The sequence below is a fragment of the Paraburkholderia sediminicola genome, from assembly GCF_046026855.1.
Classification (GTDB): domain Bacteria; phylum Pseudomonadota; class Gammaproteobacteria; order Burkholderiales; family Burkholderiaceae; genus Paraburkholderia; species Paraburkholderia sediminicola_A.
Genome location: NZ_JAQQET010000006.1, coordinates 230,687 through 287,365 on the forward strand (window position 1 = coordinate 230,687; position 56,679 = coordinate 287,365).

General features: G+C 60.2%; 56 protein-coding genes and 1 tRNA gene (2 of these 57 only partly in view). 28 read left to right on the forward strand and 29 right to left on the reverse strand.

Features of this window, described 5'->3' with window-relative positions:
• The 5 genes from PQR40_RS09180 to PQR40_RS09200 all read right to left on the reverse strand — a co-directional run.
• Window positions 1–409 carry the 5' portion of a UvrD-helicase domain-containing protein gene (locus tag PQR40_RS09180; RefSeq protein ID WP_408508816.1) on the reverse strand. 2,201 nt of this gene lie to the left of the window's left edge, so the window shows 409 of its 2,610 coding nt (coding positions 1–409); it begins with the start codon at window positions 407–409; its stop codon lies beyond the left edge, outside the window.
• Window positions 410–924: 515 nt separating this feature from the next.
• Window positions 925–1,887, reverse strand: coding sequence for a MazG C-terminal domain-containing protein (locus tag PQR40_RS09185; RefSeq protein WP_408508817.1), 963 nt, complete (start codon window positions 1,885–1,887; stop codon window positions 925–927).
• Window positions 1,888–2,040: 153 nt separating this feature from the next.
• The gene (locus tag PQR40_RS09190; protein ID WP_408508818.1) at window positions 2,041–2,670 is read right to left on the reverse strand and encodes an Nmad2 family putative nucleotide modification protein; all 630 of its coding nucleotides are present in this window, start codon (window positions 2,668–2,670) and stop codon (window positions 2,041–2,043) included.
• Window positions 2,621–3,073 carry a hypothetical protein gene (locus PQR40_RS09195; RefSeq protein WP_408508819.1) on the reverse strand — a complete coding sequence of 151 codons (453 nt, stop codon included), beginning with the start codon at window positions 3,071–3,073 and terminating at the stop codon, window positions 2,621–2,623. The genes PQR40_RS09190 and PQR40_RS09195 overlap by 50 nt, the downstream gene beginning before the upstream one ends.
• 495 nt (window positions 3,074–3,568) lie before the next feature.
• Window positions 3,569–3,724 (reverse strand): hypothetical protein, encoded by a 156-nt coding sequence (locus tag PQR40_RS09200; RefSeq protein ID WP_408508820.1) that lies wholly within the window; start codon window positions 3,722–3,724, stop codon window positions 3,569–3,571.
• A gap of 174 nt (window positions 3,725–3,898) precedes the next feature.
• Here PQR40_RS09200 and PQR40_RS09205 point away from each other — a divergent pair, with 174 nt between their 5' ends.
• The 6 genes from PQR40_RS09205 (at window position 3,899) to PQR40_RS09230 (ending at window position 8,558) form a co-directional block, all read left to right on the forward strand.
• Window positions 3,899–4,864 (forward strand): DUF932 domain-containing protein, encoded by a 966-nt coding sequence (locus PQR40_RS09205; RefSeq protein ID WP_408508821.1) that lies wholly within the window; start codon window positions 3,899–3,901, stop codon window positions 4,862–4,864.
• Window positions 4,865–4,936: 72 nt separating this feature from the next.
• Entirely contained in the window at window positions 4,937–5,932 is a 996-nt protein-coding gene (locus PQR40_RS09210) for a YqaJ viral recombinase family nuclease (protein WP_408508822.1), read from the forward strand.
• Between the two features lie 35 nt (window positions 5,933–5,967).
• Entirely contained in the window at window positions 5,968–6,885 is a 918-nt protein-coding gene (locus tag PQR40_RS09215; protein WP_408508823.1) for a recombination directionality factor, read from the forward strand.
• On the forward strand, window positions 6,882–7,790 hold the full coding sequence (locus PQR40_RS09220; protein WP_408508824.1) for a hypothetical protein: 909 nt from the start codon (window positions 6,882–6,884) through the stop codon (window positions 7,788–7,790). Before PQR40_RS09215 ends, PQR40_RS09220 begins: the two co-directional genes overlap by 4 nt.
• A 100-nt stretch (window positions 7,791–7,890) precedes the next feature.
• Window positions 7,891–8,274: a hypothetical protein gene (locus tag PQR40_RS09225; protein ID WP_408508825.1), complete on the forward strand. Its 384-nt coding sequence runs from the start codon at window positions 7,891–7,893 to the stop codon at window positions 8,272–8,274.
• The gene (locus PQR40_RS09230; protein WP_408508826.1) at window positions 8,271–8,558 is read left to right on the forward strand and encodes a hypothetical protein; all 288 of its coding nucleotides are present in this window, start codon (window positions 8,271–8,273) and stop codon (window positions 8,556–8,558) included. Before PQR40_RS09225 ends, PQR40_RS09230 begins: the two co-directional genes overlap by 4 nt.
• A gap of 9 nt (window positions 8,559–8,567) precedes the next feature.
• On the opposite strand, the gene relB is transcribed toward PQR40_RS09230, so the two are convergent.
• Window positions 8,568–8,825, reverse strand: a complete 258-nt coding sequence (gene relB / locus PQR40_RS09235; protein WP_408508827.1) for a type II toxin-antitoxin system RelB family anti-toxin — start codon at window positions 8,823–8,825, stop codon at window positions 8,568–8,570.
• Between the two features lie 65 nt (window positions 8,826–8,890).
• Between relB and PQR40_RS09240 the strand changes: the two genes are divergently transcribed.
• The 4 genes from PQR40_RS09240 (at window position 8,891) to PQR40_RS09255 (ending at window position 12,928) form a co-directional block, all read left to right on the forward strand.
• The gene (locus PQR40_RS09240; RefSeq protein WP_408508828.1) at window positions 8,891–9,244 is read left to right on the forward strand and encodes a hypothetical protein; all 354 of its coding nucleotides are present in this window, start codon (window positions 8,891–8,893) and stop codon (window positions 9,242–9,244) included.
• Window positions 9,241–10,668: a hypothetical protein gene (locus PQR40_RS09245; RefSeq protein WP_408508829.1), complete on the forward strand. Its 1,428-nt coding sequence runs from the start codon at window positions 9,241–9,243 to the stop codon at window positions 10,666–10,668. Before PQR40_RS09240 ends, PQR40_RS09245 begins: the two co-directional genes overlap by 4 nt.
• Before the next feature lie 179 nt (window positions 10,669–10,847).
• On the forward strand, window positions 10,848–11,207 hold the full coding sequence (locus tag PQR40_RS09250) for a hypothetical protein (RefSeq protein ID WP_408508830.1): 360 nt from the start codon (window positions 10,848–10,850) through the stop codon (window positions 11,205–11,207).
• A gap of 308 nt (window positions 11,208–11,515) precedes the next feature.
• Window positions 11,516–12,928, forward strand: a complete 1,413-nt coding sequence (locus tag PQR40_RS09255) for a DUF4238 domain-containing protein (RefSeq protein WP_408508831.1) — start codon at window positions 11,516–11,518, stop codon at window positions 12,926–12,928.
• Window positions 12,929–13,218: 290 nt separating this feature from the next.
• Here PQR40_RS09255 and PQR40_RS09260 read toward each other — a convergent pair whose 3' ends face one another.
• From PQR40_RS09260 to PQR40_RS09310, 11 genes are all read right to left on the reverse strand, one after another.
• Entirely contained in the window at window positions 13,219–14,778 is a 1,560-nt protein-coding gene (locus PQR40_RS09260) for a caspase family protein (protein WP_408508832.1), read from the reverse strand.
• Window positions 14,779–15,244: 466 nt separating this feature from the next.
• Entirely contained in the window at window positions 15,245–15,607 is a 363-nt protein-coding gene (locus PQR40_RS09265; protein WP_408508833.1) for a hypothetical protein, read from the reverse strand.
• A 197-nt stretch (window positions 15,608–15,804) separates the two neighbouring features.
• Window positions 15,805–17,055, reverse strand: coding sequence for a YagK/YfjJ domain-containing protein (locus PQR40_RS09270; protein WP_408508835.1), 1,251 nt, complete (start codon window positions 17,053–17,055; stop codon window positions 15,805–15,807).
• Window positions 17,056–17,247: 192 nt separating this feature from the next.
• The gene (locus PQR40_RS09275) at window positions 17,248–18,783 is read right to left on the reverse strand and encodes a DUF3987 domain-containing protein (RefSeq protein ID WP_408508836.1); all 1,536 of its coding nucleotides are present in this window, start codon (window positions 18,781–18,783) and stop codon (window positions 17,248–17,250) included.
• Window positions 18,740–18,997, reverse strand: a complete 258-nt coding sequence (locus PQR40_RS09280; RefSeq protein WP_250525209.1) for a hypothetical protein — start codon at window positions 18,995–18,997, stop codon at window positions 18,740–18,742. The genes PQR40_RS09275 and PQR40_RS09280 overlap by 44 nt, the downstream gene beginning before the upstream one ends.
• Window positions 18,998–19,151: 154 nt before the next feature.
• Window positions 19,152–19,994, reverse strand: coding sequence for a hypothetical protein (locus tag PQR40_RS09285; protein ID WP_408508837.1), 843 nt, complete (start codon window positions 19,992–19,994; stop codon window positions 19,152–19,154).
• 155 nt (window positions 19,995–20,149) lie between these two features.
• A tRNA-Ala gene (locus tag PQR40_RS09290) sits at window positions 20,150–20,225 on the reverse strand.
• A gap of 77 nt (window positions 20,226–20,302) precedes the next feature.
• On the reverse strand, window positions 20,303–20,653 hold the full coding sequence (locus PQR40_RS09295; protein ID WP_408388107.1) for a c-type cytochrome: 351 nt from the start codon (window positions 20,651–20,653) through the stop codon (window positions 20,303–20,305).
• Window positions 20,650–21,444 (reverse strand): BON domain-containing protein, encoded by a 795-nt coding sequence (locus PQR40_RS09300; RefSeq protein ID WP_408508838.1) that lies wholly within the window; start codon window positions 21,442–21,444, stop codon window positions 20,650–20,652. Before PQR40_RS09300 ends, PQR40_RS09295 begins: the two co-directional genes overlap by 4 nt.
• Window positions 21,445–21,470: 26 nt before the next feature.
• Window positions 21,471–22,058, reverse strand: a complete 588-nt coding sequence (locus tag PQR40_RS09305) for a phosphoheptose isomerase (protein ID WP_408220384.1) — start codon at window positions 22,056–22,058, stop codon at window positions 21,471–21,473.
• 231 nt (window positions 22,059–22,289) lie between these two features.
• Window positions 22,290–22,760 carry a YraN family protein gene (locus tag PQR40_RS09310; RefSeq protein WP_408388232.1) on the reverse strand — a complete coding sequence of 157 codons (471 nt, stop codon included), beginning with the start codon at window positions 22,758–22,760 and terminating at the stop codon, window positions 22,290–22,292.
• 37 nt (window positions 22,761–22,797) lie between these two features.
• Here PQR40_RS09310 and rsmI point away from each other — a divergent pair, with 37 nt between their 5' ends.
• Complete coding sequence (gene rsmI, locus PQR40_RS09315) at window positions 22,798–23,676, forward strand: 16S rRNA (cytidine(1402)-2'-O)-methyltransferase (protein ID WP_408240344.1); 879 nt, start codon at window positions 22,798–22,800, stop codon at window positions 23,674–23,676.
• Window positions 23,677–23,801: 125 nt separating this feature from the next.
• Here the strand turns inward: rsmI and PQR40_RS09320 are convergent, their stop codons facing one another.
• The gene (locus tag PQR40_RS09320) at window positions 23,802–24,413 is read right to left on the reverse strand and encodes a septal ring lytic transglycosylase RlpA family protein (protein ID WP_408508839.1); all 612 of its coding nucleotides are present in this window, start codon (window positions 24,411–24,413) and stop codon (window positions 23,802–23,804) included.
• A 638-nt stretch (window positions 24,414–25,051) separates the two neighbouring features.
• On the opposite strand from PQR40_RS09320, the gene PQR40_RS09325 reads away from it, so the two are divergent.
• From PQR40_RS09325 to PQR40_RS09335, 3 genes are all read left to right on the forward strand, one after another.
• Entirely contained in the window at window positions 25,052–25,696 is a 645-nt protein-coding gene (locus PQR40_RS09325) for an MBL fold metallo-hydrolase (RefSeq protein WP_408508840.1), read from the forward strand.
• Entirely contained in the window at window positions 25,693–26,322 is a 630-nt protein-coding gene (locus tag PQR40_RS09330; RefSeq protein WP_408240353.1) for a 3'-5' exonuclease family protein, read from the forward strand. Before PQR40_RS09325 ends, PQR40_RS09330 begins: the two co-directional genes overlap by 4 nt.
• 90 nt (window positions 26,323–26,412) lie before the next feature.
• A complete protein-coding gene (locus tag PQR40_RS09335; RefSeq protein ID WP_012431468.1) occupies window positions 26,413–26,871 on the forward strand; it encodes an Lrp/AsnC family transcriptional regulator in 459 nt (152 codons plus the stop codon).
• 56 nt (window positions 26,872–26,927) lie between these two features.
• Here PQR40_RS09335 and PQR40_RS09340 read toward each other — a convergent pair whose 3' ends face one another.
• The 3 genes from PQR40_RS09340 to PQR40_RS09350 form a co-directional block, all read right to left on the reverse strand.
• The gene (locus tag PQR40_RS09340) at window positions 26,928–28,172 is read right to left on the reverse strand and encodes a cation diffusion facilitator family transporter (RefSeq protein WP_408508841.1); all 1,245 of its coding nucleotides are present in this window, start codon (window positions 28,170–28,172) and stop codon (window positions 26,928–26,930) included.
• A gap of 254 nt (window positions 28,173–28,426) precedes the next feature.
• Window positions 28,427–28,729 carry an H-NS histone family protein gene (locus tag PQR40_RS09345; RefSeq protein ID WP_054037926.1) on the reverse strand — a complete coding sequence of 101 codons (303 nt, stop codon included), beginning with the start codon at window positions 28,727–28,729 and terminating at the stop codon, window positions 28,427–28,429.
• A gap of 397 nt (window positions 28,730–29,126) precedes the next feature.
• Window positions 29,127–29,789, reverse strand: coding sequence for a HugZ family pyridoxamine 5'-phosphate oxidase (locus PQR40_RS09350; RefSeq protein ID WP_408240359.1), 663 nt, complete (start codon window positions 29,787–29,789; stop codon window positions 29,127–29,129).
• 117 nt (window positions 29,790–29,906) lie between these two features.
• On the opposite strand from PQR40_RS09350, the gene PQR40_RS09355 reads away from it, so the two are divergent.
• On the forward strand, window positions 29,907–31,118 hold the full coding sequence (locus PQR40_RS09355; RefSeq protein ID WP_408508842.1) for an MFS transporter: 1,212 nt from the start codon (window positions 29,907–29,909) through the stop codon (window positions 31,116–31,118).
• Between the two features lie 257 nt (window positions 31,119–31,375).
• Entirely contained in the window at window positions 31,376–33,049 is a 1,674-nt protein-coding gene (locus PQR40_RS09360; RefSeq protein WP_408508843.1) for a collagen-like triple helix repeat-containing protein, read from the forward strand.
• Between the two features lie 215 nt (window positions 33,050–33,264).
• Here the strand turns inward: PQR40_RS09360 and PQR40_RS09365 are convergent, their stop codons facing one another.
• From PQR40_RS09365 to PQR40_RS09375, 3 genes are all read right to left on the reverse strand, one after another.
• Window positions 33,265–34,281, reverse strand: coding sequence for a cupin-like domain-containing protein (locus tag PQR40_RS09365; protein WP_408337373.1), 1,017 nt, complete (start codon window positions 34,279–34,281; stop codon window positions 33,265–33,267).
• Window positions 34,282–34,422: 141 nt separating this feature from the next.
• Window positions 34,423–35,568: a branched-chain amino acid ABC transporter substrate-binding protein gene (locus PQR40_RS09370; protein WP_408240370.1), complete on the reverse strand. Its 1,146-nt coding sequence runs from the start codon at window positions 35,566–35,568 to the stop codon at window positions 34,423–34,425.
• A 434-nt stretch (window positions 35,569–36,002) separates the two neighbouring features.
• Window positions 36,003–37,106, reverse strand: coding sequence for an NAD(P)H-dependent flavin oxidoreductase (locus PQR40_RS09375; protein WP_408337371.1), 1,104 nt, complete (start codon window positions 37,104–37,106; stop codon window positions 36,003–36,005).
• Window positions 37,107–37,380: 274 nt separating this feature from the next.
• Between PQR40_RS09375 and PQR40_RS09380 the strand changes: the two genes are divergently transcribed.
• Window positions 37,381–38,079 (forward strand): dienelactone hydrolase family protein, encoded by a 699-nt coding sequence (locus PQR40_RS09380; protein ID WP_408240376.1) that lies wholly within the window; start codon window positions 37,381–37,383, stop codon window positions 38,077–38,079.
• Window positions 38,080–38,362: 283 nt separating this feature from the next.
• The gene (locus PQR40_RS09385; RefSeq protein WP_408240379.1) at window positions 38,363–39,883 is read left to right on the forward strand and encodes an amidase; all 1,521 of its coding nucleotides are present in this window, start codon (window positions 38,363–38,365) and stop codon (window positions 39,881–39,883) included.
• Window positions 39,884–39,887: 4 nt separating this feature from the next.
• On the opposite strand, the gene PQR40_RS09390 is transcribed toward PQR40_RS09385, so the two are convergent.
• The 4 genes from PQR40_RS09390 to PQR40_RS09405 form a co-directional block, all read right to left on the reverse strand.
• Window positions 39,888–41,180: an MFS transporter gene (locus tag PQR40_RS09390; RefSeq protein WP_408508844.1), complete on the reverse strand. Its 1,293-nt coding sequence runs from the start codon at window positions 41,178–41,180 to the stop codon at window positions 39,888–39,890.
• 265 nt (window positions 41,181–41,445) lie between these two features.
• Entirely contained in the window at window positions 41,446–41,757 is a 312-nt protein-coding gene (locus PQR40_RS09395) for a high-potential iron-sulfur protein (RefSeq protein WP_408220412.1), read from the reverse strand.
• Window positions 41,758–41,958: 201 nt separating this feature from the next.
• Window positions 41,959–43,065 carry an NAD(P)/FAD-dependent oxidoreductase gene (locus PQR40_RS09400; RefSeq protein WP_408508845.1) on the reverse strand — a complete coding sequence of 369 codons (1,107 nt, stop codon included), beginning with the start codon at window positions 43,063–43,065 and terminating at the stop codon, window positions 41,959–41,961.
• Window positions 43,066–43,494: 429 nt separating this feature from the next.
• Window positions 43,495–44,472, reverse strand: coding sequence for an AAA family ATPase (locus PQR40_RS09405; RefSeq protein ID WP_408240388.1), 978 nt, complete (start codon window positions 44,470–44,472; stop codon window positions 43,495–43,497).
• 293 nt (window positions 44,473–44,765) lie between these two features.
• Here PQR40_RS09405 and PQR40_RS09410 point away from each other — a divergent pair, with 293 nt between their 5' ends.
• Together PQR40_RS09410 and PQR40_RS09415 are read left to right on the forward strand one after the other, a co-directional pair.
• Window positions 44,766–45,260 (forward strand): hypothetical protein, encoded by a 495-nt coding sequence (locus PQR40_RS09410; RefSeq protein WP_408337365.1) that lies wholly within the window; start codon window positions 44,766–44,768, stop codon window positions 45,258–45,260.
• 81 nt (window positions 45,261–45,341) lie between these two features.
• Window positions 45,342–46,139, forward strand: a complete 798-nt coding sequence (locus PQR40_RS09415) for an endonuclease/exonuclease/phosphatase family protein (RefSeq protein ID WP_408240393.1) — start codon at window positions 45,342–45,344, stop codon at window positions 46,137–46,139.
• 1 nt (window position 46,140) lies between these two features.
• Here PQR40_RS09415 and PQR40_RS09420 read toward each other — a convergent pair whose 3' ends face one another.
• Complete coding sequence (locus tag PQR40_RS09420) at window positions 46,141–47,121, reverse strand: aldose 1-epimerase (RefSeq protein WP_408508846.1); 981 nt, start codon at window positions 47,119–47,121, stop codon at window positions 46,141–46,143.
• A 338-nt stretch (window positions 47,122–47,459) separates the two neighbouring features.
• On the opposite strand from PQR40_RS09420, the gene PQR40_RS09425 reads away from it, so the two are divergent.
• The 8 genes from PQR40_RS09425 to rqpR form a co-directional block, all read left to right on the forward strand.
• Window positions 47,460–48,512 (forward strand): LacI family DNA-binding transcriptional regulator, encoded by a 1,053-nt coding sequence (locus tag PQR40_RS09425; protein ID WP_408394363.1) that lies wholly within the window; start codon window positions 47,460–47,462, stop codon window positions 48,510–48,512.
• 112 nt (window positions 48,513–48,624) lie between these two features.
• A complete protein-coding gene (locus PQR40_RS09430) occupies window positions 48,625–49,644 on the forward strand; it encodes an ABC transporter substrate-binding protein (protein WP_408508847.1) in 1,020 nt (339 codons plus the stop codon).
• Window positions 49,645–50,034: 390 nt separating this feature from the next.
• Complete coding sequence (locus PQR40_RS09435; RefSeq protein ID WP_408240420.1) at window positions 50,035–51,600, forward strand: sugar ABC transporter ATP-binding protein; 1,566 nt, start codon at window positions 50,035–50,037, stop codon at window positions 51,598–51,600.
• 40 nt (window positions 51,601–51,640) lie between these two features.
• On the forward strand, window positions 51,641–52,618 hold the full coding sequence (locus tag PQR40_RS09440) for an ABC transporter permease (protein WP_175052177.1): 978 nt from the start codon (window positions 51,641–51,643) through the stop codon (window positions 52,616–52,618).
• Between the two features lie 29 nt (window positions 52,619–52,647).
• Window positions 52,648–53,607: an ABC transporter permease gene (locus PQR40_RS09445; protein ID WP_408337358.1), complete on the forward strand. Its 960-nt coding sequence runs from the start codon at window positions 52,648–52,650 to the stop codon at window positions 53,605–53,607.
• A gap of 754 nt (window positions 53,608–54,361) precedes the next feature.
• Entirely contained in the window at window positions 54,362–55,132 is a 771-nt protein-coding gene (locus PQR40_RS09450; protein WP_408508848.1) for a ferredoxin--NADP reductase, read from the forward strand.
• A 431-nt stretch (window positions 55,133–55,563) separates the two neighbouring features.
• Entirely contained in the window at window positions 55,564–56,400 is an 837-nt protein-coding gene (locus PQR40_RS09455) for a sensor histidine kinase (RefSeq protein WP_408508849.1), read from the forward strand.
• 10 nt (window positions 56,401–56,410) lie between these two features.
• Window positions 56,411–56,679, forward strand: the start of a protein-coding gene (gene rqpR / locus PQR40_RS09460; protein WP_325044702.1) for a response regulator transcription factor RqpR. The gene runs 388 nt beyond the window's last position; the window shows 269 of its 657 coding nt (coding positions 1–269); the start codon lies at window positions 56,411–56,413; its stop codon lies off the right edge, out of view.

A 56,679-nucleotide genomic window follows, 5' to 3' on the forward strand; every position in this document is an offset into this window, starting at 1 on the left:
TTTGGCCGGTACAAACAACGACGTCGCGGCGTATCTCTTTTGCCATGCGCTCGTCGATACCGATTGGCTTGTCAGCAACGAGCCAGCGCGCACGTTCGGCAGCCTCTTGCTGCTTGCGGTGAGCCTCCGCCTGCTCGCGCCGTCGCGCGGCGTCTACCTGCTCTGCACGCTCCAGCAGCCGACCTTCCTGACGACCTTGCTCGAGGCCGCGGTCGAAACCCGCCCGATCTCCGCCATCTTTTCCCTTCGCGTAGCCGTCTTCTTCGGCGATGCGAGCTCTTTCTTTAGCTTCGATTGCGTAGCGTTCTGTAGTCGACCGGAGCAGTTGATCATGCCGAGCAACTCTCATCCACGACAGCTTATCCAGCCACCGGTCAATCCCGGTCAGCGGCTCCTCTTCCTCTCGCATTCACATCCTCGAATGTTCTTCACTGTTCCGAAACGCCGACGGCAATAAGCCACCGAATAGCAGACGATTTTACGTCGAGTGGCGCTGGGAATTGAAGGCGGCACTGAGGTAAAAGGCGACCGCAAAACTCGTAAGCGAGGGTACGCTCGTTCGCTGGCCGGACCACACCGTCCCCGACCGTCATGTCATGCAGAAGTGAATCGCCTTAACTGTAGCCGCGCTTCGATAATTAGTTGAGCGGGACTAGGAGGCGTCTCGCATGAGTGGCAACATTAACTTCATCGGTAAGTGCAAATCCCATTCGACGATCACATCTGCAGCCGAGATCCATGCCAATTTAGATCGAATCTGTCCGTCCCGCTGCAGCCCTTTTCACAAGCACCAGAAGAATACTTTTGCGCTGCGCAATCGCCCCGCCTCAACAAACTTTTCAGCATTGAGATGTGCAATATTAAATTCTTTGGAAAGCGATTTTATTTATAAAAAATCCTCAGCAAATCCAAAAACATTCATTATCAACCTCGTTCGTATTTGATAGTTCTTGATATTCGATCGCCAATGATGACACCAGTCTTATGTATCGCCAATTCTCGAAACACGCGATACCCATCCAGTATCGCCTTCTCCCAAAGCGACAGAGGACACCTCTCCACTTCATACCCCGAAATAAATTGCTGAACATCCTTTAGCAGATCAAATGGCAAACGATCGAGATCGGCAAAATAGTTCTGTTTTTTAGCGATTGAAAATATCCACGCAGAAAGCCCTTCTTCAATTACGATCGCTCGACCGCCATCTTGCTCTTCATCGTACTTCGGGTCGCTTTTTCTCTTATGGCGGATTAGTGATCGGAATGTGGGTGACCAATGAAGGATAGCGGCGTATGCCATGTGAAACACATCGTGAAAACGGTATCCATCTTCGCCCTCTATGTTATCAGTCAATGGATCACCAATGAAAACTCCATTCCATTTTATATATGTTTTCTTGTCTGCCCTTTCTATTACGGAAATAGCGAAGCTATCTGGCAGCCTCTCATCCAATCCAAATTTTTCATCAAAAACAGGAAGCGCGGAATAGTCTGGGACGTGGAATCTACCTTCAGTTTTTTCAAGATTTCGATTAAGGATAGAAACGAGACTTAGACCAGTCTCATTTACCATATCCAAATAGCAAGCAATAAAATTTTGCAACAATGCCTTATCATCATCTTTGCCACGGTCATGTTTCAATAGTTTGGCCGCCGCATCACCTAACGCTTGCACAACCACTTCAAAGCCCTTATCGGACAATCTAGGCGCACGAGAGACCGGGTTCGCTGAAATATCCGTTGCAACGTATGTAAATTCACGCTCAGGCTCAAATTGCGCACTCAATACATCGCCGACTGAAAATCCTAACCTGTCGACGAGCCGGAAGAAGTACCAAGCAGTGTCCCCAAGTTCCTCTATGATTGCACTTTCATAGTCGTAGGTCATGCCTTCCCTGCTCTTCTTTTTCGCAGTCGTCAGGACACTCCCCACCTCGCCAAATAGACCTAACCGGACAGCATGATCATTCTTCAACCGATCAAGTGGCCGTATCCTCTCCAAATATTCATCAAGAATCACTGTAACCCCCGCAGTATGAATTCACCAGCTTCCCGGGCGTCCAAGAAACCCATTTCCAGACGCGGATAGCCAACCGACTGCCTGTGCCTTGAATTCATCCGAGAAGCAAGCGCTTTTATGCCCTGGTCCGCGTTTTATCAAGCCGTACAGTTGTGGCGGAAGTGTAGGTCCTTCGCCTCCCCAATATGCAAATTGCCGCGAAAGCAGTACGTTCTCACAGCTTGTGTCTGTTGAGATATTCTCACTGCAACTTGATCCGTCTTCATTCGTATGATGAGAATCAAGTTGCAGCCAATTACCTACAGCGTCCGTGTGATATATGTTGTCCCCGAACGCCGCCTTTTTACTTCCAAACAAGTTTGGCTTTTTCCCTTGAAAGCGCGGATCGCTCCAGTAGGCGTTATATTTAAGAATTTCGTCCACCCGCATGTAGAAAACCAGCTTGTATTGGTTCGGGCTGGGAGCAGACCCTACGATGACATCGTCGATCTGGGCTTTGCAGCGAATCTTCGGTTTGCATGTTGCCAAGGTACAAACCTGGTTAAAAGGATTCGGCGCAAAACCAAAATCACGCGCCACGACATAAGAAAATAAATTCATTTCAACCGCACGTGTGCTTTTTAATCTTTCGCTTAGAAGGTTCACTTCCATCTGGAAGCAGCCACGGATTGTCGGCCCCAGAAAAAACGTCGGTCAGCGTGTCGAAATACGGTGTTATCGCATCACTAAAATTATCGATTGGTGTGGGAACTGAAGTCACTGTCACGTCATCGAGCCAAATCGAAACCAAGCGGATACCACGCGCCTCCGCTTCTCGAGCGACAGCGGCGACGCAGACGTTGATTTCCGCATCGGCCGAAACGTAGACAATGACCAAGTTGATGCCCGTCACCAAGTCGCCCAGTTCTTTTTCGAGACTGCAAACACCAGAGTTTTCCTGTGGCAATACAAGTTCATTAACAGCAAAGTCTTGTGCTTGCAACTGCGCGACAATATCGGTGTGATACTTGTGCTTTCTCGTAATCGAGACGATCAAACACGCGTTAGATGCCATGGCCTTCTCGCTCCTTTTATTGCAGTTATTCGTGATTGTTACACTGAAGTTACCAAAAGGAAGATTACAAGAAAAAATGCGCGGCGTCTGCCGTTTTTGGCAGCCCCTCGCCACATAAGTGGCGCCTATGCAAATTGCATAATCAATGCATTCTGCACTAATACAGTTATTCTTCAAGGAATGCCAATTTTCGGCAATCTCTGCGTCTCCACGTCGGTCACGTGCGACCGACCGAGACACGGTCAGTGTGTCTTTGCAAGCGCGTCCAATAAGATTCCATTCCAGTTTTTTTCACTCACATATCACCTCATCGAGTACACCCCCGTGTGCCTGTGCAGCTCTAGGCTGCCCTGTTCCTTCCTGAGGCTGATTATGAATTCTTCTCTATCCTGTCCGCGCTGCAGATCCCCGCGTATCACCACGCGCGACCACGCTCGCAAAACCGGCGGAGCCATCGGTGCTGCGGCGGGTGCCGCTGCTAGCGCCGCTGCCGCACTAGGCGGTGCAGAAGCCGGCGCGGCCCTTGGTATCGTTGCCGGCCCCGTAGGCTCTCTCGTCGGCGGTCTGGCCGGAGCCTTGATGGGCGCGCTGTTCGGTGGCGCTGCTGGCTGCGCGGCAGGCTCCGCTGTCGGCGAGCAGATCGACAATCATGTTCTCGACAACTACGAGTGCCTTGAGTGCGGCCACGCCTTTAGCAAGGCACGCACAGCGTGACGCCGCTTGACTCTTCGCTTTCGTCTTCCCGCTCAATGCCTACAGCCCTCTCGGGGCTGTAGGCATTTTTGCTTTCTGTCTCTTCCATCCATTTCATCAGGAACATCAATCATGCATCTCGTGCAATCCATGGCCTATGTCAACGAAACGCCCTGGCACGGTCTGGGCAATCAGCTTACCGCCAATCAGCCGCTCGAAGTGTGGGCGCAGCAGGCCGGTATGAACTGGCGCATCGAGGAAACCGAAGTCCGCTTTGTCTCCGGCAGTGTGGGTTCCAGCTTGGGTTCCATCCACGCCTTTCCCGAGCAGAAGGTCCTCTACCGCTCCGACACGAAAGCGCCCTTGTCCGTCGTCTCGTCCAGATACAACGTTGTGCAGCCTCGCGATATCCTGGAGTTCTACAGGGATTTGACGGAAGTCGGCGGATTCTCGCTGGAGACTGCGGGTGTGCTCAAGGATGGCAAAAAACTTTGGGCGCTCGCCCGTACCGGCCAGTCCGTGTCGCTTAAGGGCAAGGACACTGTGAACGGCTATCTGTTGCTCTCAACCTCATGCGACGGCAGCCTTGCAACGACAGCTCAATTTACAAGTATTCGAGTCGTGTGTAACAACACCTTGCAAATCGCGCTCGGCGATTCGGCCGGGGCCGTGAAGGTACCGCACCGTAGCCAGTTCGACGCACAGTCGGTCAAGCGCCAATTGGGTATCGCCATTTCCAGTTGGGACGGATTTATAACGAGGATGAAGGCCCTGTCTGAATGCAAGGTCAACGATACCGCTGCGGAAGCCTTTTTGCGTCGCGTGCTGACGTATCCGGTCGGCTCGGGTCAGCCGGTGCAGGCTACCAACGATTCCGCCATCAAGGCCGTGCAGTCACTGTATGCGGGCAGGGGGATGGGAGCCACGCTTGCATCCGCGTCCGGCACAGCCTTCGGACTTCTGAATGCGGTGACGGAGTATTGCGATCACCATCGACGTGCTCGCAGCGAAGATCACCGCAAGGACGCCGCCTTATTCGGAACAGGAGCTACCCTCAAGCAGAAAGCCTGGGACGAGGCCATGAAGCTTGTTGCATGAGGCTCTTTCATTACGGCATCGACGCTCGGTCGGGGTGACACCCACCGGGCGTCTTCATTTGTGGAGGTTGATATGTCTTTGCCTGAACCCGCTGGGCATCGTAGTAGTCGTGCTGCGTTGCGGCTCGTGGATACGAAGAACATGCCGCGCGAGGTCTGGCTTGAGGTGAGAAAAAACGGAATCGGCGGTTCAGATGCTGCCGCTGCGGTGGGCCTCAGCCCGTATCAAAGCGCTCTCGAATTGTGGCTTGTAAAGACCGGACGCGACGCGGACCTGCGCCAGCCAGATGCCGACGATACGACTGAGCCAGTCTATTGGGGCACCCTGCTCGAACCGATCGTTGCCGCGTCGTACACGAAACAAACAGGGAACCGGGTGCGACGCGTCAACGCGGTGCTCCAGCATCCGACGATCCCCTGGATGCTTGCCAACATTGACCGCGAGATCGTCGGTGTGCCTACCGTCCAGATTCTTGAATGCAAGACGGCTGGCGAGTTCGGAGCACGGCTCTGGCGCGATGGCGTGCCTGAATACGTAACGCTTCAAATTCAGCACCAGCTTGCCGTGACGGGCAAGCGCGCTGCCGATGTGGCCGTGCTGCTGTGCGGCCAGGCGCTCGAAGTGCATCGCATCGAACGCGACGACGAGCTGATTGCCCGTTTGGTCGAACTGGAAGCCGCGTTCTGGCGCTACGTCGAGACAGATACACCACCGCCAGCGGACGGTTCGGAATCGGCGGATCGCGCGCTACGGTGCCTCTATCCGGGAACCGGAGGCACTGTCGATTTCTCGGATGACCGTCGCCTGTCGGCAGCGTTCGCCGATCTTGTCGCTGTGCGGTCCGATATCGAAGCGCGTCAAGCAATCGAATCGCAGCTCAAGCAGCAGATTCAGCAGGCCATGGCCGAGGCTGATCGCGCCATGTTCGAGACGGGTTCGGTGTCGTTCAAACGCAGCCGGGACAGCTCTGGCATCGATCTCAAACGCCTGCTTGCCGATCACCCTGAGTTTTCGGCGCAGTACGCGCTCACCAAACCCGGTTCACGCCGGTTTCTCGTTTCCGTCTGATTTTCTTTCCCTCTGTCAACTACAGGAGCATCGCCATGCTGAAAGGACTTGCTATTACTCCTCCAACGATAGGAAGGATCTCTATAGGTCGTGTCGTCGAGAAGAACGGCAAACGTCGCCCGGAGAAGGACGACCAATTTACCTTAACGACTCAAGTACAGCAGCGCGGAGAATGGATGCTGCACCCGCTGAACGAATCGTTGCGCAAGGCGACGACCGGCAAACTGCGCGCGATCCCGGTGCGCTTCCTTTTTAACGACCCGAACCTCAACCTTCGGGCTGAGTATTCGCTGTTCGACCGCGATACCGGACGGCCTGTCTGTGTCGGGAATGGTGAGACTTGCAAGCGAGTCACGGAGGGCGGCATTACCACGATGGGCTGTCCGACACCGGATGCCTGCGCGTTTGGCCAAGCGGGAAATTGCAAGCCATTCGGGCGGCTGAACGTCGGGATCGGCGACGAAGATGAACTCGGGAGCTTCATCTTTAGAACGACTTCCTTCAACTCAATCAGGACGCTTGCTGCGCGTCTACGCTACTTCAGCGCTGTGTCGGGCAATCTGCTCTCATGTTTGCCACTCGAGCTGAAGCTGCGAGGAAAATCAACGACGCAAAGCTACCGCTCGGCGATCTATTACGTGGACCTCAACGTGCGCAGCGGTAGTACGCTTGAAGAGACCATCGTGGCGGCGCGCGAACTCGATGCGCGTCGCCGCGCATCGGGCTTCGACCAGGCGGCACTTGATACGGCTGCGCGAATCGGCTTCAGCAATGGCGCATTCGAAGACAGTATCGAAGAAAGCGCCGCAGTCGCCGAAGAGTTCTATCCAGCAGAGTGCGGTGACGATCGCAGTCACGATCACGGTCACGACAACTCCAATACGCCATCCGCGCACAGCCTCAAAGACCGGCTGGATAAACGTGCAGCACTGCTCGGTGGGAAGGCTGCATGACCCGCCGTCCCGCGCTTGTTCTGGCTGTGGTGGCAACCAGTACCGCCGTAGGCATGTCGATAGTGGCCGGCTGGCAGCGCGGCGGATGGATCACCGAGCGGCTGGTGTGGGTAGCTATCGGGGTCGTGCTGGTTGCTGGCGCGCACCTGCTTCCGGCTCTATGCCGCCCGACTCCGGTGCCCGTGCGCTGCGCGGGTACCGTGCTCTGGCTCGCCTGCATGGCGACGGCCTGCTATGGGCACGCGACCTTTTTCCTGCTTGCGCAGCAGCACGCGGGCGGATTGCGGGTCGCGTCAGTTGTTGCTGCACCAATCTTGCCGCACCGCAGCCTGACGATCGTGATGGACGAGCGTGCGAACGTCGTCAGCCGACTGGCAACCCTTCGGTCGCGCAGGTGCGTTCGTGACTGCCCGTTAATGGACGGTCGACGTGCGACGCTGACTGCCCACCTCGACGCGCTGGACGCCGAGGCAGCGGAAGTGCGACGGGCGCAGGTCGAAGCCGATCGGGTTGTGGGGCAACGTGACTCGGCCATGACCGACCCGGTAACGACCGGACTGGCAAGAGTCACGGGCATGACGGCCCCGCAGCTCGAACTGCTTGCAGGACTCGCATTTGCCCTCGTGCTCGAATGCCTCGCCTGCCTGCTCTGGTGGATTGCACTGGGGCCCCATGAGCTGCTCGCAACGGTCACGAATGATCCCGATGCGTCAGATGGCGTCTTAGTCGATCCTTCTGATTCACTGGCCACGGTCACGGAACCCGAAACCGAAGTCACGAAACTCGCGAGGGATATCGAAGCGGGTCTCGCGCGTCCGACCGTCGCCGATATACGCCGGCATCTGCGGTGTTCACAGGCCAAGGCTACCACCCTTCGCCGCCAGCTCCTTCAGGCCATGCCGTAACCCGGACGCGTCCTGCGTCCGGCATTTCCTTTCACTTTTACGAGTTCGTATCCGGGTTCAGCCGGAGGCCCGCGCTCGTCCTCTTTCTGGAGAAACATCCATGAACCAGCCTACGAAGCTTCGCCCGCTTTTCCGTCCTGGACGCCTGCTCGTCGCGTCGGACGCTCTCACAGCGCTGCGTGCGAGCGGCATTCCGGTCGTCAGCGTCCTGCTCCGGCATGTCGCGGGCGACTGGGGTACGGTATCCGACGAGGACCGCAAACAGAACGACCTGTCAATTCTGGCAGGCCTACGCCTGATCTCGAGTTACCGTCTGCCCGACCAGAGTCGAATTCTGGTTATCACCGAATGGGATCGATCGAGCACGACCATCGAACATCTCGATGACGTCGTGCCCGATAGTGTCGCGCGCCGGGAGCGGCCGGGGAGTCGTCGCAATCCGGTCTGGCCTTCCGCGAGCTACATGCAGGAGAGCCACGCATGACCCACTACACGAATGGCCCGCGCTTCCCGATGGGCCGCCCCGCCATCACGCCTGCTGCCGAAGTCGCCCTCAACGCCGTCGGCATACATCCGGTACGGCTACTTGCGCGACATATTCACGGCAACTGGGGCGATCTGTCCGTCGAGGACCTGGCAGCAAACGAACTCGCAATGCTGTCCGGCAAACGGCTGCTATCGAGCTATCAGGTAATGGGAACCAAGATCTGGATCATCACTGAGGCCGATCGGTCCGCGACGACGCTGTTACTGCCGCACGAATACTGACGGCAAGCCTTAGCGCGGCAGAGACGACAGCGGCTGATCGAGCAGGCGATCGATGAATTCATGAGGGTCAGCCCCAAGCGCGCGAAGGAAATCGAGCAGCTCGATCACGTCCAGACGCCGGCTACCGCTTTCCACCTTCGATACGAAACCTTGCGGGCGACCGAGCCGCTCCGCTATGTCTTGTTGAAGCAGCCCACGCGCTTTACGCCGCTCCGTGAGAAGCGTCGCGATCTGCTGGTAACGGGGATCGTGAATGGGATGGGCCATCGCCAAATTCTAGATCCGCATTCAGAATATTCTACATTCGTATACGTTATATTTCGGGAGAAATCATGTTGGCAGTTCTTTGGTTCGCAGCGGCCGCCGCAACGGCAGTGGGCATTTCCTTGGACATGCGGCGACTGAAAGTCAATCGCGTCGGTATGTCGCGCATCGGCTGGATCGTCGCATCCGCCTGCGCGGGGCCATTTGCGGCCAGCGTGTATCTGTATCGGCGACGGACAGCCTGGCGTGCCCTCATCGACGCGGTGTGGCAGGCAATAGGGGATGCCTCGCAGCCGCTGCACGTTAGGAGGCAACGTCTCATGACGTTACGCAATACCGGCCTCATCGGTGGACAGGTCTTTCTCGCTTGCTGGGAGCAATTGGAGGCCGAGGAGCGGCATTCAGGCTTGCGCAAGCAATGACCCATTGCGCTCTGTTGCTTACGGGGCGCGCATTTTCAACCAGGTGTCTTAAAGCATTGCTCCCGCAGGGAGCGTTATTGGAAGGAAGTGAAAAAGTGAAAACAGGCAACATGAAGGGGTTGGCAACTCTTGGACTGGCGGCAGCAATCAGCGTTTTTTTGACGGCGTGCGGCGGTGGCGGCGGCAATTCCGGTAACAGCGCCGCGTCAGTCAATACAACGGGTACGGCAGCAATCGGTTCGCCGATCGTTAATGGTTCGGTCGAGCTTAAGTGCGCATCGGGTGCAACTGCATCGACCGCGACAGGCACGGACGGTAACTGGAGCGTCTCGCTCAAGGCCACAGATTACCCATGCGCGGCACGGATATCAGGAGGACAAGCTAATGGGGCAGCTCTGGCGTCCGCGCTGCATTCCGTCGCGGCAGCTCCCGGCACGACCAATATCACGCCGCTGACTGACATCATTGTTGGCGTGCTCGGCAAGCAGGATCCGGATGCGTGGTTCAACAACGCGAAAGACAGCGACCTAGGCAGCGCAATCACGACCGACAACCTGAACGGCGCGCTGGCAAAACTGACGACCGCCCTGTCAACCCTACCGGGCAAGCTGTCGCTGCCGGACGGGTTCAACCCGCTCACCACCAGCTTCAAGGCTCAGAAGGGTGACGCAGGCGACGGCCTGCTAGAAACCTATGGCGCGGCGCTGACGGCCTCGGGCCTGTCGCAATCGGATGCCGCCGTGAAAACCGCCAATGGCTCGGCCCTAACCCAGACGGCTTATGCAGCAACGGCATTCACTACTCCGGGCTTGACCAGCATCCAGATCGGCTCGTCCGTCAATCTTGACGGCTCGTTCGCCATCGCCATCTCCGATCCGAATCGCGGCCAGTACACGGCGAAGGCGAACATTGACGCCTCCGGCAACGTAACCTCGTTCACGGATGCCGGAAAGTTTAGTGCCGCGATAAGTTTGCTGGGCAACCGTGTCGGCGAGCTGTGTACCGCCAATGGAGTTGGTAGCGTCATCGCCGCTCAACCGGGTCAGTATGTATACGTGTCGAGCGACATGGCCGAAGTGACGAACCTCGCCGAACTCAACGGTCTGGTTTTTCGCGAGTATGAAGATTGTACGCAGTCGGGTACGACGACGTTCGATGCTAATGGTAATGCGACGTTCACGGGCAATGACACTCCCGGTCAACCCGACGCTCCGGTCAGCATTGTGCAGGCACTCACTGCTACGGGTGCGCCCGATCCGGCCAACCACTCGGTACAGCACGCCAAGGTATATAAGTACACGGCCAACGGCGTCACGAAGTATGCCTACGTCACCGTGAACAGCACGACCACACCCGGCGCGAACGACGATTCGCTCACGTTCGACACGAACACCAAGTACGTGACCATCGGACTGTCGCAGTAACCATACGTTGCCCATGCCGCGCCCCCTAGAAGGGTCGCGGGCTATTCATAAGGCACAGGGGCCGGTCATTCCGGCCTGCTGCGTTTTCCTCCATCTGGCAACGACTGCTCACTTCGCAGCCTATTCGCAGATCTCAAGCCACAGCGCTGAAACAGGGCATCGTCAACAACGCAAGCGCGATGGAAGTGGCCCAGTCCGCCGCCGGGCGGGCACAACGGGAACTGGATGATGCCCAGAGCAACCAGACCGGCGTGCAGCAGGAGCGCACCCGTTTCGAGCAGGCGGAGAAGGATGCTCTCGCGCAAATCACCGGGACATATGGAAGCGTCACGAAAGCGAGCGAAGTGTTCCAATGGTTCGTCCGGGATACCGAGGTCGTGCCAGCCTGGTCCGGTGTCGAATTGACCAAAGAGGATGGCAGCATCGTGCGTCAGGACCGAGGGTGGAAGCAAACCATGTGGGATCTGCTGAACCACCTGGGCGACGATCATGTTCATGCCGTACTCAACATCCCAGACAACATCGTCCCCGGCCAGTAGCCATCAACATACTGATCAGTACCAGTACGGATCGTCAATACCAGCCTGGTAGAAGAGTGAACCTGGCCGAGCCAGAACAAAGTACCGAACCAGTATGGGGCGGCATTTTTTTTGCCGCCCGAGCTGTCGTCGGTCCATCACCAGCCAATCCCGACATTGCTTCAGAGTTATGATGTGTCCGTTCCAGGCTGGTATCGACCCACAGGAACGCGGCGTTGAACTGCGGCGATAGGCGTCCGGAATTTGCTTAGCGTCGGGCCGACGAACTAGTGCACCGTTAGCGCGTACAGATTGACACGATTCCAACTATGTCTGCTCCTTTAAAGCCAAGCCTGGACGAGGTTCGCGCGTTTCTCGAAGCCCACCAGGCACTCATCGTTCACTGTTCGGGGTCGCCCAAGGGCGTCGGACCAGGGTTGGCCCGCTATCCGGCTGATCTTGAGAACGTCTGGCAAGGACGCGCAAACGGCGGAGTCTCGTGCTCGGTAGTTAAGCCTGGCGACAGCTTCCATCCACCACTACGGCACACCACGGGAAGCGTCGGCTTGGTTATTGGGCTCACCGGATCCAATTCGCTTGTTGCCGTGGCGCCTCAAGATGCGGGCTCATCGGTGGTCGACGGCGTGCGAGTGGTTGCGAGCGAAGTTGACATCACGATCTCAGATCTCAGTCGTAGCCTCAGCGAGCGTGGAGATCACTACAACGAATGGGTGTTGCGCGACTTCAAGGTGATCGGCGTCTTCATCGCTGAGCCAGCGACAACATGGCAGGAAGTGGAGATGTCTATGCCTACAGAGGGTGCCGTTAATTCAGCTGCGCTCGTTCCTCAAGATGTGGACATCTCGGTGGCGCAGGTCGCTTCAGACTTCAAAGGGCTTCCGGTATATACCTTTGCGGGAAGGCAGATCGTTCGGTGGGGGTCGGGTGGTTGGAGCCCTGCGGATCACACTAAAATTTACAGTCGCGTTCACGAGGAAAATTTCAAGGCGGTTGAAAGGCAGCACGTTCTACCCATCGCTTCCATTGCGCGATTCTTCAGGGAAGAGAACCAATTCGTTGAGGTCTTTCACCTCAAACTGAAAAAAACTTTTCGTCAAGGAGTGAAGTGGGAGGAGTTCTTCGTCCGCCGCCTGTGGGACGAGGGAACTGAAAAGGAAATGAAGGTCTATGAAGATGCCTTCCAAGATTTGGCGGGCCGCATTGTGGCGGGCAAGGACGCACTGACGCACGACGAGAACGACCTCGTGTCAAAGTTCTGGATGCTGATTTCCGAAAGGAGCAGGGCACCCCACTTGGAGACAGCCAAAGAATCACTGTTCGACTCGATCGATCCCACCACCCTCCCGAAACGTCGAATCGACTTTCTGGAGGGACAGTCGATATTCCTTGACCCAGTGGCGCAGATGGATCGGTTGGTGCGCGGTATGCGGATTCGAACGGGGGTCGCGCAAACCGTTCGCCGTCGCGCAAATTGGAGAATAGTCCGCGCAGCCGAAGGGCAATTCCTAGTCTCTGATACCTACTACAGCCAGGACCAAGGCCGCTTGGCGTGTGTCCCGGTCAGCCCGAAAATCTACTTGGTCATGGGAGCTGGGCCAGTCAACCTTGATCTGGCCGAAGTCAGAGAATTGAACAGGTCGCTTTTCGCCGGGGCAAAGAACTATGTCTTCGCCCAGCGGCTCACCGAATGCGTCGTCGACCTGAGCGAGCGACCGGGCTGAACAGCCTGCGCGGGTGTAAGAGCTGGGCATTCGATGGCGTGGGCGCAACGCCGTTTTGCCTGATGTCGAAACCGCTTGCGCTTGGGCGCATCCCCTCCCAAAAAAAGGCCGACCAGGGAACGACAGTTAACGGTTCGGAATAGCGATCGACTGGCTCCAATTCGCCTGCCGTCCGTCAATCGCTTCCTTCTCGACCTCGGTGAACCACGAAGTGGGTCTGGCCGGCGGTGCATGGAGAGGAGCGGCGCTGCACCGCGCAGCTCCCATGGTAGCGGCTCTGGGTGGCAATGCTAGGAGAGCAGCAGCGTGGATGGTCCATCAAGTCCAAACCGATATCGCCGCCCGGTATCCAGCAACGCTCGCACCGAACGGGCGCCACGCTTCGAAATCGAAATTCGTCCCACCGCCACGGAGAAGACGATCACGGTCCCATCCGGCGCTGCATACGTCACCCGCTCGCTTGCCGAGTCGTCGTGGACCTTGCCACCATAGATTGCCTCCAGCTCCTCCAGCTTATCGATAAGTTCGGCAAAATCGACGAAGTCGCGCGAAGTTCTCACGACCAGCTTGTCAAACTTGTCCGAGAAAACTTCGTCGATCTGCTCGATCCGGGCGCTATCGGCCGCGTCCCGCAATTCGAGTCTTCTGACAATCCGGTACATCGACGGATCTCTCGGGTGTTGCCGCGAATCGACGGTGTAGCGAAAGAACTCTGTATCGACGCTCCCGGAACCCGCATCACTCTCATGCGGAACCTCTCTCGATCGTAGCCCAAAAATCTCCTTCACCAGTTCGTACAGATCCTGTATTTCTTCCTGAATCGTCTCCTTAAGGCGCTGCCCGACGAAGGCATCCGCAGCGACGCTGTGCGTCTCCGGCACAAAGTGAACACGCTTGGCGAACCCCGGCAGGGATCGGATCTCGCCCTCATCCGCGCTCTCGAAGAACTCCTCCTGTGGCGTAATGCGCACGCCGCTCAGATCGCCGGCGTCGTCAACCAAAACACGTCGCACCGGAACTTCGCGGATGGCAAAGCTGCCGCTCGCATTGATCACCGCCCACGGCGTCTGCGTGCCGCTACGCCTCGTCTCTCCGGTCAGATACTGCTTTACCGCAGTGCGCAGGTAGTCTTTCAGCGACTGATCCGTCAGATAACGGTCCGAGCCAATGGCCTCTTCTGCTTCGCCACGGAGCGCGCGCAGCAGGAAATAAGTCCAGATACCGTGCTGTAATCGATCGCTCGGGTAGGACTTCTGGCCGGGCGAGCACGACAGATACATCGCAAAGTACTCCGTCGCGGCCAGATATTCTCGGAGTTCCTCCTTGCTGAAATCAGTAATCACCGTTCGCGACTGTACCGTCGGCTTGAAACCCGACGCACACGCATCCACAAAGGCCAGAGCCCGCCGGCACGTAGAGCGTTGAAGCGGGTCGAGTAGTACCTCCCGCAGCAACAATGTCGTCTCCTCGATGTGAAAAGGATGCGTGTCCCATGCCGTGATCCGGTTTCCGCCCTCCCCATGAAACCCGTGCCCCGCATAGTAGAAGACGAACAAATCGTCCGCTTCCAGAGACTGGATGAAATTGAGCAACCGGTATTTAATTGTTGACTGCGTGGCGTTGTTGTCGACGATCAGCTCGAAATCCAGTCTCTCGCCGTAGATTGCCTGAAGGGCTTCCAGAAAAGCCTTGGCATCTTCCCGTGCATAGTCCACCTTAGTCAGGGTATCTTTCTCTCGGGATTGATACTCCTCAATACCGACCACCAAGGCCCGCACCATACCTTTTGCGGGAAGCGTTGGGATGGTCGGAGCCCGTACCACATGGGTCGCTGGCGATGTTCTCGGCAAGTTCTCTCTCCTCTGTGCGTGCACATTGCCTGCAAACCCTGGCATTCGCGCTGCGTTGGAACTGAGGCCGGACGCTGTGGCAAATTCCGGCGTGGTGGTCTCTCTCGATTTCGATGTCTTTCTGGTCGTGCCCCCTGCGGCACGTCTGATCATAACGGTTCTGCGCTTCCGGTTGAAGAACCACACAACAAGCAGCTTCTTGCCCCCGCCGCAATCTCTCGGTACCGGATTAGCGCTTGCCGTGTAGTTCCCTCTGAGGAGGGATTTTGGAGCGGAACCGCGGATCAGGCCGTTCGGCATATCCGCCGCTTTAGCTGGCCAAGCCTACATCAATAGACTGCGCCGCCCCCCCTGAACCCTATGACCAGCGGGGCTTCCAGCCATGTAGGAGGCTTTCATGCGAGGACAGTTCGCTTCCGATTCCAACCCCCAAACCGATCTCACCGAAAGCGCTCAAGGCTTTCCGTCAAGTCGCGACGCGTTCAGCTACAGCACGTTGCATGGCCCCTCGGACTCGCGATGCTCCGTCTCCCTGCTGCTTACCTGCTGCTTCGCTATCGCGTTCTCTCTGTATTTCGGCGAGCCAGTTCTTGAACGTGACCGGCGCGACACCCAAGCCTATGTCTTTCAGCTTCTTGATGATCGCCGCATTCGATACGCCTCCTGCAATCAACTCCTGAATGGTGTCGTACATGTTGCGAAAACGCTGCTTTCGAGGGTCTGCCTTGCGGTCTGACAGCAGCTTGCGTAGCTCTTCGATATCAGCTTGCAGGTCGTATTGCGCAGTGGCTTTTGTTGCGCTGGACGCTCGGTTCATATTCGGTTGCATAGGGACTTCCATCTACATTCAAACTGGATATACGAATCGTTTTCGCTCAACTTGCGAAATTGCGATTTCCGTAACAAACTCGCAAAATTCTGCCCGTCTGGTGCGTATCCCAAACAATCCTCCAAGTGCACACGTACCTTGCGGATTGTTCGGGAGATGGCGCGCGCGGACTGCGTCATTTTTTTCGCGCATTTATTTCAAATCTTGGAAGAATCGCCCGGTGCAGATTCAACGCCTCGGGTACGGGGGCGACCACGTTTTGGTCCCGTTAGCTCCTTAATCTTGCCGTGCAGGAACATCTTTAACTTGCCTGCATGCTTGATGCGAACCAGCTGCGTAGCTTTCGCAAAATAGCTCAACGCCGTCCACAGATGCTTGCGCTTCTCTGTATCGTAGTGATCGATCATGCCAACACCAACGTTGCGATACCCTCCTCGAGCAGCCTTCAGGTTGCAGCTGAACGCGTACCCACGTCCTTCCGTAATAACGTCCTTCCAGTACTTCGCGATCTTGAGCGAATACCCCACATGGTCATGCACCTCCGAGCCATCAAATATGAAGCATATGTGCAGGTGATGCCCGCCGTCTCGTGAATACTCAATGCGGCCCACATGGCCGACGAGGTGCTTGAATATCGAGCGCTTGCCTTTCATGTTCCCGTACAGACGCTCCCAGTCAACTTTGAGCTCGACGAGGCTGATCCATCGAGGGTTCTCTTCGTGGTGCTCGGTGCCGTTCATGAAGGCTTCATGTTCACGTTCAGCACGACCTTGCATGGCATCACGACGCTCTATCGCTTCGGTAACATCGGCACATGCGGTCTTGCGGTATTCGAGCACCATGTCAACGAACAGCAGCCTTGCATACCTCTCGAACAGGTTGTCCAGGTAACGGCGAAGGTACGCGAGATTGTGCTTGCCGTTACTTTTCCAATCGCTAATGCGCTTCTTGAGCTTGACCCTCCGCGTCTCTACAAGCATCGTCGCTACGAAGTCAATCGCCATCTCCGAATGCCGCGGGTCGACACCATGACCATCCTCATCCGTCCAATCCACATGTGCGTAGTTGCTGATCTCGTGCTGACGGTACCATTCAAAAAAGAACTCCAGATCTGGTGAATACGATAGAGACGGGTCATGAATGCGAGCATACGCTGGCAGTCTCTTGATGTCGTCTGCCATCTTCAACAAGGCTACGCTCCCATCTCTCCTGTGCCTGTAGGGTAGCGAGCTACCACGGAGCAACGTCTCCATGAAGTCGATCAGGGAATGCAGGTCTGCTGCATTTAGCCGATAGGACTGCCCATCTGTACTTCGCACCTGATTGACGACTGCTGATACAGTCGCCATGGTCGACCTCATGTCATCGTCATACTCATCTGAACGATTGATTACTGGATGATGATCCTGTCGATCATCATCCTCATCATAGGGATGATAGTCATTCATATTTAATTATCCTAACTGTTTTATAGATATGTAGAGTTAGTTATTAACCCTGTTCATATACCAGAATTATTCCGACGCAATGAAGCAGAGGACTCGCCGACGATACATCGACAAACTCCTTGCTTTCATTGTGTTTTCAGGCTGTTTGAGGATATCCCCAAACATGCCGACTTCGTCATAGCAGAAGGAGAGTCAGCGCACGCCTCCTCGCCCGAGAAGATGCCCTACGCTGTCGCGTCGATTCAGATGAACCATGCCGTCCTTGGCGCACACTTCCTCTTGGGCGCAGAGCTTCGCCAATGCCTTCTTGAACTGCCCTTGAGTCGCCATGCCGATATTGAAAGCCCGCTCACGCAGAACATCCTCCGGGATCTTGTCACGCACACTCAGGTCACGGAATAGGAGCTCGTGCAGTCGATCTGCATCCTCATCGGTCCTCGAGAGAGCTTGTACCTCCGAGTTGATCAGCCGCGAGAAATTTTCATAGCTCCACAGGGCAATTTCTTCCGCACATTCGACCCGTTCCGCCGTAATGGGGCCCTCTTCGCCCTCAAACTCGTGGTGCCTCGCCGCGTGGCGGATAATCTGCTCATGGAGCTTGTTGAGGCTGGCCATCTCACTCGAACTCGCTCCCTCCAACCGGATACTTCCGATACGACGATCGGCGCTCTCAAGTGCGCGGCCGGCTCGGGGCGAGAACGTCAGGATCTTTTGCCCCTCCCAGCCCACTTGTTGCAAACGTATCTGCTCGAGGAAGTAGTGTTCACAGCGTCCGAGAAACGCCTGCATTTCGGCAAGCGCGAGGACATCAGGCAGGTCCGTAGGTGCAGGCTCAACTATTGATCGATCCGCGAAATACCAGAGAAAACGGGCAAACAGGCCGATTTCGAGTGCATGCCTTCCCTGAGGTGTGCGCAAAAAGGCTAACAGTCGGTCTGGCTGAATTGGCACGACCATCGTAATCTTCGGATCGACCATCGTTATGCCCGTGCCGCGACGCGAGAAACTGATCGGGATGCCACTCCAATTCGAGCACAGCAAACCGATCAGATCCTTCCCCAACTCAGGCAAGAAGGCACTCCCCTCATCCGGTGCGATCAAAAACGCGCGGTTCTGATCTGTCTGCTCTTTCACGGCAACAAACGTAAACCGCTCAAGGGTGCGAGGCGGTGACGGCGGGGCTTTAGGGCGACTTTGTTCAAGCTCGACCAACCGACTGGCAAAAGCATCGTTAGGGGGAAGCCCCTTGCTCGCTAGCTTGCCAATTGCCCTCTGGGTGCCCGCATACTCGGCGTGCCACGCCGTCATGCGGCCTTTGTGTTCCTGCCATGCAGCGAGCGTCTCCGTATCGTGCGCAGCAATGAGGGCGCGGCGGTGATTCATGGCCGGCTCCGCTGCTGGAGACTTTCCAACACCGGAGGCACCGCCGATTCCAATGTAGGCCGCAAGCCCGATTTGCCGACCGTTCCATTTGGCCTTGGCGCATGGAGCAACAGCGTTCGCGGTATGTGTATCAAGAACGCCTGCGAACATCGTAGCGAACGTAGCGGTGCGAGCCACAGCCTCGACCAAACCACGTTGCTTCCTCGATAGCGCATGTAGCGGAACAGAATTGCCGGACATCACGCGGCCCCCTGTCCATCGAGGAGGACTACCATGTAGACTTTGTCGGTGGCAATGCCGATCATTGCGCCACCTCGCTATTGCTGGTGTTGACAAATGCGTCATAGGCAGCCACTACACCATCGCGCTTGGTAACGATCACGGCAGGCCAGCGAAGACGGCCATTCGCATGCTTCTGCGGCACGACACCGAAGTAGCTACCCGTCTGGCAGTAGCGCTTGCGGGCGGTTTGCTCTTCGATATGGTTGTGCGCGGCAAACGTCTTGGTTTGCCACGGATACGCGGTGTGTTCGACTGAACGATTTTGAGTATTGGACATCTCTGTTCCTCATCGGCCGGAATGCGGGCCTGTGCGCCACGTTGATCAAACGCGATCAACGTAACGCCATGATCCGATTCGAGAAACAGATGCTGAACCAGAGCGACGGTAACCGTCGCTTATCGACGGCTACCGACGGAATCCTTCGTGAGTTTTAGCCCTTTTGCTTTTCGCGCAGCCTACGCAACCGGGCGCCAAGCGCATCTTCGGTCAGACGGCCCATCATGGTTCCGTCTTTCTGTACGGTATTCGCTTTATAGATAAGGGCAGATACGGTCGCCTTCTTGGTCTGGTACTGCTCGATGCGACCAGTGAATGGAGGGGCTTCATCCAGCGCCATTCCCTTGAGCTGTAGCCATACTTCCTTGGTGGCATCAGAGGCCGCCGCCGTAATGGCTGCCGCAATTAAATGATCCAGATCGTGTAGTCTTTTTTTCCCCAAGAGAGAGACACGCCGACCATGGATAGACGCCGGTTGCACTGCGACCTCTGCCTGTGAAGCAGATTGAGCTTTTTGCTCCTCCACTGCCGCGGCTAATAATCTTAAAGCAGCCAACTCGTCGTCTACGGAGACCGCGAAAGGGTGCTGGTTAGAGCCGGGAGGGTAAATATGCCGCATAAACTCCAGCAGCTTGGGAACATTCCAAGAGGCTTCGCCAGTAGCATTGCACCACCTCAGGAATTCATCCGATACGATCTCATCAAGAGGCATGAGCCCGCCGCGCGCATCATCGCGATATTCGTCCAGCAATCGACTCGCGAACTGCAATTGACGCAGGGTCGCGGGCATATCGGGGTCATCAAGCTGGCGTACATCGCTTCCCTCGCCGGGGATCTCCGTGCATTTGTCGGAAGGTGGGATGACGCCCGTGACCAACAGAACCCCTTCTGCTGGCGTCCAGTATGGGCGCTTATTTATGTACCATTCAACCCGCTCAAGAAACTTCACTCGTTTGTGGGCTGACAGACTGCGTTTTTTCTGAACGTCGGCGCTCATCCTGGGCAGTTGCAGTAGTGGCAAAGGCCGTAGCCTACCGTATCCCGGTGATCCAGATGGATCTTCGCTGACCGAATCCGGTTACACAGCGGTTACACGGGCGCCAAAAACACAAAAGGGTTACAGGCAAATCGCCTGTAACCCTTTGATATTCTTGGTGGAGAGGAGGAGGATCGAACTCCCGACCTTCGCATTGCGAACGCGACGCTCTCCCAGCTGAGCTACCCCCCCAACGTGCAAATAATTCTAGCACAGGCATTTTCCGTTTTGCCAAGCCCCTTAGGGCGGCTAAACCCGGAGGCAAAACATCACTTCGACGGTGCCCCAGCCAGCACCCAATCCACCACCGTGCGAATGTCAGCATCGCTCATCGATTGATGCGCCGGCATCGGAATCATGCCCCACACGCCGGAGCCGCCCTCCTTCACCTTGCGTGCCAATTTCGCCGGCGCTTGCGCATCGCCCTGGTACTTTGCAGCGATCTGCTGGAACGACGGGCCGACCAGTTTACGGTCCACAGCGTGACATCCCATGCAGGCATTCGAGTTGGCAACGAGCTGACCACGCGGCGCGTCGGCCGCACGCGCTGAAGATGCAAAAGCACCCGCCAGCGCGCTAACCGTCAACGTCGCGACAACGAACGCGACGCCCTGATTCATGGCGTTGTCGCGGCCGGATTACCCGGATGCACCGCATTCGAATTGCTGACCGGCGCAGGCGCCTGCTGATCGAGCGGACGCGAACTCACCGATGAATCGGGAATCGCACCGACGGTCGGCGCGCTCGCGTCCGGCTGCGAAGCGGCCATCGGTGCGGTCGCCGCTGCAGCGGCAGCCGCCGCCGCTTCCTGCGGCTGGATGTACTGGAACACCTTCACGACCTGGGTCACACCTGGCACGCGGCTCGCGACGTCGGCGCCGCGATTGCCTTCGTCCATCGTGACAAGGCCCATCAGATACACCGAGCCGCGCTCGGCCACGACCTTGAAATTGTTCGCCGAAATGTTCTTCTCGGCGATCAGCGCGGTCTTCACGCGCGTTTCCAGGTACGTATCATTGGTGCGCGACGAGAACGAGCTCGCCGGCATGATCGCCAGTTCGTTGACGATCGTGTTGACGTTGTTCAAGCCGCGCACGATGGTCTCCGCGCGTTGCTTCGACGCGTCCCCCGCCACTTCGCCGGTCAGCAGCACGCGGCGGTTGAACACCGCCACGTTGACGTGCGCGCTGTCGGGCAAGTTCTGGCTGATCTGCGACAGTGCCTTCACCTGCAACTCGCGATCCTCGGTCTGCGCGCCGAGCGTGCGCCGGTCGGTCGCCATCAGCGCGCCGCCGCCCGCCGCGCCGGCAACGGCCAGAAAGCAACCCTGCAATGTCGCGGACAGTCCCGCCGCGAACCCGACCACCAGCACGGTTCTCACCAGTGTCTTCTTGACGCGGAATACGCTCATCAACTAGCTCTCCTTCAGAATCAATCTCAGTCTTCGCCCAGCAACATGGCATCAATGCCGTCGCACAGACAATGGATGGTCAGCAAATGCACTTCCTGAATACGCGCGGTGCGATCGGACGGCACACAAATGTGGATATCGGTATCGCCCAGTACTTCCTGCATACGGCCGCCGCCCTTACCGGTCAGCGCGACCACGATCATCTCGCGTTCGTGTGCGGCCTCGATCGCGGCCAGCACATTGGCGGAATTACCGGACGTGGTGATAGCCAGCAACACATCGCCCGGTTGGCCGAGGGCCCACACCTGCTTCGAAAAAATCTGCTCGAATGAGTAGTCGTTGGCGATGGCGGTGAGCACCGACGTGTCGGTGGACAGCGCGATCGCCGGCAATCCTGGGCGCTCACGCTCAAAGCGGCCGATCAGTTCGGCGGCGAAATGCTGCGAGTCGGCCGCCGAGCCGCCATTGCCGCACGCAAGAATGCGGCTGCCGTTGGCAAGCGCTGCGAACATCGTGTCGATCGCAGCGGCGATCGGCATCGACAGTGTTTCGAGGGCTTCGAGTTTGACTGCCGCGCTGTCGCGGAAGTGTTGTTGAATGCGTTCGACTGACATCGAGTCTCTTTTTTCTACCGCGAATGGATCGCAATGCGCGGCCGTGTTGTGAAGTCGTATTGCGAAGTCGTACCGCTCGGATGAACCATGCCGGCAACACAACAGTGGGTATGCGCAAAATCATCGCGAAATGCGCTACTTCCTCGCTGCTTTCTGTATGCCGGCGTCGCCCATGAGGCCCGTACGCGAGCGCAAGTTTATCGCACTCATGCCTGTTCTCCGCGCACTACGTCAGACTTCGTCGGCGCGAAACGCGTCGCGCAGCCACACGAGCCGGCCCGCTTCGAACGCAATCACGTCGAAACGGCACGCGGGCTCATCATGCGAACGCCTGCTGCGGGTTGCCAGGTAATGCCGCGCGGCACGCACGATCCGCTGCTTCTTTTGCCAGCCAATGCTCGCTGCCGCGCCGCCGTAATGCTGCTGCGCGCGCGCCCGCACTTCGACGAACACCAGCGCGCCGTCACGGTCGCGCATCACCAGATCGATCTCACCGCCCCGGCACAGCACATTGCGTGCGACGAAACGCAAACGCTGGCGCTGCAAAAACTCCATCGCACGCGCCTCGAAAGCCGCACCGACGAGTTTGGACCCGGTTGGTCTCGAAAAGTTGTGGGCGTTAACCGGCGCACTGCCCGGTGCCGAGTTCGCCACGAGCCGCGCCTGCTCCCCGCCCGGTTCGCGTGCCGCTGCGTGGCACAATGGCGGCCTTGTTCTGTCTGTCTGCGTCTTCTGCCTCATGACTCCTCTCTCCGAACTCGCGCAAGGGCAGCAGTACCCTGCTGCCGCGCTGTATGTGGTGGCCACGCCGATCGGCAACATCGCCGACGTCACGCTGCGCGCGTTGCATGTGCTCGGACTGGTGGATCGCATCGCCGCCGAAGACACCCGCAACACGGGCCAATTGCTCGCGCGCTACGGCATCTCAAAACCGCTCGTCGCGGTTCATCAGCACAACGAGCGGGCCGCGGCGCTGCGCCTGATCGAACATCTGCAAGCGGGCGAACGCGTGGCCTACGTGTCCGATGCGGGCACACCCGGCATTTCGGATCCCGGCGCGAAACTCGTCGATGCCGTGCGCGAAGCCGGTTTCCCGGTCATCCCGCTGCCCGGCGCAAGCGCGCTCGCCACCGCATTGAGCGCAGCCGGAGACTGGGTCGCGACGTTCTCGTTCCTCGGCTTTCTGCCGCCGAAGGCAAAAGCACGCTCTGCGGCCCTGCAGTTGCTGGCGAGCCACCCGCACGCGATGGTGTTCTACGAAGCCCCGCACCGGATCATCGAAACAGTGCAGGCGTTGGCCGACGCATTCGGCGGCGAGCGCAAGCTGCTGATCGCACGGGAATTGACGAAGTTACATGAAGCGCTGCACCGCGGCACCCTGGCCGAAGGGCCAACGTGGCTCGCCGCCGATCCGAACCGGCAACGCGGTGAGTTCGTACTCGTGGTGGAAGGCGCGCAACCGGAAGCCGCAGGCGAACACGATCACGACGCGTTGCTGGGCATCCTGCTGGAAGAGTTGACGGTGAGCAGCGCGGCCAAAGTCGCGGCGACCATCACAGGCGCATCACGCAATGCGCTCTACACGCGCGCTTTGGCGCTGAAGAAAGACGGGGAATAAAGCGGACGGGGAAAAGACAAAGGGCCGCGCGATGCGGCCCTTTGTCTTTTGGCAAACACGGCATGAGATGCCGCTGCGCTACCCGGCGTCACGAACGCGCTTGCGGCGCGCCCGTGGCCACTAGATTACTTCTCTGCGTTCTCTGCGCTCGAACCGGAATTCGACGCCAGCATTTCATTACGCGCAGCGCGTGCTTCCTGCTGCGTCAAACCTTCGATCTGTACTCGCGCAGTACCGGCATGACGCATGTCGAGCGCGGAGGCCGCCGCCATCGACAGGTCGATGATCCGGCCGCGTGCATACGGGCCGCGATCGTTGATGCGTACGACGACCGAGCGCGAAGTGGCCGGATTGGTCACGCGCACATACGAGCCGAGCGGCAATGTACGGTGTGCCGCGGTTAACGCGTGCATGTCGAAACGTTCGCCATTGGCCGTACGGCGGCCATGGAAACCACGGCCGTACCACGAAGCGCGGCCGGTCTGATGAAAGTCCGAAATACCCGAACCATCGTCCGTCAGCGGCCTGGCATCGGCCAGCGATGAGCCCTTGGCGGCTGCGTCCGAGGCCGGCGCGCCACCGAAGGATTGCGGGCCGAACGAGCCTGCCTGAGCGCTCTTCGTGCTCAGCGGCACGCCGCTTTCGGACGTGCTGCTCGCGCCCGGAGGCGTGGCACAGCCGGCCAGCACAAAAAAGGCAAAAAGAGTCCCCAGACTACGGGATAACCGAGTTTTCATAAGACATGCAATCAAATTGTCGAGCCGCATCACGCGAAAAGTTGAGCGTGTTGCCTGCGACTCCGGCGGCAATGGACGACAACGCGCCGCGCAGAAAAGCGCAGTACGTCAAAGCCCGGATGCGGCTACCCAGCCGCTACCGCACGGTTAATTTTCACGTCTGGCGCAACCTGTCCCCGGCAGCCTGACCAGACCCCACATGCCGCCATCGAACGTGGCAAACACGTTCTTGCGCGCGGAACTCAGCGCGCAGGAACAGCGGCGTAGGCCCCACCCAGCGTCACGGCATTTAAGTCCGTTGCAGGCGCGCGGCGCCTGGCTGGGTAAGACGTGTGCATCGAATGCATCGATACCTGATGGCCGCCCACAACTGCGACAGCCCATACTTGAGTGGCGATCCGCGTGCCCATTTTTGATGGGGACGCATCGCCTTGTGGCATACACAATTCCTTGTGCATGGAAGCCATTATACCCAAAAGAAAATTTTGAGATGGCAACTGACTGAAAACCTTGATGAATCTTCACTCCTGCTGCAAAAATGAGCAGCCGAAAGCCCGCTGCAGCGGGGCCTCAGCGCCCTCGACGAGCGTCGGCGAGACGCCGGTACAATCAACGTTTTTCCAGCGGCACCGTCATCCATGAAAGTCACCTTGATCCCCGTCACGCCGTTCCAGCAGAATAGCTCGCTGCTCGTTTGCGAGGCAACCGGGCACGCGGCCGTTGTCGATCCGGGCGGCGACCTGGATGTCATCCAGGGTGAAATCGCGCGCCAGAACGTGACAGTCGAAAAAGTATTCCTCACGCATGGTCACATCGATCACTGTGCCGGCGCGAAGACGCTCGCCACGCATTACGGCGTACCAATCGAAGGCCCGCATTCCGACGAAAGCTTCTGGCTCGACAAGCTGCCGGATCAAAGCACGCGCTTCGGCTTTCCTGCTGCTGCGGCGTTTGAGCCGGACCGTTGGCTGCAAGACGGCGAAACCGTGCAATTCGGCAACGAAATCCTCGAGGTCTATCACTGCCCCGGCCATACACCGGGCCACGTGGTGTTCTTCAGCCGCGCGCATCGTCTCGCGCTGGTCGGCGACGTGCTATTCGCGGGCTCAATCGGCCGCACGGATTTTCCGCGCGGCAATCACGCCGACCTGGTACGTGCGATCCGCGAAAAACTCTGGCCGCTCGGCGACGACGTCACCTTCGTTCCGGGTCACGGTCCCACCTCCACATTCGGCGCCGAGCGCCGCACCAATCCGTATGTAGCCGACGGAGTCCAGGCATGAGCAGCGAAATCTACGTGAGCACCGATGTCGAAGCGGACGGCCCGATTCCCGGTCCGCATTCGATGCTCAGTTTCGCTTCCGCCGCGTACACGGAAGACAAGCAATTGATCGCCACCTTCTCGGCGAATCTCGACTTGCTCGACGGCGCCAGGCCGCATCCGGTGCAGGAGGCATGGTGGAAAACGCAGCCGGAAGCATGGGAAGCCTGCCGCAAGGATTTGCAGGATCCGCAGGCCGCGCTGACGGCCTACGTAGAATGGGTCGAGGCGTTGCCGGGCAAGCCAGTGTTCGTGGCAATGCCGGCCGGTTTCGACTTCACCTATATGTTCTGGTACATGATGCGGTTTGTCGGCCGCTGCCCGTTTTCGTGGTCGGCGCTCGACATCAAGACACTGGCCTTCGCACTGACCGGCCTGCCATACCGCAAGAACATCAAACCACGCTTCCCCAGGCACTGGTTCGACGATCATCCGCACACGCACGTCGCGCTAGACGACGCGATCGAACAGGGCGCGCTTTTCTGCAACATGCTCAAGGATCTGCGCGCCGTTCAGGCGGCCACGCTGGCGGCCAATAAAGATGGGGACGACTCAGGGCAAAACGCCGCTGAGAAACCGGCAAATTAGGTAATCTCCCTCGCCGAGGCCGTTTTACGTTGCGTTTCGTTTTCGCGCCCTCTACTATGCGTTGATACGGCGACGCCAACGGAGGCGCAGTTGACACTCGATACCTTCTCTCAAAAAATCCTGCGCCTGCTACAGCTCGACGCACGCCGATCCGTGCAAGAGATTTCCGACCAGGTCGGCCTGTCGAGCACCCCATGCTGGCGCCGTATCAAGGATATGGAGCAATCGGGAGTGATCCAGCGCTACACGGCATTGCTGGATCGCGAAAAGCTGGGCCTGCACGTCTGCGCCCTCGCGCATATCCATCTCACGCGCCACACCGAGGGCGGGGTCGAACAGTTCGAGCGGGAAATCGCCACCTGCCCGGAGGTCACCGAGTGCTACAGCACGACCGGCGAATCCGACTACATCCTCAAGATCGTCGCGCCTGACATCAAGGCGTACGACAGCTTTCTGCACGAACGCATCTTCAAGATTCCCGCCGTCGCACAGGTGCGCACGAGCGTTGTGCTGCGCGAAATCAAATTCGATACGCAATTGCCGCTGTGAGACTGTGAAGCCGCGGCTCGCGTGTTCCGGGCGGGCTCAGCTCGATTGACCGTCAGTCAGTTGGCGCTATGCGGTTCCGCAGCTTTGGCGCGGGCGATGGCCTCCCCTGACCCCGCCTCTGTCGGGACGCCGCTTTCGGCCGGTGGCGCATCCACCCCTTGCAGCACGTCGAGCTTGCGGACACCCAGGCTGCGCTTGAGCGCGTCCAGATCGACACGGGCAAGATAGGGCTCATCGCTTTCGGCAGTGCGTGGACCCGCCGCCGGCACCACCACTTCAACATCGAGCCCCGTGCTCAAGTAGTGAATATTGACCGCTGCGGCCTTCACGCCGCCCGCGGCGAACGCGGCGTTGACTTCGGCGACGACCCGATCCCGGTTCGGCAGATTGACGGGCGGACGCGCAACCGCGTCATTCTCCGGGTCGACATGAATCAGCGCGTCGAGCACGCGGTTGTCTGCCAGTACGCGCAGGCGCGCCGATTCGGCGATGTAGTGCCCTTCCGATACCGAGATCAGCGGGTCGACCAGAATGTGCGCATCGACCAGAGCGAAGTCACCCATCTTGCGGGTGCGCATTTCGTGCACGTCGCGCACACCGGGTGTGGCTAGCAACAGCGCGCGCATGTCGGCGGAAGCGACTTGGTCGAGCGCGCGGTCAGAAAGATCTTGCAGCGCGTCCCAGCCAAACATCCACCCCATGCGCGCGACCATGAAACCGACAATCGCCGCGGCGATGGGATCGAGCAGGCGCACGCCCGCCAGGCTACCGACAATGCCGAGCGCGACCACCAACGACGAAGCGGCGTCCGAGCGTGCGTGCCATGCGTTCGCAATCAACATCGCTGAACGCACGCGCTGCGCTTCGCGCAACATGTAGCGAAACAGGCTCTCTTTGGAAATCAGCACCAGCACCGCGACCGCGAGCGCGCTCATATGCACGGCGGGGATGCTTTGCAAATCGGCGAGGCGTGTCCCGGCGCGCCACAACATACCCACGCCGACCACAATCAGCAGCGCACCCAGAAACAATGACGCAACCGTTTCATAGCGGCTGTGTCCGTAATTGTGATCCGCGTCGGGCTTGGCACCACTATGCCGATTCGCGATTAGCACGACAAAATCGGAAATCAGATCGGCTAGCGAATGGATACCGTCGGCGACCAACGCCTGTGAATGCGCAAACACCCCGATGACGATTTGCAGCGTCATCAGCACCGTATTGAGCGCAATACTGACAAAGGTACTTTTGCGCGCGACGCGATGTTTCTCAGCGGACTGGACGGCGGCGGTGGAAGGCATATCTGAAACGAAGCAAAAAGTTCAATGCCTGTATTCTACCCGGCGTATCTCGATATGCGCTGAAGATACCTTAAAAAATCCTTTTAAATCAGCTGCTTATCTAAACGAAAAGCATTCGCGTTCCAGTTTCATGGAGTACGTGTAACAAAGAGTCACAACAATTTTCAGAAAAATAAAAAACCGCGTCCTTGACGGTACGCGGTTCTTTCTGGCAACAACGGGCGCTATAAGCGCCACTGATTGGCCGATGAGTATTACTTCTGGATCAGAAACTTCTCGCGATCCAGACCTGCGATCCAGCGCGGCGGCTTGCCACGGCCCGACCACGTGCTACCGCTATCCGGGTCACGATATTTCGGCGCAACGCCTGCGCGCGGACGGCCAGCTTTAGCAGCCTTGGCACCACGGCCACCGCCAAGTTCGGTCAGCGAAATGCCGTAATCGGCCATTTTTTGCTTGATCTCATTCAACACTTCTGCGTATTCGCGCGACTTTGCTTCTTCGATCTGCTTTTCAAGCTTCTCGCGCTGCGCGAGTAGTTCTTTGTAGGACGACATAGGTTCCCTTGTGGTTTGGATAAAATGACTGCCGGTCTTAAGCCAGCTTGCCCTTTGAAGGTGTTCATGCCTCGGAATTTGATGGCGAGATTAACACAAAATAGAAAGGCTACAAAACCACCTTCGTAAAATTAATCCAAATCCGTTTCAAAAAATTTCATTCGACCGTGATGTTACGCAGACCCTTTCAAATAGATAATTTTCGTACTTTGCTGAAAAACAGGCCCGCACATCAGTAATTATTGGATTAATTATCAAAAAATGAAATTTAAGATGAGAAATTTGCATCAACATTTCATGGCATGAAAGCTTTAACATGAAACGTCAGAACATATTGGGACGCACGCTTCGCACTGTTATTGCGGAATGAGTGTTTTCCCGAAATCGCAATCAGAGCTTAATTAACGTGGCGCTGGATGCAATCCTCGAGCGCCGCATGCAAGGTTTCGGTATTGAGTTTGACGTCGGCAAAGGCAAAACGGGTACGCGTACCGTCAAGCTTCAGATCGGCGCCATATCGATCGACGCCGAGCAGTTGAAATCCTCCGGCAACCGCGGAATGACCGGCGAAGTGCCTGATCAGCGCATCTTCTTCATCAAAGCCGAGGGGCGGCAGTGGATCGAGTTCGGTGCCGTCGAGCCAGCCCATCGCGCCGAAGCCGCCGATATAGCGCAGCCGCTCGAGTCTCATCGCCCAGAACGTGAAATCACCGAGAGCCAGGTACCGTTCCGCGTCTGCGTGATAGCGGAGATAGCGCTGCACGACCTCGGGGGTCGCGTCGACCGGTTCGAACCTGCCGAGCAAGGTGACGCGCTGCCCGCTCAGCACGTCTCCCTCTGGTGCGTCAACGACCAGAAAGCCGGCGCGCGGGTCCGCATGCAGGTTGTGCGTATGCTCGGCGAGCCGGCTCACGAGGATCGTCGGACGATGCTGCGGGTCCGGGGCGAACGGCAACACCGACGGATAAGGAAAGCCTTCCGGCTGACGCGCGTGGGTAGCTAGCGTACCGATGGCGGCCAGATGCAGCAGATGGAGCGGAGCGTGAGCAGGAATGTTCAAGTGCGCGTTCCTCAAGTGTTGGATCAATCTGCTCCAAGCATAAGACAGCGTGCTTCGTTAGAATCGGAAATTCGCTTTCAACGCGCTTTCTTACGCGTCCTCCTTCACGAGATTTCAGTGTCCGACCGCTCCTCCGAATTCGCCACCCTCCCCGCGGCTCATCGCGATCTCTCCGACAACGCACGGCAGCGCGCGCGGATCGCCACGATGGCGGTGTTCTTCATTGCCGGCATGATGTACGCGTCGTGGGGGGTGCATGTGCCGACTGTGCGCGACCGCTTCCATCTGAACGCGGCGATGCTCTCGTTCGCGCTGCTGGCCGTAGCCGGCGGCTCGATCGGCGCAATGGCGGCGACTGCATCGTGGATCGCGCGAGTCGGCACGCGCCGCGCCTGCCTGACCGGCGGCCTGGTGATGACCGCGTGTGCAGCCCTGATCCTGATCGTGCCGGCTTACTGGATGTTGCTGATCGTGCTGGCCGTCTTCGGCGCCGGCATGGCCACACTCGACGTCGCGATGAACGCGGAAGCCAGCGCTGTCGAGAAAGCACTCGGCAGGCCGATCATGTCGTCGCTGCACGGCATGTTCAGCGTCGGCGGCATGTTCGGCGCGGCGGCAGGCGGCGCCTTGTTATCGCGCGGCATGGCGCCGGCGGTGCATCTCGCGCTGGCCGCGGCGGTCAGCGCGCTGGTGCTGCTCGCGGCCTGCCCTTCGGTGCTGCCGCACGTGTCGCACGCCGACCATCCCGACGCCGGCACGCCGCGCGCCAATCGCTGGCGCTCACCCGCGTTGTGGGCGCTCGGCGCAATGGCGCTGGTTGCACTGATCGCCGAAGGCGCAATGTACGACTGGGCCACTGTTTACATGCGCGACGTCGTGCTGTCGACGCCGGCCCTCGCGAGCGCGGCCTACGCGGCGTTTTCGGGCGGCATGGCAGCGGCGCGTTTCGCCGGTGACACCGTGCGAGCCCGCTTCGGCGCACCCCAACTGGTGATGGCGAGCGCGTCGCTCGCCTGCGCGGGGATGGTCGGCGCGCTGCTGCTGCCGAACCCGGTCGCCGCCCTCATCGGCTTCACGCTGATGGGTCTCGGACTCGCGAACATGATGCCCGTGCTGTTCGCAGCCGCGGCGAGCGTCAAAGGCATTCACGCCGCCGAAGGACTCGCGCACGTCGCCGGGCTGGCTTACTTCGGGCTGCTGCTCGGGCCGGTGATCATTGGCGCGGTGACGCAGGTGACCAGTTTGCCGATCGGCTTGTCCGTGGTGGCGGTGTGTTCTGCGCTGATCGCAATCGCAGGCCCGAAGGTACTGCGGCGTTTGAAGATTTAACGTAGACGCGCGCTGTTGCTGCATCGGCGGACGTTGCGCAATATGAAAGACCCCAAACTTACGTTACGTTACGCGATGCCTGCACGCTGATGTGTTCCCCACCACATCGGCGGCATCAACATGCTCGCCATTTTACAATATCGCGCCCAAACATTTGATTAATAAGGGTTTATCCACCTCTCCTGCGCTGCGCACATAAATGGCATAGGCCTTGCAGTTAGCTCCCCAGCAATTTCCAAATTACGGGGGAGCAGACCATGAATCGCAATTTCAAACTATCGGCGATCGCCATGTGCGTGTCGTCGATGATCTTACTGACGGGATGTGGAAGCACGTTGGTCAGGCCGGGCGCTGGGAGCGGTTCGGGTTCCGGCTCGGGTTCTGGTTCGGGCAACGGAACGCCTACACCGACTCCTACACCGACTCCCACACCGACACCGACACCGACGCCGACTCCCACACCGACTCCGACTCCGACTCCGACTCCAACGCCAACGCCAACGCCAACGCCGACACCCACGCCGACGCCGACTCCCACACCGACGCCAACCCCGACTCCGACGCCAACGCCAACCCCGACTCCGACTCCGACGCCGACTCCCACGCCGACACCAACCAGCGCCAATCCGATCGGCGTCGTCGTCCAGAACACCGGCAATGTAATCACCGCGACCGGCCAAACCGTTTCCGCGGTCGGCAGCCAGATCGGCCTTACGCCGATTCCCGGTGCGAATCCGGCCACCACCACCGCGCTCGGCAACGTCGTTTCGAATCTCGGTGCCGGCGTCACCGCGATCGGCACAGGCACGGCGAATGGCCTCGGCCAGCTCGGCAATTCCAAGGATCCACTCGGCACGACACTGGCAAGCAGCGGCGGTTTGGTTTATGACGCAGGTCAGGCCGTCAACAGCGCCGGCCAACTCGTGACGAGTCTCGGCAGCGGTCCCACCGCACCGCTCAGTCCGCTGACCACGCCCCTCGGCAGCGTGGTCTCGACGGTCGGCGTTGCGGTCAGCGGCCTTGGCACGCAACTGACCTCACAACTGACGAACGGCCCGATCCAGCAAGTCACGCAAACCGTCAGCACCGTGATCACGCCGATCACCAGCACGCTCGCGCAAACGACTCAGACCGTCGGCGATACGACCGGTCTCGGCTCACCGCTGAATGGCTTGCTGTCGACCATCGGTCATGGCCTCGACAGCGCGGGTAGCCAGGTCAGCAGCGCGACAAACAACCCGATCGGCCAGAACCTCGGCAATGTCGTAACCAAGCTCGGCGACACCGTCACCTCGGCAGGCGGCCTGCTGACCGCGGGCGGTTCGAGCAGCAGCAACCCGCTTGGCGGCCTCACCGGCATCCTGAATCCGGGCGGCAGCAGCGGCAGTACGGGCAATCCGCTGGCGCCGTTGACCAGCATTCTTACCGCTTTGCCGGGCACCTTGAGCGGCGGTCTGACAGGCGGCAGCGGCTCGAGCAGTCCGCTGGCACCCTTGACCAGCATCCTCAGCACGGTGACCGGCAGTCTCGGTGGCATCTCCGGCGGCTCGGGCAGCCCGCTGGCACCGCTGACCAGCGTCCTAAGCACCGTGACCGGAAGCCTCGGCAGCCTAGGCGGCACCTCCGGCGGCACGGCCAGCCCGCTTGCACCGTTGACAAGCATTGTGACCTCGGTCACCGGCGCATTGAGCGGCGCGACCGGCAGCAGCAATCCGCTGGCACCGGTGACGGCTGCAGTGTCGTCGCTGACAGGCGCCCTCGGGTCGGCTGCGGGTTCGGGCAGCAGCGGCGGGACCACCAACCCGCTTGCGCCGATCACCGGTCTACTGAGCACCGTCACCGGCGCATTGACCGGTACGGCGGGCACGGCTGGCGGCACCACGGGCGGCGGCTTGCTCGGCGGTCTGGGCGGTCTGACGACGAAGAAGTGACGAATACGAATAACGACAGCACATAACGGCGCGACAAAAAACAAGCGTCAAAGGGGGGCGGCGAACCGGGTCAACCGGTTCGCCGTTTTTTTATCGCTGCAACGGGTGGGGATATGACATGCGCAAGCCGGAGCGACTGCCGCAAGGACCCGGAAGGCACGCGTGAAAGCGGCCGCGGCAAAGATATTCAAAACGCTGCCACATTCACCAGCGCATCACAGTTCGTGATACGTAACGTAATTACTCGAGAAGTCGTTACGCTGCAGAAAATTGGTGAACGTCATCGTCACCGATGCCTCGAGTCCTTCCACGTAATGCCACCAGCCGATCGGCAGAAACAGCAATTCGCCGGGTTCAAGTGTGCATTCCACCAGATGCGCATTGCGCATCGACGGAAAACGCTCGTGGTCGATCGCGCCGCCGTCCACCTGCGAATAGCAATGGAGATAGTTGGCCATATGCGGCGTGTCGGACAACGGCACCAGCTTGATCTGTTTGCGTCCGATCACCTGCGCCATGAAGTTATTGGTCAGATCATGGTGAAACGGCGTCTTCGTTCCCGCCGGTCCCATCCAGAAAAAGCCGGTATCGGGCGATCCGGCATCGAGATATTCGCCGATAGCCGGCACATCGGACCATAACGCCGCGAGTGCTGCGCGATTGTGCGAGGTGTTATTGGCGGTCATGTAGAAATCGTTAGTCGAGCCGCTGCGCTCGACGAGATCGACATAATCGGCAAAGCGCATCATGCGCTTGAGCTTCGGCTGATTGATTTCATAATTCGTATCCGACTCGCGGCCGAACTGCACTTCGACTTCGCAATCGCCGCAACGCTCGCGAAAGTAGTCGAAACTCCACTGTGTGCGCGCAGGCCAGAAATCGAAAGCACCGGTGATAATGACCGGCCGGTTCTGAAAGTAGTACTGCTCAAAGAACTCGTCGCGCGATAAACGCTCGCGCCTTTCGATCACATCGCCCCCCGCACGCATACGATTGAGCGTGCCGTACACGGACAATATCCATTCGCGCTTGTGCAAACGATTGCGCAGACGCGTTGCACCCTCAAAGTAAGGACTCGCGAGCGCTGCCTCGATTTCACGCGCAGCTTCGGCCGGGTCGAAACCATGTCCGACCAGCGCACCATGCACTGCGGGCGGCGGTACGTCGAGCAGCAGATTCTCGGCAATCCAGCGGCGCCAGCCGTTATCGATCGAACGGATCACAGTGGTCACGGCATTCTCCCAAACGATGTTCGCAAACCCACCAGCGTCACTCACAGATGTCCAAAAGAAAAGGCACGCGAGCCATACGGCGCACGTGCCTTTTAACTACCTGACCGAAGACAAACAAAGCTGTCTTCGATCATGCGGCCTTTACATCTTCACTACGTCGAGCAGCGTCTTCTTGCCGCCCTTGTAGTCATACAGCGAGATCACGCCGTGTTGAAGGTCGCCCTTCGAGTCGAACGTGGTTTCACCGATCACACCCTTGTAGTCGGTGCTCGGCATTGCTGCCAGGATCTTCGCCGGATCGGTCGAGTTCGCACGCTTCATTGCGTCGACGATGATGTACACAGCGTCATACGTGAACGGAGCGTAGATCTGGATCGGCTGACCGAAACGCTTCTGATACTTGGCAAGGAACGCTGCGCCGCCAGCCATCTTCTCGAGCGCCATACCGGCTTCCGAGCAGACGATGTTGTCGGTTGCGTCGCCGGCCAGGTCCGACAGCTTGTCGGTACACACGCCGTCGCCTGCCAGCACCTTCGCGCGCAGGCCGAGCTGCTTGGCTTGCTTGGCGAACGGGCCGCCGGTGGCGTCCATGCCGCCGTACATGATCGCGTCCGGGTTTTCGCCCTTGATCTTCGTCAGAATTGCGCGGAAATCGACAGCCTTGTCGTTCGTCGCGTCATGCGACATCACGTTCATGCCGAGCGACTTGGCGGTCTTCTCGAATTCGTTGGCAAGACCCTGGCCATAAGCGGTCGAGTCGTCGACGATCGCGACGCTCTTCATCTTCATGGTCTTGGATGCGTAGTTAGCCAGTGCCGGACCTTGTTGCGCATCGGTCGCCACGACGCGGTACGTCGTCTTGAAACCTTGTTGCGTGTAGGCCGGGTTCGTTGCCGACGGCGAGATCTGCACGATGCCAGCATCGCTATAGATCTTCGAAGCCGGAATCGAAGTGCCCGAGTTCAAGTGGCCAACCACTGCGACGACCTTATCGTCGACCAGCTTCTGCGCGACTTGCGTAGCCGTACGCGGGTCAGCTGCGTCGTCTTGTGCGTCGAGTTGCAGCGTGATCTTCTGGCCACCGATCGTCAGGCCCTTGGCATTGATTTCTTCAACTGCCAGGCGCGCGCCGTTTTCGTTGTCTTTACCCAGGTGAGCAATACCGCCAGTCAGCGGCGCAACGTGACCGATCTTGACGACCGTATCGGCCACAGCCGAAGTTGCCAGCGTAGCGAACAGCATCGCCGCGGCGCTGATCGGCAACAGCTTTTGAATCTTGATGTTCATGTAAGTCTCCAGTTTCGGTCCCAAAAACAACGTAATCGCCCTGTGCCCCCCGCGTCCCTACACGTGTCGCTCAGTCCCGTGGACGACTACGCCGGTTGCATCGTTCATGCACTTGGCCAGCACGTTCACCAACCTGTTTGTGGCAGGCGGCAAACCGTACTTGCGCGCAAGTGTAGGCCATCAAATTAAATTGTGGGACTTTTTTGAGGAAGTGGGATGAACACTAATAGCGTTTATCCTGCAGAGACCTATTACGGCCGGACAGACAGGCTGGAAAGCACCAACCCATGCGGGTTTCCGCCAGGTGAGAGTTTCGTCTAACGGCAAAGCCTAAAGCTTTTAGCGCGTTAAACCGTTAATAGTTCGAATAGGCATTGCGCTTAAAAACGAGGCGCGTCGTAAAACACTGCGACGCGCGCCTGGGCCACGCTGAATCAACGTTTGAGCGCGGCGATCCGTGCTACTGCCGCATGCCATTCCTGCTCGAGTTGCCCGACCAGTTCGGCAGCACCAAGGCCTTCCCGGCGCTTGCGGCCAAGCGGCGCGCCCTGGCCAGACCAGAGCGACAGGTAGTCGCCGTTACCCGCGCGGCTCGCGGTTTGCCGTAGTTCCTGCGTTAAGGCGTTTTGCACTGGATACGGCGCGACCTTATCCGCCGACTCGCTCAATCGCTGCATCAACGGATTGCGTATGCCGCGCGCATGGCGACCGGTGATTGCGCGCGTCACGGAGGTCGACGTGTCGGACATCGAACGTACGCGGGTTTTCCATGCCTGCGGTATCGCACTCTCCAGACAGGTGAGGAACGCGGTGCCCATCACCGCGGCTTGCGCGCCGAGCGCGAGCGCGGCGACGATGCCGCGTCCGTCCATGATGCCGCCGGCGGCCAGGACCGGCAGACCGGTCGCATCGACGAGTTGCGGCACGAGCGCCATGGTGCCGACCAGGGCCTCCTCGAATGCGCCGATGAAGGTGCCGCGATGCGCGCCAGCCTCCGCGCCTTGCGCGGCGATTGCATCGGCGCCCGCGTCACGCCAGGCGACACCCTCGGCAACATGCGTCGCGGTGCCAATTACATATAGGCCGTTTGCATGCAGACGAGCGACGTCCCCGGCGGAAAGCAGCCCGAACGTGAAGCTCGCCACCGGCACGCGCAATTCGATCAGCATGTCCAGTTGCGCGCGAAAATCCGGCGCGTAGCGTTCGAGCGGCTGGCCCGACGGCAAACCGAGGTCCGCGCGCAGCGGATCGATTGCTTCGAGCGCGTGGCGCACAGTGGCTTCGTCCGGTGCGGCCGGGTCCAGTACAAATAGATTCACGCCGAACGGACGATCCGTCAGCGCGCGAATCGCGGCGACTTCGCTCGCGATCTTCTCGGGCGACAGCGCTGCTGCCGCCAGAAAACCCAGGCCGCCGGCATTCGATACCGCGGCGACCATCGCGGGCGTGGTCGCGCCGCCGGCCATCGGCGCCTGCACAACCGGCACGCGCAACTCGAAACGCGCCGCAAACGGCGTCACAAAATTGCCTTCGTTCATGTTCGTTTCCTTTTCCAACAACGCGCTCGCGGCACGGGCAAGCAGATACGCCTGACTCTACCGAGCCACACCACGACGGGGAAATGAATTATCGAGAATGTTTCAATCGTCTTACGAGATGGTCGCTGTGCTATGGGCGTCGTCAGGCCACGCGTGGCCTCGCTGCACGGCGTTTCTTTTGATGGCAAACTGATCGGCCGCGTCAGGTATTCAAGCCTCTGGCATTCATTCAGACCGACCCCGCGCATCAACGCACGGGTAAATGGAGAGCAACATGAGCACGACTTCCCGCTGGATCGACATTCCCGCCGGCAACGACAGTTTCGGCGGCTATCTGGCGCTGCCCAAAAGCGGCAAGGGACCGGCCGTCATCATCATTCAGGAAATCTTCGGCGTGAACAGCCATATCCGTTCAGTCGCGGATCAGTACGCGCAAGACGGCTACATCGCGCTTGCACCAGACGTGTTCTGGCGCGTGCAGCCGCGCGTCGAATTGACGTATGACGGTGCGGATCGCGAGAAAGGCATCGAGTTGATGCAAAAGACCAATGTCGACCAGGCGGTGGCCGATATCGGCGCAGCCGCGGCAGCGCTGCGCGCCATGCCGGAAGTGACCGGCAAGGTTGCGGCGATCGGCTTCTGCTTCGGCGGTCAACTCGCGTATCTGGCAGCCGCCCAAGGTACGCTCGACGGCGCGGTCGCTTATTACGGCGGTGGCATCCAGAACAAGCTCGATCAGGCCGCCAGGATCAAAGTGCCGATGCAATTCCATTACGGCGAACTCGACGCGCATATTCCGCTGTCGGCAGTCGGCCAGATTCAGGAGCGCTTCGCGGGTCGCACCGATGCGGAATTCAACATCTATCCGAACGCCGATCACGGCTTCAACTGCTCGGACCGCGCATCGTATAACCAGCCGGCTTCGGCGCTCGCGCATGGCCGCACGCTGACCTTCCTCGGTGAACGGCTGTAACTCGCGGCTGTAACTCACGGCTGTAACTCACGGCTGTAACTTGCGGCTGTAACCCGTACCTGTACCCGGTGCTTGCGGCTTGCGTCAGCAACTCGCGACTTTAATCGACGCCTGCAACGCGCGCCTGTACTGGGTTACTCTCTCAAAGACGACGTGCCATCGGCGCGTCGTCTTCTTCCATGCGTATCGACGAACTGGGGACGACGGGACGTCCGGCACAGCCGTTCATCATGCGCATAGGCAACCGGCAGATCCAACACTCGATAGTGAGGGCCCCTCCGTCGTGCAATCAGACTATCTCGCTCATGACGCCATCGGCCTTGCCGAACTGGTTCGAAGCCGCAAAGCAAGCGCGCGCGAGTTGCTGGACATCGCGATCTCTCGCACCGAGGCCGTCAATCCCGCGATCAATGCGATCGTCCTGAAGGACTACGATGCAGCGCGTCAGCGCGCCTCGCGCGATGATGCGAACAGAGCGAATGGCGCAAGCAATACGGATGATCGAAGCGCGCAGGCAGCACTCGCAGGTGTGCCCTATCTGATCAAGGATCTGGGCGCAGCGGTCGCCGGGCTACGCATGGCGATGGGCAGCCGTCACTATCGTCACTTCATTCCTACCGAGGATGCACCGGTCGTCGCGCTCGCAAAAGCGGCCGGCCTCAATATCTTCGCCAAGACCAGCACCTCGGAACTCGGTCAGATGCCTTATACGGAGCCCGAACTGTTCGGCGCGTGCCGCAATCCGTGGAATCTCGACCATACGCCAGGCGGCTCCAGCGGCGGTGCAGCGGCGGCGGTCGCCGCGGGCATCGTGCCACTCGCGCATGCATCGGATGGCGGCGGCTCGATCCGCATTCCCGCTTCATGTTGCGGACTATTCGGCCTCAAACCGTCCCGCGGACGTGTGCCGCGCGCCACGCCAACCGCAGCGGTTGGTGAACTCGGCATCGATCACGCGGTATCGCGCAGCGTGCGCGACAGCGCGTTGCTGCTCGATCTGCTGGCCGGCAACGCGGACAGACCACTCGGCGCACCGGGCACTTTCCTTGGCGCAAGCCGCGAGCCATGCAAGCCGTTGAATATTGCCTACGTCACCGATTCGATGCTGGCGCCCTCGCTCTCCGCCGACTCGCGCGCCGCGCTCGAAGACGCCGCGCAACTCGCGAGTTCGCTCGGCCACAACATCGAACCGGTGTCGCTGAACATCGATTTCGCGGCAGTCCGCCATGCGTTCCTGATGCTCTGGTCGGTGACCGCGGAAGAAATGGTGCTGAACGCCGATCGCATCACCGGCCGCAAACCGCTGCGCGACGAATTCGAAATCTCGACGTGGGCCATGGCGCATGTCGGCCGCAAACTCGGCGAGCGCGGCTTGCCCAGCGCACTGGAAGAACAGCGCCGCATCACCGAGCGCCTCGCCGATTTGCTGAACCGCTACGACGTACTTCTGTGCGCGACGCTCGCCGGCTCACCGATCAAGATCGGCGAAATGCAGCCGACGTCCGCCGAGCGCATGCAGATGCGCGCCGTCACGGCGATGCCGCTCGAAGCCCTGATGAAGAAGCTGCTGGCCGAAGCGTCGAACAAGGCATTCGCATGGGCGGGATGCACGGAATTGTTCAATCTGAGCGGACAGCCTGCGATGTCGGTGCCGCTCTACTGGAACGCACGTGGACTGCCTATCGGTGTGCAATTCGCCACGCGCGAAGGTGGTGAAGCAACGTTGTTGCGACTGGCCGCGCAACTCGAAGCGGCGCGGCCCTGGTTCGATAAACGGCCGCCGTTGATACAGGCACGCAGCTAGGCGCTCAAGCCGGCTTGCGCTGTGCATCGAGATCCGCATGGCGCTTGCCGGGGATACACGCCACGGCAACGATCGATAACGCCAGTCCGCCCATCACGTAGTAAGTCGGCGCGAGCGGCGAACCCGTGGTGTTAATGAGCCATGTCACGACGAAAGGCCCGAAGCCACCGAACAGCATCACCGCGACGTTGTACGCGAGCGATAAACCAATCGAGCGCACGTTCGCCGGGAACAGTTCGGCAATCAATGCGCCGAACGGTCCGTAATAGCCGGACAGCGTGATCGACAGAAGCGCCTGCACGAGAATCAGTTTCGACACGCTCGGCTCCGCCGCAAGCCACGCGAACAGCGGGTAGATGATCACGAGCGTCAGTACCAGCGACCACAGCGAAAGCCCCTTGCGTCCGATCCTGTCCGACCATGCACCCGTCAGCGGCGCAAGCACGGTCAACAGCAGATTGCCGACGATCACCGCATAAAAGGATTGCGCATAGGGTAGCTTCAGTTGCTTGACCGCGAAGGTCGGCAGATAGCTGATCAGCACGTAGATCGTCACGGTGAGCGCGACCACCGCGCCGAGTCCGCACAACACTTCACGGCTATGGCTCGTGAACACTTCGCCGAGCGTCGCGCGCCGCGCCGTTTTTTGCGCAAGCAGAAAGGCTTCGGAATCGGAGAGATGCCGGCGAATGTAAAAACCGATCGGCCCGATGATCAAGCCCAAAATGAACGGTACGCGCCAGCCCCACGACTTCAACGCCTCGGGCGAGAGGCCTCGCGTGATCAGCCCGCCAACCACTGCGCCGAGCAGAAGCGCCGCCGCCTGGCTCGCCATCTGCCAACTGCCGTAGAAACCGCGCTTCGAGAATGGCGCCGCTTCGATCAGCAAAGCCGTAGAACTGCCGAATTCACCGCCGGCGGAAAAACCTTGCAGCAAACGCCCGAGCACGATCATCAAAGGCGCGCCAATGCCGATCGCCGAATACGGCGGGGCAATCGCCAGCAGCAGAATACCGAGCGTCATCAGCCCGATGACGAGCAACAGCGCCGCCTTGCGTCCCGCGCGATCCGCGTAAAGCCCAAGTACGATGCCGCCGATCGGCCGCATAACGAACGCGACACCGAAGGTTGCGGTGGTCAGCAGCATCGACGAATAGTCGTTGCCTGCCGGAAAGAACAATTGTGCGATCACCACCGTGAGAAAACCGAACACGGTGAAGTCGTACCATTCGAGTGCATTGCCAATCACAGCCGCCACGACGGCGCGTGTATTGAGGCTCCTTGACGCTGGTGCCATTCGAATCTCCAGCCTGCGAAAAGTATCGCGTGGTAAGGCGTCTCAGCGTAGATATGCTTCGGCGTGCTTTAGCGCGAGCGAGAAAAAACCGCACCAGCCGAGGCAATCGGATTGGAGTGTAAAGAGCGCGCAAGCTGTTTTCAAGCAACAAAAAGGCGTCTGTTGCGCAGGGCAGCAGACGCCTCGATGATCGGACCGCAGTCCGGCGCCGCGATGTTGCGGCGCATTTGCCGCGACACTGAATGTGTGCGCGGCTGAAGCGTAATCAGGCCTTCTTGTTATATGCGCTGCACCAACCCTTGCTCGCGACCTGCTTGCCCGCGAACATCGGGCAACCCGCGTAAGCGTCAGTCGGCTTGCCTTGGTAGAAGCTGCAGTTGCCGCAGTCCTGGCCCGCTGCGTACTTTGCGTACTTGGCCTTGTCGACTTTGCTTGCGTCAGCCTTGTAGCCGAGCGCTTGCGCGGTCGGGTCGGTCTCGGCGACCTTCGGTGCGTCGGCGAAAGCCTGGCGCGACAGGGCGAAGGTCGATGCGACACCAATGCTGGTGATCAAAAACGTACGACGGGAAGATTTCATGGGGGACTCACTCCATTTATATTGAACTGATCGCCGTTCTGATGACAGCGGTCCCCAAGGATAGCAATGAAGCCGTCGCGCGTGACGGCCCAAATGATAGAGATAACCGAATTGCTACGACCTCGCACGCGCGTTTCGAGTGTGAAATGCCGCGTCATCGCGTGCTGTGAGCAGCTGGCTGAGAGTTCGAGGGTGCGACAATTAAGCGCGCCCACTCAGTTCGCAGACACGCTGAGCGATCGCGAGCGAGGCCGTGAGTCCGGGAGATTCAATACCGAACAGATTGACGAGCCCGCGCACGCCATGCGCGGCCGGACCCTGGATCACGAAGTCGGCGGCGGGCTCGCCTGGGCCGGAAAGCTTCGGACGAATCCCGGCATAAGCGGGTTGCAAGGCATCGTCGGGAAGCGCGGGCCAGTACGCGCGAATCGCCGAATAGAAGGAATCCGCACGGCGCGGATCGACGTCGTAGCTGATCGCATCGACCCATTCGACGTCGGGACCGAATCGCGCCTGGCCACCGAGATCGATCGTCAGATGCACGCCGAGACCGGCTTCGTTCGGCATCGGATAGATCAGCCGGCTGAACGGCGCGCGCCCCGAGATGCTGAAGTAGTTGCCGCGTGCGAGATAAAGCGGCGGCACATGGCGCGCGTCGAGGCCGCGAATCGTGCGCGCCAGCGCGTTCGCGTGCAAACCGGCGCTGTTGATCACGCAGGCCGCGCTGATCGTGGTCGGCGCGCTGCCGCCCACCTTGATGATGAAGCGGGCATTGCTCGCCTCGATTGCCTCGACCGGCGCATGGAACGCACACACCGCGCCGTCGCGCTCGGCGTCGCCCTGAATCGCCAGCATCAACTGGTGACTATCGACAATGCCGGTCTGCGGCGAGAACACGGCCTCGACACATTCGAGCGCGGGTTCGAGCGCTTGCGCCTGGTCGCCGTTGATCCGCATCAGGTCGAGCACGCCGTTTTCACGGCCCTTCGCCATGATGCTTTCGAGCTGGGGAACCTGGTTGCGCGAGGTGGCGACCAGCAGTTTGCCGCAGCGTGAATGCGGCACGTTGTGCTCGACGCAGTAGTCGTAGAGCATTTCGCGGCCGCGCACACAGAGCGCCGCTTTCAGCGAGCCGCGTGGATAGTAGATCCCCGCGTGAATCACTTCGCTATTGCGCGAACTGGTGCCCACGCCAATCGCTTCGGCCGCTTCCAGCACGATCACTTCGCGCCCGCGCGCCGCCAGTGCGCGTGCCACTGCGAGACCGACCACGCCCGCGCCGATCACTACACATTCGATTTGATCCATGTCCCTTGACGCGGCTGACTTCGCCGCGCGCTGCCTCATTCACCCGATATAGATGAAGACCGGATGCGGCTATCGAGGACCGCACACCGCTCGCTGTCGAACGCGCCGGGCCTTACGCAACCGCTTTGCAAAATTGCACGACACTGCACAGACAGAAATGCCCGCGGTCGAACGACTGCGGGCATTCGGTCTTGATCAGGTCTTAAACGTATGGGCCGGACGAGTTCAGTGTACGCCGTCGAAGGTCGCCGCGCTCGACTCTTCATGCCGGCGAGAGGTCGCGGGGTGCCGTGTCGTAACAGGCAATCGCATCTCATAATTGGCAATAATTGCCGAGGCATTCATTGCATTCTCGGTATAGATACCCGATTTCGGGCCATAAAAAAGCCGCTCGAAGGCGGCTTTGTGGCAAAAACAGGGCAAAAAACCTCAAAAACCGATCGGTTTCCGGCGATTTCCGTAATCCAGGCGAATATCGCCGGCTTCGATCCGATCGCGCCCGTCGATCCGCGCAGCGCCGAAGCCATTCAGAATCGCACGCCGCATTTCACGTGGCGACGCCAGCTTAAGCGCGTCGAGCGCAGCGTCGCCGAGCGTTTCGGGAAAGCGCAGACCCCAGTTATGCGCCGAGCGAATCGCGTCGTAGATCGATTGGGCGATACGGCGTGCGCCGTTATGGTCCGGCGGCGGAATCTCGTACACGTTCATCCGGTTCAGAATCGGCTCCGGGATCGAGCGCTCGTCGTTCGCTGTCGCGATCCATATCACGTGGCCGGCATTGATCGGAATTTCGGCGAATTCGTCGATGAAAGTCTGCGCCGTGTCGTGCTCGAGCAGCGCGTAAAGCGCGCCGAGCGGATCGTATTGCGAATCGCCGGTGGCCTTGTCGATTTCATCGACAGCGATCACGGGGTTCGCGTAGCTGCCGTTCACGAGCGCATCGAACACCTTGCCGGGCTTCGCGTTCTTCCATTGCGAAGAGGCACCCGACAGAATCCATCCCGCTGTCAGCGAACTCATCGCCACGTATTGATAGGCGGTGCCGAGCAGGCGCGCCAGCTGCTTGGCAAAGTGCGTCTTGCCGATGCCAGGATCGCCCAGCAGCAGGATCGGCATCAGTTCGAGCCGGTCTTCGGTCTCGATACACAAAGCGACCTGCTTGCGGATGTCGTCGAGCGGCGCTGAAAAATTGGGCAGGGCGTCGATCAGATCGTCGATCGACGGCATGCGGTTCGGCTTCACGCAGAAGCGCAGATTGCCGGTTTTCAGCATCTTTTCGTACGTGGCGCGCAGCGCCTCGTTCGCGCCTTCGCCGAGATCGTTCAGCGCGGTTTCGACCTGATCGAGGTCGTATACCCGGCTGAAAGATGCCACGGCTATTTCCTGTTTGACCATTGCTGTTGTCATCGCTCACCCCGTCTGGCTGGTCTTGCTGCTGCGGCACCTGGTGGGCGCCGTTTCAGGTCCAGTGTAACGAGGACATATTCGCGTGCAAGCCAGCAGTCATGCGGCTCTGCTGCTAACAACGGCTTGTTTCCGGCGACGCCCCGGAGGAAGCCCCCTCGAGGATTCCCCCGGCCCGCGAAATGGTGTGTTGCTGAACCCGGCCCCGTTTCAAGTGTCAGAAAAGCGTTCAGCCCATCAGGCGTAAGATGGCCTTCTGATTACTCTGCCGGACGCAGTGACCGGAGACTCCTTCCATGTGGAAAACCAGTATCGTCGCCGTACTGTTCGGCACTTCGCTGCTAGCGAACGCGCAACAACAGCCGGCGCAGCAGGTCGTGCAATGGCAGTTGCAGGTCATGCGCGACGGCCAGCAGATCGACGCGTTCGACGGCACCACCACCGTCGGCCAGGCCCGCACGGACACGCACCACAAGGTGGTGCAGCACAACGTCGGCTGTAAAGACCAGCCCGGCGGCAGCATCGATCTCGCGCGCACGCTGACGGTCTCGCCGCTGCAGGCGGATGCGAATGCGGTCACGCTGTCGATCGAAGCCCAGGAAACGTTCGAGGACGACACCCCGCAACAAACCGACACCGGCTGCAAGCTGCCGCCGCAACCACGTCAGGTGAGCGCGAGCCATCCGGGCCTGAAGGTGCCGGCGGGACAGTGGGCTAGCTGGACGATCGTCGACAAGAATCCGAACCTCGTCTACCGCGTGCGTGCGAGCCTTGCGAACAGCCCGAATTAGCGCAAACGCGCAAACCCGCGCGAATCAAAGTCAATTGAAGCGAATAACCGAAGCCTCAACAGAACACGTGGACAACGCGGCATGCGAAACCCAGAAGAATTGATCCGCGAGAGCATAGCGCCCAAGGATTTCATTGCGGTGAGCTGGAATCTGCATAAGGGCCGCACACCGCTCGGCTTCCAGGCCTGGCAGGCGATGCAGCGCTGGGTTCAGTCGACCCATGCGGACGCGTATTTTTTGCAGGAAGCCATGGCGCGGCGCATGCCTGCGCCGATATTGGCGAGTAGTTTCGGCGCGCCACTCGTCGATCCGTTGAGCGATGTCTGGCATTGTCAGGCTACCGAAATCGCACGCGCGGCCGAACTCGAAATCGCGCTTGGGCCGAACGTGTTCAAGCCGTCGTGGCGGCATGGCAATGCGATTTTGTCGCCGCATCCGCTCGATCTCGGCGGGCGCTGGGATATCTCCGCGCATCGTTTCGAAAAGCGCGGGCTGCTGGTGGCGCGGGCGACCTTCGGCGGTCATTCGGTCACGCTGCTGTGCGCGCATCTCGCGCTCACGCGCTCGGCGCGCTTGCGGCAGATGAACTGGATCGCGCATTGGATCGCCAAGGAAGCGCCTGAAGGTCCGCTGGTGCTAGCCGGCGATTTCAACGACTGGCGCAACGACTCGGTGCCGCTCTTCGCCGAACACGGCTTGCAGGAAGTGGCCACACTGCTCGGCGAATCGGGCCGCACGTTTCCGGCCTTCTCGCCGGCGCTCGCGCTCGACAAGATGTTCGTGCGCGGCATGAAACCGGTCGAATGGATCCAGCCGACGCAGGAAACCGCGTGGCTCTCGGATCACTTGCCATATATGGCGCGGTTGCGGGTCGAGTGAATTAGCCTTTTCGCGGCGTCCAGTTCAGGCTCGCTGCGATCTCCTCGCCCGGCTGCAACACACAGCCGCCCACCTGTTCCTGCATGCCAACCACGTTGAAGCAATCGGTGGTGTTGGTCACCGGTTCCACGCACAACTGCGCATCGTTGGCCGGCGCGAATACCACCATGTGATCGAAGGGCGCATCGGCGCTCATCGTCAGCTGACGGTGCTCGTCGGGCCACGCAATCGTCGCCTCACGCGACCAGTTGGCGAAGTTGTTGTCGAGCTCGAACGCGTCCGGCGACATGCCGTGGCGCAGCGCCTCGACTGCGGGATGCGGGCCAAGATGCGTGGGCAGCACGTCGGCGTCGGCATGCCACATGCCCTGCACGTCGGCGTAAATGCGAGTCTGCGCAGTGCGCGGATAGTACGGGTGATGCCCCATGCCAAAGGGCATCGGCCGGTCACCCAGATTCTGTGCGGACAACGTGATGCGCAGCGCGCCGCCGATCAACTCGATGCGCTGCAGCGCGCGATAACGGAACGGCCAGTCGCCGGGCTGCCTCGCATCCGGTTCGTGGTCAAAGTGCAATTCCACCGAGCTTTCCGTGCGCGCCCCCACCTGCCACGGATGCCGCCACGCGTTGCCATGCAGCGCGTGCGCAAAACGCAGGTCATTGCCGCTCAGATCGACCGTGCCGCCGTCGAACGGGAAGCGCGCGTCGCGAATCCGGTTGCAGTAGGGAAAGAGCGGAAAGCTCGCCATGCGCAACGGATCGCGTTCATCGAACGCCGCTTGCGTGGCCGGACGCAGCCAGTGCAGCGGGCCTTCAGGGGTCGACTCGTAGTAAGCCGCCAGCGCGCCGCCGACTTCAGGCGCGATCACGACGCGCATGGCACCAGCCGTCAGCGTGACAAGCGTGGGGGCGATCGCGGGATCGTCGAGCCACGTGAGCCCGCTTGCGAACGGCCGGATCGAATTCAAGGAAACGTCGCGCATGGTCAGAAAAGGCGGGGCCTCAGGCGGATGGCGGCACGAACGCGCATCAATGTCTCCTATGACATGCCGCGCATCGCGCGCGGCCGGCGAACCGTCATGGTCCGCGCGACCGAGAATCGCACGCCAAAGCATATCGGTCAATATTATTAGTAATAAATTTGTCAGAACAAGCCAGCTACTGCCTTACCAAAACTCCCAAATGGCGGGTTAGCGCGCGTTGCCGTGCGCATATTATTAGTGGTACCGTCAGCACCACAAATGCCACCGGCATGCCCCTGCTTTTGCGCCGCTGCAGAGCGGCTCGCACAATGAAAAAATCGACTCAACGCCGTCCGACCATGACCGACATCGCCAAGCTCACCGGCGTGTCGCAATCCACTGTCTCGCTCGTCCTGAACAACGCGACCGGCGCGAAATTCTCCGAGACCACCCGCAACAAGGTGCTAAAGGCCGCGCACGACCTCGGCTACCGGCTTTCGCTGCGCGAGCCGGTGTCGGCTTCGAACGACGAACGCAACCTGATCGTCTATCTGGCCGACGAGATTTCCACCAGTCCGCACCCTGTCGTCAACGTCGACGGCGCGCGCGATGCGGCCTATGCAAGCGGCAAGATGCTCGCCGTCTACTCGACGCACGGCAACGCCGATATCGAAAAGCAGGTACTCGATGCGACGCTGTCGAACCCGCACGTGTTCGGCGTGATCTACGCGACCGTGTACACCCGCAAGGTCACCGTGCCGGCGGCGCTCTCGCAGGTGCCCACCGTGCTGCTGAACTGCTACACGAGCGAAGGCGGGTTTTCGTCCGTGGTGCCCGCCGAGGTCGCGGGCGGCCACCTGGCGACCGACTATCTGCTGCAGTCGGGGCATCGGCGGATCGGCTATATCAACGGCGAGCCCTGGCAGGACGCCTCGAAAGACCGCCTCAAAGGCTATCGCACTGCGCTCGCCACCGCCGACCTGCCGTACGCGCCGGAGCTCGTGCGCGACGGCGACTGGAGCTCAGGGGTCGGCTTCGAAATGACGCTTTCCCTGATGCGCGAGGCGCATCCGCCGACCGCCATTTTCTGCGCCAACGACCTGACCGCGCTCGGCGCGATCGAGGCGCTGAAGCAACTCGGCCTGCGCGTGCCCGAAGACATTTCCGTGCTCGGCTACGACGACCAGGAAATTGCCCGCCACACCCATCCGCCACTGTCGACGGTGGTGCTGCCGAACTACGAACTGGGACGCTGGGCGATCGAAACCTTGCTGCAGGACGAGCACAACCGCGCGGCCGGCGCGCCGGTGCGGCATCGGTTAGTGAAACTCGACGGGCCGCTCGTGGAACGCAGCTCGGTCAGGGTAATTACCGAGGCAGAAAAACCAATAATTAATATTATTAGTGATTGACCGATAATAATTCTCGATGGAATAATCGGCACGTCCGGACAGAGTGAACAACTCGGCCGGCAGGAGAAACACTAAAAAGTAAATACACCTCACCCGGTACTGGAGGAAGACAATGGCGTCGCTCAACACGCAGTCGCACAAGCACGTGCGCAAGCAGCAGATTCGTCCGCTGGCAGGTTCGCTGCTGGCTCTGGCCATCGGTTTCGGCGTCGCCACGGCGCACGCCGACGACGCGCTGCCGAAGTTGCCCCACAAGACCCCGCTGAAGGTCGGCTTCGCGCAGACCGAAAGCAACAATCCGTGGCGTCTCGCGGAAACCAAGAGCTTCAAGGACATCGCCGCGAAGTGCGGCTGGCAGTTGGTCATGACCGACGCCAACAGTTCGAACTCCAAGCAGGTGTCGGACATCCAGAACATGATCGCGCAGCATGTCGATCTGCTGGTGTTCCCGCCGCGCGAAGAAAAACCGCTTGCGCCGATCGTGCTGCAGGCTAAAAAGGCCGGCATTCCCGTGATCCTGGTCGACCGCGACGTCGATCAGTCGGTGGCCAAGGCGGGCCGCGACTACATCACCTTCATCGGTTCCGACTTCATCGATCAGGGTCATCGCGCGGCTGACTGGCTCGTCAAGGCGACCGGCGGCAAGGCAAAGATCATCGAACTCGAAGGCACCACGGGCGCGTCCGCTGCGAACGACCGCAAGAAGGGTTTCGACGAAATCATCGCGAAGAACCCGGGCATGACGATCATCGCCTCGCAAAGCGGCGACTTCGCGCGCGACAAGGGCCGCCAGGTGATGGAAACGCTGTTGCAGGCGCACCCGGAAGTGACCGCCGTCTACGCGCATAACGACGAAATGGCGCTCGGCGCGATCGCCGCCATCAAGGCGGCCGGCAAGCAGCCGGGCAAGGACATCCAGATCGTCACGATCGACGGCACCAAGGGCGGCATGGACGCGATCGCCGCCGGCGAACTCGGCGCGAGCGTGCAGTCGAGCCCGTTCTTCGGCCCGCTCGCCTGCGACGTCGCCCAGCGTTATGCGAAGGGCGAAAAGATCCCGACGTGGGTCAAGGTGTCCGACCGCTTCTACGACAAGAGCAACGTGCAGCAGAACATGCAGTACGGCTATTGATCGACCGTCGCCGTCGTACAGACGGTTTTGTAGCTTGAGGGCAGTGCTTCAGCGGAGTGTCCAGGCGCTCCGTACTTCGAAGAAAGCCTCTTCGAAGGCAGTGCCCGCAGGACGTCCCCGCCCCGAATCCGTCTCCTCGGGGGGCGGGAGACGGGAAGGGTTCGGAGCGACGCGTTCGTGGCAGCACGGACCGTCGCTTCGCTTTTATGCGGCGTACCATGGTTCGACGCGCGCCTGCATCAAGCCCGAACGAATGGCCACAGTGGCTCGCACGTGCAAAGCATGCAGCGCACGCAGCACATGAAGCAGCACAGCATCAGGAGGACACCCGTGACGGAATCCGGCAAAGAGACGCCACACTCCCCCCTTACCCGTTCGCCGCTGCTTGAGATGCAGGACATCGGCATCAGTTTCGGCGGCGTACCCGCTTTACGCAGCGCCAATCTGAGCGTGGCAGCCGGCGAAGTGCATGCGCTGATCGGCCAGAACGGAGCCGGCAAATCGACCATGATCAAGATCCTGACCGGCGCCTACCGGCGCGGCTCGGGCACTGTGCGCTTCGAAGGCCGCGAAGTCGATTTCCGCACGCCGAAGCAGGCGCGCGAAGCCGGCATCAGCACGATCTATCAGGAAATCAACCTGGTGCCGTTCCGCTCGGTGGCGGAGAACATTTTCCTCGGCCGCGAGCCACGCCGCTTCGGCCTGATCGACTGGCGCGCGGTGCAGCAACGCGCCGCCGCCCTGCTCGAATCGTTCGGTTTGCAGATCGATGTGAAGAAGCCTGTCAGCCGCTATTCGACCGCGATCCAGCAGATGGTGGCACTGGCCCGCGCCGTCTCGTCGGACGCAAAGATGGTCATCATGGACGAATCCACCTCGTCGCTCGATGAACGCGAAGTGGAACTGCTCTTCACCGTCGTGCGCAAACTGCGCGACGACGGTCGTGCGGTCATCTTCGTCTCGCACCGGCTCGACGAACTGTATGCGCTATGCGACCGCGTCACCGTGATGCGCGACGGCCAGACAGTCGCGCAAAGCACGATGGCGGAGATGGACAAACTGCAACTCGTCACGACGATGCTCGGCCGCACGCTTGCCGCCGTCGTGCAGGACGACGCCACGGCGCGCGAAGCGAATCTCGCGCGTCGCGGCAAGGTGGCGATTGCCACGTCACACCTGAGCGCGCATCCGAAAGTCAGCGACGTGTCGCTCGAAGTGCATGCGGGCGAAGCGGTCGGTCTCGCGGGCCTGCTCGGCTCGGGCCGGACTGAAACCATGCGCCTGATGTTCGGCGCCGATCCTGTCGAACAAGGCTCATTGTCGATTGGCGGTGAGACGGTAGCGTTGAAGTCGCCCCAGGACGCCATCGCGCGTGGCCTCGCCTACCTCACCGAGGACCGCAAGGCCGAAGGCATCGTCCCCGAACTCTCGGTGCGCGACAACCTCACACTCGTCTGCTTGCGCACGCTGGCGAAAAACGGCGTGGTCGACGTGAAGAAACAGCAGGCGATCGTCGACCGTTTCATTGCCTCGCTCGGCATCAAGCTGCGTTCGGCCGATCAGCCGATTCGCGAGTTATCCGGCGGCAATCAGCAGAAGGTCCTGCTCGCCCGCTGGCTCGCCGCGGAGCCTTCGTTAATGCTGCTCGACGAACCGACGCGTGGCATCGACGTCGGCGCCAAAGCCGACGTGGCAAAAATCGTGCGCGAACTGCGCGATGCGGGCCTCGCTGTGCTGATGTCCGCGTCCGAACTCGAAGAGCTGACCGCCGTGGCCGACCGCGCGGTGGTGATCCGCGACGGCCGCACCGTCGCCGAACTGAACGGCGCCGACATGAGCGAGACCGCAATCATGGACGCCATTGCCTACGGCAGCGAAGGCCAGTCGCAACTGGTCGAAGCCGCCCAGACCGCACATATCGAAGACGCGTTGGAGGGCGACCGTCATGGCGCTTAAGTTGCACACAGAGTCGTTGCATAACGAAACCGCACCGTCGATGCCGGCCACAGCCGCGCCACGCGCCACGGCCGCATCGACGGTGAAGAAATGGCGTCATCTCGCCATGCAACGCGAAGTCATCGTGTTGCTCGCGATGGTGCTCTTCAACCTGATCTTCACCCCGCACTTCTGGTCGCTGCAAACCTTCAACGTCAACATGACGCAGGTGGTGACGATCGTGATCGTCGGCATCGGCATGACGCTGGTGGTGGCAACGGGCGGCATCGATCTTTCAGTGGGCGCGTCGATGGCAATCTCGGGCGCGCTCGCACCGATGCTGTTCCTGAACATTCCGGGGCCGGGCGGCATTGCGCTCGCGTTCGTGTTGCCGGTGCTGGCGGCGGCCGCGTGCGGCGTCTTCAACGGCTTGCTGGTGACGAGGCTATCCGTCCAGCCGATTGTCGCGACGCTGGTGCTGTTTATCGCCGGGCGCGGCATCGCCCAGGTCGTCACCGATGGCAGCCTGCAGGCGTTCAACACACCCGCCTTCCAGTGGATCGCTTTGGGCAAGGTCGCCGGCGTGCCGTTCCAGGTGCTGCTGATGCTCGCACTGGTCGTGCTGTTCGCGTGGATCGTACGTAAGACACTATTCGGCCAGTATCTGCTGATCACCGGCGGCAACGAGAAGGCCGCCTATCTGTGCGGCGTGCCGACCGCCACGGTGAAGCTGATCGCCTACACGTTGTGCGCCGCCCTCGCGGGGCTGGCGGGGCTGATCTCGATCTCGGTGAATTCTTCGTCGGATGCGAATGTGGTGGGGCTCGGCGTCGAACTCGATGCGATCGCCGCGGTGGCGGTGGGCGGCACGGCGCTGACCGGCGGCAAGGCGTATATCGGCGGCACGCTGATCGGCGCGCTGATCATCCAGTTGCTGCGCTATACGCTGCTCGCGCACGGCATTCCCGACGCGGCGGCGCTGGTGGTGAAGGCCGGCATCATCGTCGCGGCGGTTTATGTGCAGCGGCGCTCACGGTAGCGCCTCCAGGACACTTCGGACTCGATGCGATGAAAAAGAACCTTCCTATCCTCCTTGCTCTCGCCGCGCTCATCGTGCTGGGCCTCGTGCGCTACGACCATTTCGGCTCGGCCTACAACATCACCTCGTTCTGGCGCTACAACTCGATGTTCGCGCTGATTTCGATCGGCATGGCCTTCGTGATCATCACCGGCGGCATCGACTTGTCGGTCGGCACGGTGGCTGCCCTGGCAAGCGTCGTCGCCGCGTTGACCAGCGTGTATGGCGGCTGGGTCGCCGTCGTCGCCGGCTGCGCGGCGGGCACGGCAGTCGGCGTGCTCAACGGTCTGATCATCACGCGGCTGAAAATCCTGCCCTTCATCGTGACGCTCGCCACCAGTCTCGGTGCACACGGCGTCGCCCTGCTGCTCGGCAAGAACGACGCGGTATCGATTGCCGCCGACTCGAACTTCGGCAACTTCGGTCAAGGCGATCTGTTCGGCCTGCCGATCCCCGGGATCGTGGCAGTGGTCGCCGCTGTGGCCGGCTGGCTCGCGCTGCGCAGCACGCGCTTCGGGCGGCATTCGCTGGCAATCGGCGGCAGCGAGGAAGCAGCGCGGCTGATGGGCCTGAATGTCGACCGCACCCTGGTGATGGCTTACGCAGTGAGCGGCCTGCTCGCCGGCATGGCGGGCGTGATCCTCGCGGCGCAGTTCGGCGCCGGTCAGCCGAACGAAGGCGTCGGCTGGGAACTGTTCGCGATTTCGGCAGTAGTGCTTGGCGGTACCTTGCTCACTGGCGGCGAAGGCTCGATCGCGATGACGATTGCCGGCGTGCTACTGCTCGGCCTGGTGTTCAACCTGCTGAACTTTGAAAACGGCCTGGGGTTCATCAGCCTCTCGGCATACTGGCAGTCGGTGATTCGCGGGGTGTTCCTGCTGCTGGTGATCGTGTTGCAGGCGAGAGTGTTGAAGCAGCGCGGCAAGAAGCGTGTCGCTGCTGCGGCGTAATCCGCAATGCGACTGCAAGAGGACCAGCCGACCGCTGCGCGGCATACCGACGATCCGGCCAATCGCGCGCTTCGCTGATTGCGCCGGTGTTCTCAAAACGCAACGCGCGACCCGCTTTGCGTAGCAGGGAATTCCGGCGGACAGCGTGATAGCCTTCGCTCCCGGCGTCACCCGTAGTCATTGCGATGTGATGGGCACCTCCCCGACACAGCCGTGGATTCCGGCGGTCCAAGGGTCTGCCAATCGCTTTTTGTGTACCAACCGAGTGCGGCAAACAAACGCTGATAAAGGCGGCAGCACATCCCTCCCCACTACCGCGCTTGCCTCGTCTTTCGTGCCGATCGCGCTGCTTTTGCCAGTTTTATCAGCAGGGTCAATGCTGCGGCGCACGGCGGGTTTCGGTATCATCCTGAAAATGTTGCCCGCGCGGCGCGCCTATCCGGCGCATGCCGGACAGCCGATGGCAGCCGCCCTGCGCGGTTTTCGCCCATCGCCGTACCCTTGCTGAAGCGCGGCTGCAGCCATGCCAACGTACTTCGCGGTGCCGATCGTAACGACTGTCGGCGCCGGCGCTTCCAGGTCCGGTAACCCGCTTCACCACGCTCAACCGCCGCGCCGCAGCCTTCAGGCAGCGGGCGCGGTAAAATAGCGGATTGCGCGTGATTCCCGACCTCGGGTTAGCGCAGCATCGCCCTTGCCGTGCCGGCCGGCTAAAACGACTGGCCGCCTTTGTTTTCGCACTATCCAAGAAGCCATGAGCAACCTGAATTCACAAACAGTCCTGAGCGTCCATCACTGGACCGATACGCTTTTCAGCTTCACCTGCACGCGCGATTCGTCGTTCCGTTTCGAAAACGGTCAGTTCACGATGGTGGGCCTCGAGGTCGAAGGCAAGCCGCTGATCCGCGCCTACAGCCTGGCGAGCGCGAACTACGAAGAGCACCTCGAATTCCTGAGCATCAAGGTGCAGGACGGCCCGCTCACGTCGCGCTTGCAGCACCTGAAGGTCGGCGACGAAGTCCTGATCGGCAAGAAGCCGGTCGGCACGCTGATGGCCGACAACCTGCTGCCGGGCAAGACGCTGTGGCTGCTGTCCACCGGCACGGGCCTCGCGCCGTTCATGTCGATCATCAAAGATCCGGACATTTACGACCGCTACGAGCGCGTGGTCCTGACGCACACCTGCCGTTTCGTCGACGAGCTGGCGTACAAGGAATACATCACCGATCACCTCCCGGCGCACGAACATCTGGGCGAGCTGGTGCAGGAAAAGCTGCTGTACTACCCGACGGTGACGCGCGAAGCGTTCCAGAACCGCGGCCGCATCACCGAACTGATCGAAACCGAAAAGCTGTTCGCCGACCTCGGCGTGCCGGGCTTCTCGCTTGAAGACGACCGCGTGATGCTGTGCGGCAGCCCGCACATGCTGCGCGACACGCGCAAGCTGCTCGACGACCTGGGCTTCCAGGAAGGCAGCAACAACGCGCCGGGTCACTACGTGGTCGAAAAGGCCTTCGTGGGCTAAGCGCACTCAGGTTTAACGGCTAGCACCGTGTACCTAGCAAAAAGGAGCCTTCGGGCTCCTTTTTTTGCTTCTCAGTTACAAATCGGTGCCATCGGCTTAACATTTGATGTCGGCATTCTTCCTACAGCACCGCCATTAAAAAACATCAACCATTGCGTGAAATGTAGGCGCTAACCCTTGGTGCGCCTGCATTTTTTCTTTTTTTGAGATATCATCGCGGCGCAAGATCGATCAGTTTACATGTCAGCCGCGGTACGACCTGGATGTTACTGAATGTAAATTTCGTTACGCCGCGCCGTAGCAATTTGTCCGTCGCGTACAGCGCGTAACCGATATCACTGGGGGCCAGAGACTCGCATGCGTTCTTTTGTCTTCGCGCCGCCGATGCGCATCCGCTTCGCCGTCCACACTGCTTCCTGAGAGGGAAAGTCATGGATACGTCGACTGTCGTCCCGTTTAGCACCCACATTCCGCTTTCGCTTGCACACGCCGCACCGCAATCCGCCGCAGAGCGCGAACTCGCACAGCTGCGCGCCCGCGTGCGCGAACTCTCTGCCGAGCTCGTTCAGGCGCAGGAAGCGGCGTGCCGCCATGTGGCGCGCGAGTTGCACGACGGCGTGGGCGCCGAGCTGACCGCGACGCGCTTCGCCCTTGCCGGCGTCGAAACCTGGCTACCCGCCGATGCGCCGCGGCAGTGTGCCGCCGCGCTCGCCGTTGCGAATCGTTCGCTCGACGCCGTGTGCGCCGCCAGCCGCCAGGCCGTCGCGGAACTGCATGCGCCATCGTTCGAGGCAGGCATTGTCGGCGCGCTGGCCCAATGGACCGGCGACTTCGCCGCACGCACGAACCTGCGCACGAGTTTCGTTTGCGCCGCCGACGTGCGGCTCACGCGCCTGCCCACCGACGCGGCGCTGGCCGTGTTCCGGGTCGCCCAGGAAGCACTGAACAATATTGCCAAGCACGCGCGCGCCGAATCCGCCGACGTGCGGATCGAAACCGGCCGCCGTCACCTGACGCTGATCATCAGCGACGACGGCATCGGCGTGACGCGCAACGCCCGCAACCGTCGTGGCCACTTCGGCCTGAGTGGCATGCAGGCGCGCTGCGCCGCCTTCGACGGCACACTGCGGGTCAGCGCCCGGCGGGTCGCCTCACAGGGCCACGACAGTGGCAACGCGCCACGCGGCACGCTCGTGTGTGCACGCTTCGCATGGGACGCGATGCTGGCGAGCGCGCCGGGCGCCGAGCGGCGCGCGCTGCAATCGTGAACACGCCATCATGAGTCTGCGCATCCTGCTCACCGACGACCACGCGGTGGTTCGCCAAGGCGTCCGTCAGTTGCTACTCGATCGCGGCGTGGCGCGCGAAGTCACCGAGGCGCAAAGCGGCGCCGAGGCGCTCGAGGCCGTCGCCCAACACAGCTACGACGTGGTGCTGCTCGACATTTCGCTGCCTGACATGAATGGCGTCGAAGTGCTCAAGCGCCTGAAGCGCAAAGCGCCGCGCGTAGCCGTGCTGATGTTCTCGATGTACCGCGAGGACCAGTA

Coding starts and splice junctions, on each gene's coding strand:
- PQR40_RS09185 (WP_408508817.1), bottom strand. CDS start 1,887: ATGACCTACGACTATGAAAGTGCAATCATAGAGGAACTTGGGGACACT.
- PQR40_RS09190 (WP_408508818.1), bottom strand. CDS start 2,670: ATGGAAGTGAACCTTCTAAGCGAAAGATTAAAAAGCACACGTGCGGTT.
- PQR40_RS09195 (WP_408508819.1), bottom strand. CDS start 3,073: ATGGCATCTAACGCGTGTTTGATCGTCTCGATTACGAGAAAGCACAAG.
- PQR40_RS09200 (WP_408508820.1), bottom strand. CDS start 3,724: ATGATTGTCGATCTGCTCGCCGACAGCGGAGCCTGCCGCGCAGCCAGC.
- PQR40_RS09205 (WP_408508821.1), top strand. CDS start 3,899: ATGCATCTCGTGCAATCCATGGCCTATGTCAACGAAACGCCCTGGCAC.
- PQR40_RS09210 (WP_408508822.1), top strand. CDS start 4,937: ATGTCTTTGCCTGAACCCGCTGGGCATCGTAGTAGTCGTGCTGCGTTG.
- PQR40_RS09215 (WP_408508823.1), top strand. CDS start 5,968: ATGCTGAAAGGACTTGCTATTACTCCTCCAACGATAGGAAGGATCTCT.
- PQR40_RS09220 (WP_408508824.1), top strand. CDS start 6,882: ATGACCCGCCGTCCCGCGCTTGTTCTGGCTGTGGTGGCAACCAGTACC.
- PQR40_RS09225 (WP_408508825.1), top strand. CDS start 7,891: ATGAACCAGCCTACGAAGCTTCGCCCGCTTTTCCGTCCTGGACGCCTG.
- PQR40_RS09230 (WP_408508826.1), top strand. CDS start 8,271: ATGACCCACTACACGAATGGCCCGCGCTTCCCGATGGGCCGCCCCGCC.
- relB (WP_408508827.1), bottom strand. CDS start 8,825: ATGGCCCATCCCATTCACGATCCCCGTTACCAGCAGATCGCGACGCTT.
- PQR40_RS09240 (WP_408508828.1), top strand. CDS start 8,891: ATGTTGGCAGTTCTTTGGTTCGCAGCGGCCGCCGCAACGGCAGTGGGC.
- PQR40_RS09245 (WP_408508829.1), top strand. CDS start 9,241: ATGACCCATTGCGCTCTGTTGCTTACGGGGCGCGCATTTTCAACCAGG.
- PQR40_RS09250 (WP_408508830.1), top strand. CDS start 10,848: ATGGAAGTGGCCCAGTCCGCCGCCGGGCGGGCACAACGGGAACTGGAT.
- PQR40_RS09255 (WP_408508831.1), top strand. CDS start 11,516: ATGTCTGCTCCTTTAAAGCCAAGCCTGGACGAGGTTCGCGCGTTTCTC.
- PQR40_RS09265 (WP_408508833.1), bottom strand. CDS start 15,607: ATGCAACCGAATATGAACCGAGCGTCCAGCGCAACAAAAGCCACTGCG.
- PQR40_RS09270 (WP_408508835.1), bottom strand. CDS start 17,055: ATGAATGACTATCATCCCTATGATGAGGATGATGATCGACAGGATCAT.
- PQR40_RS09275 (WP_408508836.1), bottom strand. CDS start 18,783: ATGACGCATTTGTCAACACCAGCAATAGCGAGGTGGCGCAATGATCGG.
- PQR40_RS09280 (WP_250525209.1), bottom strand. CDS start 18,997: ATGTCCAATACTCAAAATCGTTCAGTCGAACACACCGCGTATCCGTGG.
- PQR40_RS09285 (WP_408508837.1), bottom strand. CDS start 19,994: ATGAGCGCCGACGTTCAGAAAAAACGCAGTCTGTCAGCCCACAAACGA.
- PQR40_RS09295 (WP_408388107.1), bottom strand. CDS start 20,653: ATGAATCAGGGCGTCGCGTTCGTTGTCGCGACGTTGACGGTTAGCGCG.
- PQR40_RS09300 (WP_408508838.1), bottom strand. CDS start 21,444: ATGAGCGTATTCCGCGTCAAGAAGACACTGGTGAGAACCGTGCTGGTG.
- PQR40_RS09305 (WP_408220384.1), bottom strand. CDS start 22,058: ATGTCAGTCGAACGCATTCAACAACACTTCCGCGACAGCGCGGCAGTC.
- rsmI (WP_408240344.1), top strand. CDS start 22,798: ATGACTCCTCTCTCCGAACTCGCGCAAGGGCAGCAGTACCCTGCTGCC.
- PQR40_RS09320 (WP_408508839.1), bottom strand. CDS start 24,413: ATGAAAACTCGGTTATCCCGTAGTCTGGGGACTCTTTTTGCCTTTTTT.
- PQR40_RS09325 (WP_408508840.1), top strand. CDS start 25,052: ATGAAAGTCACCTTGATCCCCGTCACGCCGTTCCAGCAGAATAGCTCG.
- PQR40_RS09330 (WP_408240353.1), top strand. CDS start 25,693: ATGAGCAGCGAAATCTACGTGAGCACCGATGTCGAAGCGGACGGCCCG.
- PQR40_RS09340 (WP_408508841.1), bottom strand. CDS start 28,172: ATGCCTTCCACCGCCGCCGTCCAGTCCGCTGAGAAACATCGCGTCGCG.
- PQR40_RS09345 (WP_054037926.1), bottom strand. CDS start 28,729: ATGTCGTCCTACAAAGAACTACTCGCGCAGCGCGAGAAGCTTGAAAAG.
- PQR40_RS09360 (WP_408508843.1), top strand. CDS start 31,376: ATGAATCGCAATTTCAAACTATCGGCGATCGCCATGTGCGTGTCGTCG.
- PQR40_RS09370 (WP_408240370.1), bottom strand. CDS start 35,568: ATGAACATCAAGATTCAAAAGCTGTTGCCGATCAGCGCCGCGGCGATG.
- PQR40_RS09375 (WP_408337371.1), bottom strand. CDS start 37,106: ATGAACGAAGGCAATTTTGTGACGCCGTTTGCGGCGCGTTTCGAGTTG.
- PQR40_RS09380 (WP_408240376.1), top strand. CDS start 37,381: ATGAGCACGACTTCCCGCTGGATCGACATTCCCGCCGGCAACGACAGT.
- PQR40_RS09390 (WP_408508844.1), bottom strand. CDS start 41,180: ATGGCACCAGCGTCAAGGAGCCTCAATACACGCGCCGTCGTGGCGGCT.
- PQR40_RS09395 (WP_408220412.1), bottom strand. CDS start 41,757: ATGAAATCTTCCCGTCGTACGTTTTTGATCACCAGCATTGGTGTCGCA.
- PQR40_RS09400 (WP_408508845.1), bottom strand. CDS start 43,065: ATGGATCAAATCGAATGTGTAGTGATCGGCGCGGGCGTGGTCGGTCTC.
- PQR40_RS09405 (WP_408240388.1), bottom strand. CDS start 44,472: ATGACAACAGCAATGGTCAAACAGGAAATAGCCGTGGCATCTTTCAGC.
- PQR40_RS09410 (WP_408337365.1), top strand. CDS start 44,766: ATGTGGAAAACCAGTATCGTCGCCGTACTGTTCGGCACTTCGCTGCTA.
- PQR40_RS09415 (WP_408240393.1), top strand. CDS start 45,342: ATGCGAAACCCAGAAGAATTGATCCGCGAGAGCATAGCGCCCAAGGAT.
- PQR40_RS09420 (WP_408508846.1), bottom strand. CDS start 47,121: ATGCGCGACGTTTCCTTGAATTCGATCCGGCCGTTCGCAAGCGGGCTC.
- PQR40_RS09425 (WP_408394363.1), top strand. CDS start 47,460: ATGACCGACATCGCCAAGCTCACCGGCGTGTCGCAATCCACTGTCTCG.
- PQR40_RS09430 (WP_408508847.1), top strand. CDS start 48,625: ATGGCGTCGCTCAACACGCAGTCGCACAAGCACGTGCGCAAGCAGCAG.
- PQR40_RS09435 (WP_408240420.1), top strand. CDS start 50,035: ATGCAGGACATCGGCATCAGTTTCGGCGGCGTACCCGCTTTACGCAGC.
- PQR40_RS09440 (WP_175052177.1), top strand. CDS start 51,641: ATGCCGGCCACAGCCGCGCCACGCGCCACGGCCGCATCGACGGTGAAG.
- PQR40_RS09445 (WP_408337358.1), top strand. CDS start 52,648: ATGAAAAAGAACCTTCCTATCCTCCTTGCTCTCGCCGCGCTCATCGTG.
- PQR40_RS09450 (WP_408508848.1), top strand. CDS start 54,362: ATGAGCAACCTGAATTCACAAACAGTCCTGAGCGTCCATCACTGGACC.
- PQR40_RS09455 (WP_408508849.1), top strand. CDS start 55,564: ATGGATACGTCGACTGTCGTCCCGTTTAGCACCCACATTCCGCTTTCG.